The sequence below is a fragment of the Streptomyces sp. NPDC056296 genome (assembly GCF_042268605.1).
Classification (GTDB): Bacteria; Actinomycetota; Actinomycetes; order Streptomycetales; family Streptomycetaceae; genus Streptomyces.
Map to the genome: position 1 here is coordinate 124595 of NZ_JBHJRX010000006.1, position 55919 is coordinate 180513.

53 protein-coding genes (1 of these 53 cut by a window edge) are annotated in these 55919 nt (G+C 71.7%); 31 read left to right on the forward strand and 22 right to left on the reverse strand.

From position 1 onward, the window contains the following. Nucleotides 1-12 precede the first annotated feature (12 nt). Nucleotides 13-1176: a xylose isomerase gene (gene xylA, locus ACFCZF_RS06425; protein WP_375924835.1), complete on the reverse strand. Its 1164-nt coding sequence runs from the start codon at nucleotides 1174-1176 to the stop codon at nucleotides 13-15. Between the two features lie 222 nt (nucleotides 1177-1398). On the opposite strand from xylA, the gene xylB reads away from it, so the two are divergent. From xylB to ACFCZF_RS06450, 5 genes are all read left to right on the forward strand, one after another. Beyond that, nucleotides 1399-2844 carry a xylulokinase gene (gene xylB, locus ACFCZF_RS06430; protein WP_376670694.1) on the forward strand — a complete coding sequence of 482 codons (1446 nt, stop codon included), beginning with the start codon at nucleotides 1399-1401 and terminating at the stop codon, nucleotides 2842-2844. A gap of 346 nt (nucleotides 2845-3190) precedes the next feature. Further along, nucleotides 3191-4399: an ROK family protein gene (locus tag ACFCZF_RS06435; protein ID WP_376670695.1), complete on the forward strand. Its 1209-nt coding sequence runs from the start codon at nucleotides 3191-3193 to the stop codon at nucleotides 4397-4399. 329 nt (nucleotides 4400-4728) lie between these two features. Beyond that, nucleotides 4729-5334 (forward strand): N-acetylmuramoyl-L-alanine amidase, encoded by a 606-nt coding sequence (locus ACFCZF_RS06440; protein ID WP_376670696.1) that lies wholly within the window; start codon nucleotides 4729-4731, stop codon nucleotides 5332-5334. A 153-nt stretch (nucleotides 5335-5487) separates the two neighbouring features. Further along, complete coding sequence (locus ACFCZF_RS06445) at nucleotides 5488-6747, forward strand: GAF domain-containing protein (RefSeq protein WP_376670697.1); 1260 nt, start codon at nucleotides 5488-5490, stop codon at nucleotides 6745-6747. Between the two features lie 136 nt (nucleotides 6748-6883). Beyond that, a complete protein-coding gene (locus ACFCZF_RS06450; RefSeq protein WP_376670698.1) occupies nucleotides 6884-8407 on the forward strand; it encodes an aldehyde dehydrogenase family protein in 1524 nt (507 codons plus the stop codon). A 99-nt stretch (nucleotides 8408-8506) separates the two neighbouring features. Here ACFCZF_RS06450 and ACFCZF_RS06455 read toward each other — a convergent pair whose 3' ends face one another. The 4 genes from ACFCZF_RS06455 to ACFCZF_RS06470 form a co-directional block, all read right to left on the reverse strand. Continuing rightward, nucleotides 8507-10567 carry a beta-galactosidase gene (locus ACFCZF_RS06455; protein ID WP_376670699.1) on the reverse strand — a complete coding sequence of 687 codons (2061 nt, stop codon included), beginning with the start codon at nucleotides 10565-10567 and terminating at the stop codon, nucleotides 8507-8509. A 54-nt stretch (nucleotides 10568-10621) separates the two neighbouring features. Continuing rightward, nucleotides 10622-11959 carry an ABC transporter substrate-binding protein gene (locus tag ACFCZF_RS06460; protein ID WP_376670700.1) on the reverse strand — a complete coding sequence of 446 codons (1338 nt, stop codon included), beginning with the start codon at nucleotides 11957-11959 and terminating at the stop codon, nucleotides 10622-10624. An 87-nt stretch (nucleotides 11960-12046) separates the two neighbouring features. Beyond that, nucleotides 12047-12991, reverse strand: coding sequence for a carbohydrate ABC transporter permease (locus ACFCZF_RS06465; protein WP_376670701.1), 945 nt, complete (start codon nucleotides 12989-12991; stop codon nucleotides 12047-12049). A 5-nt stretch (nucleotides 12992-12996) separates the two neighbouring features. Further along, nucleotides 12997-13938 carry a carbohydrate ABC transporter permease gene (locus ACFCZF_RS06470; RefSeq protein ID WP_376670702.1) on the reverse strand — a complete coding sequence of 314 codons (942 nt, stop codon included), beginning with the start codon at nucleotides 13936-13938 and terminating at the stop codon, nucleotides 12997-12999. A gap of 261 nt (nucleotides 13939-14199) precedes the next feature. Here ACFCZF_RS06470 and ACFCZF_RS06475 point away from each other — a divergent pair, with 261 nt between their 5' ends. Next, entirely contained in the window at nucleotides 14200-15192 is a 993-nt protein-coding gene (locus tag ACFCZF_RS06475; RefSeq protein ID WP_376670703.1) for a LacI family DNA-binding transcriptional regulator, read from the forward strand. 43 nt (nucleotides 15193-15235) lie between these two features. Here ACFCZF_RS06475 and ACFCZF_RS06480 read toward each other — a convergent pair whose 3' ends face one another. Both ACFCZF_RS06480 and ACFCZF_RS06485 read right to left on the reverse strand, forming a co-directional pair. Beyond that, the gene (locus tag ACFCZF_RS06480) at nucleotides 15236-15673 is read right to left on the reverse strand and encodes an SgcJ/EcaC family oxidoreductase (protein ID WP_376670704.1); all 438 of its coding nucleotides are present in this window, start codon (nucleotides 15671-15673) and stop codon (nucleotides 15236-15238) included. 34 nt (nucleotides 15674-15707) lie between these two features. After that, a complete protein-coding gene (locus ACFCZF_RS06485) occupies nucleotides 15708-16466 on the reverse strand; it encodes a YqjF family protein (RefSeq protein WP_376670705.1) in 759 nt (252 codons plus the stop codon). Nucleotides 16467-16711: 245 nt separating this feature from the next. Here ACFCZF_RS06485 and ACFCZF_RS06490 point away from each other — a divergent pair, with 245 nt between their 5' ends. The 5 genes from ACFCZF_RS06490 (at nucleotide 16712) to ACFCZF_RS06510 (ending at nucleotide 22253) form a co-directional block, all read left to right on the forward strand. Further along, nucleotides 16712-17812, forward strand: a complete 1101-nt coding sequence (locus tag ACFCZF_RS06490; protein ID WP_376670706.1) for a MerR family transcriptional regulator — start codon at nucleotides 16712-16714, stop codon at nucleotides 17810-17812. 219 nt (nucleotides 17813-18031) lie between these two features. Beyond that, nucleotides 18032-19069, forward strand: a complete 1038-nt coding sequence (locus ACFCZF_RS06495; protein WP_375923845.1) for a LacI family DNA-binding transcriptional regulator — start codon at nucleotides 18032-18034, stop codon at nucleotides 19067-19069. Between the two features lie 258 nt (nucleotides 19070-19327). Continuing rightward, entirely contained in the window at nucleotides 19328-20479 is a 1152-nt protein-coding gene (locus tag ACFCZF_RS06500; RefSeq protein ID WP_376670707.1) for a cellulose binding domain-containing protein, read from the forward strand. Nucleotides 20480-20624: 145 nt separating this feature from the next. After that, the gene (locus ACFCZF_RS06505) at nucleotides 20625-21722 is read left to right on the forward strand and encodes a lytic polysaccharide monooxygenase (RefSeq protein ID WP_375923850.1); all 1098 of its coding nucleotides are present in this window, start codon (nucleotides 20625-20627) and stop codon (nucleotides 21720-21722) included. A 141-nt stretch (nucleotides 21723-21863) separates the two neighbouring features. Continuing rightward, nucleotides 21864-22253, forward strand: coding sequence for a luciferase family protein (locus ACFCZF_RS06510; RefSeq protein ID WP_375923853.1), 390 nt, complete (start codon nucleotides 21864-21866; stop codon nucleotides 22251-22253). A gap of 51 nt (nucleotides 22254-22304) precedes the next feature. On the opposite strand, the gene ACFCZF_RS06515 is transcribed toward ACFCZF_RS06510, so the two are convergent. Together ACFCZF_RS06515 and ACFCZF_RS06520 are read right to left on the reverse strand one after the other, a co-directional pair. Beyond that, nucleotides 22305-23915: an MFS transporter gene (locus ACFCZF_RS06515; protein ID WP_375923855.1), complete on the reverse strand. Its 1611-nt coding sequence runs from the start codon at nucleotides 23913-23915 to the stop codon at nucleotides 22305-22307. 129 nt (nucleotides 23916-24044) lie between these two features. Continuing rightward, complete coding sequence (locus ACFCZF_RS06520; RefSeq protein WP_376670708.1) at nucleotides 24045-24518, reverse strand: MarR family winged helix-turn-helix transcriptional regulator; 474 nt, start codon at nucleotides 24516-24518, stop codon at nucleotides 24045-24047. 95 nt (nucleotides 24519-24613) lie between these two features. On the opposite strand from ACFCZF_RS06520, the gene ACFCZF_RS06525 reads away from it, so the two are divergent. Beyond that, nucleotides 24614-24994 carry a DUF779 domain-containing protein gene (locus ACFCZF_RS06525; RefSeq protein WP_375920663.1) on the forward strand — a complete coding sequence of 127 codons (381 nt, stop codon included), beginning with the start codon at nucleotides 24614-24616 and terminating at the stop codon, nucleotides 24992-24994. Nucleotides 24995-25051: 57 nt separating this feature from the next. Here the strand turns inward: ACFCZF_RS06525 and ACFCZF_RS06530 are convergent, their stop codons facing one another. The 6 genes from ACFCZF_RS06530 to ACFCZF_RS06555 all read right to left on the reverse strand — a co-directional run bounded on the left by ACFCZF_RS06530 (nucleotide 25052) and on the right by ACFCZF_RS06555 (nucleotide 30331). Beyond that, nucleotides 25052-25246 (reverse strand): hypothetical protein, encoded by a 195-nt coding sequence (locus ACFCZF_RS06530; RefSeq protein WP_375920666.1) that lies wholly within the window; start codon nucleotides 25244-25246, stop codon nucleotides 25052-25054. Between the two features lie 115 nt (nucleotides 25247-25361). After that, entirely contained in the window at nucleotides 25362-26225 is an 864-nt protein-coding gene (locus ACFCZF_RS06535; protein ID WP_375920668.1) for a phosphatidylinositol-specific phospholipase C/glycerophosphodiester phosphodiesterase family protein, read from the reverse strand. A gap of 184 nt (nucleotides 26226-26409) precedes the next feature. Next, complete coding sequence (locus ACFCZF_RS06540; protein ID WP_376670709.1) at nucleotides 26410-27498, reverse strand: acyl-CoA dehydrogenase family protein; 1089 nt, start codon at nucleotides 27496-27498, stop codon at nucleotides 26410-26412. Next, nucleotides 27495-28676: an acyl-CoA dehydrogenase family protein gene (locus tag ACFCZF_RS06545; protein WP_376670710.1), complete on the reverse strand. Its 1182-nt coding sequence runs from the start codon at nucleotides 28674-28676 to the stop codon at nucleotides 27495-27497. The genes ACFCZF_RS06540 and ACFCZF_RS06545 overlap by 4 nt, the downstream gene beginning before the upstream one ends. After that, a complete protein-coding gene (locus tag ACFCZF_RS06550) occupies nucleotides 28673-29653 on the reverse strand; it encodes an NADPH:quinone oxidoreductase family protein (RefSeq protein ID WP_376670711.1) in 981 nt (326 codons plus the stop codon). The genes ACFCZF_RS06545 and ACFCZF_RS06550 overlap by 4 nt, the downstream gene beginning before the upstream one ends. A 105-nt stretch (nucleotides 29654-29758) precedes the next feature. Further along, nucleotides 29759-30331 (reverse strand): helix-turn-helix domain-containing protein, encoded by a 573-nt coding sequence (locus ACFCZF_RS06555; RefSeq protein ID WP_375920680.1) that lies wholly within the window; start codon nucleotides 30329-30331, stop codon nucleotides 29759-29761. A gap of 62 nt (nucleotides 30332-30393) precedes the next feature. Here ACFCZF_RS06555 and ACFCZF_RS06560 point away from each other — a divergent pair, with 62 nt between their 5' ends. The 8 genes from ACFCZF_RS06560 to ACFCZF_RS06595 all read left to right on the forward strand — a co-directional run bounded on the left by ACFCZF_RS06560 (nucleotide 30394) and on the right by ACFCZF_RS06595 (nucleotide 38680). Then, on the forward strand, nucleotides 30394-31356 hold the full coding sequence (locus ACFCZF_RS06560) for an NAD(P)/FAD-dependent oxidoreductase (protein ID WP_375920683.1): 963 nt from the start codon (nucleotides 30394-30396) through the stop codon (nucleotides 31354-31356). 579 nt (nucleotides 31357-31935) lie between these two features. After that, nucleotides 31936-33474, forward strand: a complete 1539-nt coding sequence (locus ACFCZF_RS06565; protein WP_376670712.1) for an ATP-dependent DNA ligase — start codon at nucleotides 31936-31938, stop codon at nucleotides 33472-33474. Further along, a complete protein-coding gene (locus ACFCZF_RS06570; RefSeq protein ID WP_375920689.1) occupies nucleotides 33471-33929 on the forward strand; it encodes an NUDIX domain-containing protein in 459 nt (152 codons plus the stop codon). Before ACFCZF_RS06565 ends, ACFCZF_RS06570 begins: the two co-directional genes overlap by 4 nt. Before the next feature lie 99 nt (nucleotides 33930-34028). Continuing rightward, nucleotides 34029-35414 (forward strand): NADP-dependent succinic semialdehyde dehydrogenase, encoded by a 1386-nt coding sequence (locus ACFCZF_RS06575; protein WP_375920692.1) that lies wholly within the window; start codon nucleotides 34029-34031, stop codon nucleotides 35412-35414. Nucleotides 35415-35439: 25 nt separating this feature from the next. Next, nucleotides 35440-35676 (forward strand): DUF6213 family protein, encoded by a 237-nt coding sequence (locus ACFCZF_RS06580; RefSeq protein WP_030969080.1) that lies wholly within the window; start codon nucleotides 35440-35442, stop codon nucleotides 35674-35676. A 90-nt stretch (nucleotides 35677-35766) separates the two neighbouring features. Next, nucleotides 35767-36921 carry a type III polyketide synthase gene (locus ACFCZF_RS06585; RefSeq protein ID WP_375920696.1) on the forward strand — a complete coding sequence of 385 codons (1155 nt, stop codon included), beginning with the start codon at nucleotides 35767-35769 and terminating at the stop codon, nucleotides 36919-36921. After that, the gene (locus ACFCZF_RS06590; RefSeq protein ID WP_375920699.1) at nucleotides 36918-38138 is read left to right on the forward strand and encodes a cytochrome P450; all 1221 of its coding nucleotides are present in this window, start codon (nucleotides 36918-36920) and stop codon (nucleotides 38136-38138) included. Before ACFCZF_RS06585 ends, ACFCZF_RS06590 begins: the two co-directional genes overlap by 4 nt. Further along, the gene (locus tag ACFCZF_RS06595) at nucleotides 38135-38680 is read left to right on the forward strand and encodes a cupin domain-containing protein (protein WP_375920702.1); all 546 of its coding nucleotides are present in this window, start codon (nucleotides 38135-38137) and stop codon (nucleotides 38678-38680) included. Before ACFCZF_RS06590 ends, ACFCZF_RS06595 begins: the two co-directional genes overlap by 4 nt. A gap of 27 nt (nucleotides 38681-38707) precedes the next feature. On the opposite strand, the gene ACFCZF_RS06600 is transcribed toward ACFCZF_RS06595, so the two are convergent. Then, nucleotides 38708-39934, reverse strand: coding sequence for an acyl-CoA dehydrogenase family protein (locus tag ACFCZF_RS06600; RefSeq protein ID WP_376670713.1), 1227 nt, complete (start codon nucleotides 39932-39934; stop codon nucleotides 38708-38710). 168 nt (nucleotides 39935-40102) lie between these two features. Here ACFCZF_RS06600 and ACFCZF_RS06605 point away from each other — a divergent pair, with 168 nt between their 5' ends. Then, complete coding sequence (locus ACFCZF_RS06605) at nucleotides 40103-40759, forward strand: TetR family transcriptional regulator (protein WP_375920707.1); 657 nt, start codon at nucleotides 40103-40105, stop codon at nucleotides 40757-40759. Nucleotides 40760-41280: 521 nt separating this feature from the next. On the opposite strand, the gene def is transcribed toward ACFCZF_RS06605, so the two are convergent. Next, on the reverse strand, nucleotides 41281-41820 hold the full coding sequence (def, locus tag ACFCZF_RS06610; RefSeq protein ID WP_376670714.1) for a peptide deformylase: 540 nt from the start codon (nucleotides 41818-41820) through the stop codon (nucleotides 41281-41283). Between the two features lie 169 nt (nucleotides 41821-41989). On the opposite strand from def, the gene ACFCZF_RS06615 reads away from it, so the two are divergent. From ACFCZF_RS06615 to ACFCZF_RS06640, 6 genes are all read left to right on the forward strand, one after another. After that, nucleotides 41990-43228: a MurT ligase domain-containing protein gene (locus ACFCZF_RS06615; protein ID WP_310874562.1), complete on the forward strand. Its 1239-nt coding sequence runs from the start codon at nucleotides 41990-41992 to the stop codon at nucleotides 43226-43228. Nucleotides 43229-43251: 23 nt separating this feature from the next. Then, nucleotides 43252-43980, forward strand: a complete 729-nt coding sequence (locus ACFCZF_RS06620) for a type 1 glutamine amidotransferase (protein ID WP_376670715.1) — start codon at nucleotides 43252-43254, stop codon at nucleotides 43978-43980. Between the two features lie 166 nt (nucleotides 43981-44146). Next, nucleotides 44147-45172 carry a 6-phosphofructokinase gene (locus ACFCZF_RS06625; RefSeq protein WP_376670716.1) on the forward strand — a complete coding sequence of 342 codons (1026 nt, stop codon included), beginning with the start codon at nucleotides 44147-44149 and terminating at the stop codon, nucleotides 45170-45172. A 186-nt stretch (nucleotides 45173-45358) separates the two neighbouring features. Beyond that, the gene (locus tag ACFCZF_RS06630) at nucleotides 45359-46309 is read left to right on the forward strand and encodes a cytochrome c oxidase assembly protein (protein WP_376670717.1); all 951 of its coding nucleotides are present in this window, start codon (nucleotides 45359-45361) and stop codon (nucleotides 46307-46309) included. A gap of 58 nt (nucleotides 46310-46367) precedes the next feature. After that, nucleotides 46368-48035, forward strand: a complete 1668-nt coding sequence (locus tag ACFCZF_RS06635) for a septum formation family protein (protein ID WP_376670718.1) — start codon at nucleotides 46368-46370, stop codon at nucleotides 48033-48035. A 13-nt stretch (nucleotides 48036-48048) separates the two neighbouring features. Next, entirely contained in the window at nucleotides 48049-48219 is a 171-nt protein-coding gene (locus tag ACFCZF_RS06640) for a hypothetical protein (protein ID WP_107291848.1), read from the forward strand. A gap of 24 nt (nucleotides 48220-48243) precedes the next feature. On the opposite strand, the gene ACFCZF_RS06645 is transcribed toward ACFCZF_RS06640, so the two are convergent. Genes ACFCZF_RS06645 through ACFCZF_RS06660 form a run of 4 tightly spaced genes read right to left on the reverse strand, consistent with a single transcriptional unit; the run spans nucleotide 48244 to nucleotide 52386 of the window. Further along, nucleotides 48244-49449, reverse strand: coding sequence for a sensor histidine kinase (locus ACFCZF_RS06645; protein WP_375920749.1), 1206 nt, complete (start codon nucleotides 49447-49449; stop codon nucleotides 48244-48246). Between the two features lie 8 nt (nucleotides 49450-49457). Beyond that, complete coding sequence (locus tag ACFCZF_RS06650) at nucleotides 49458-51236, reverse strand: cation acetate symporter (protein ID WP_376670719.1); 1779 nt, start codon at nucleotides 51234-51236, stop codon at nucleotides 49458-49460. Between the two features lie 28 nt (nucleotides 51237-51264). Continuing rightward, nucleotides 51265-51624: a hypothetical protein gene (locus ACFCZF_RS06655; protein WP_310874557.1), complete on the reverse strand. Its 360-nt coding sequence runs from the start codon at nucleotides 51622-51624 to the stop codon at nucleotides 51265-51267. Between the two features lie 3 nt (nucleotides 51625-51627). Continuing rightward, a complete protein-coding gene (locus ACFCZF_RS06660; protein WP_376670720.1) occupies nucleotides 51628-52386 on the reverse strand; it encodes a LytR/AlgR family response regulator transcription factor in 759 nt (252 codons plus the stop codon). Between the two features lie 77 nt (nucleotides 52387-52463). Here ACFCZF_RS06660 and ACFCZF_RS06665 point away from each other — a divergent pair, with 77 nt between their 5' ends. From ACFCZF_RS06665 to rocD, 3 genes are all read left to right on the forward strand, one after another. After that, entirely contained in the window at nucleotides 52464-52991 is a 528-nt protein-coding gene (locus ACFCZF_RS06665) for an Lrp/AsnC family transcriptional regulator (RefSeq protein WP_376670721.1), read from the forward strand. A 126-nt stretch (nucleotides 52992-53117) separates the two neighbouring features. After that, on the forward strand, nucleotides 53118-53957 hold the full coding sequence (ddaH, locus tag ACFCZF_RS06670) for a dimethylargininase (protein ID WP_376670722.1): 840 nt from the start codon (nucleotides 53118-53120) through the stop codon (nucleotides 53955-53957). Continuing rightward, nucleotides 53954-55174, forward strand: coding sequence for an ornithine--oxo-acid transaminase (gene rocD, locus ACFCZF_RS06675; protein WP_375920737.1), 1221 nt, complete (start codon nucleotides 53954-53956; stop codon nucleotides 55172-55174). The genes ddaH and rocD overlap by 4 nt, the downstream gene beginning before the upstream one ends. A gap of 79 nt (nucleotides 55175-55253) precedes the next feature. On the opposite strand, the gene ACFCZF_RS06680 is transcribed toward rocD, so the two are convergent. Further along, nucleotides 55254-55709, reverse strand: coding sequence for an RpiB/LacA/LacB family sugar-phosphate isomerase (locus ACFCZF_RS06680; RefSeq protein WP_376670723.1), 456 nt, complete (start codon nucleotides 55707-55709; stop codon nucleotides 55254-55256). Nucleotides 55710-55861: 152 nt separating this feature from the next. Between ACFCZF_RS06680 and proP the strand changes: the two genes are divergently transcribed. Continuing rightward, nucleotides 55862-55919, forward strand: partial view of a glycine betaine/L-proline transporter ProP gene (gene proP, locus ACFCZF_RS06685; RefSeq protein WP_375920743.1) — the 5' end (the start) only. 1457 nt of this gene lie beyond the right edge of the window; only the first 58 of its 1515 coding nucleotides appear in the window; it begins with the start codon at nucleotides 55862-55864; the stop codon falls past the right edge of the window.

The following is a 55919-nucleotide window of genomic DNA, read 5'->3' on the forward strand; positions in this document are numbered from 1 at the left end:
GAGGTGGACCGCTCAGCGGGCGCCGAGGAGGTGGTCCATGGCGAGCTGGTCGAGGTGCTCGAAGGCCATACCGCGAGCGGCGGCCGCGTCCACGTCGAAGGTGTCGTAGGCGGCCGGGTCGGCCAGCAGGGCCGCGAGACCGTCCTCGGCGGTCGGCAGGGCCAGTTCGTCCAGCCGGGCCGCGGCCAGGGCCTCCTGCACCTGCGGGTCGGCACGGAAGGCGGCCGCCCGGTCCTTGAGGATCAGGTAGTTGCGCATGCAGCCGGCCGCCGACGCCCACACGCCGTCGAGGTCCTCGGTCCGCGGCGGCTTGAAGTCGAAGTGCCGCGGACCGGCGTACCCGGCCCTCTCCAGCAGGTCCACGAGCCAGAACGCGGCCCGCAGGTCGCCCGCCCCGAAGCGCAGGTCCTGGTCGTACTTGATCCCCGACTGGCCGTTGAGGTCGATGTGGAACAGCTTGCCGGCCCACAACGCCTGCGCGATCCCGTGCGGGAAGTTCAGCCCCGCCATCTGCTCGTGGCCGACCTCCGGGTTCACGCCGTACAGCTCCGGCCGCTCCAGCCGCTCGATGAACGCCAGCGCGTGCCCCACCGTCGGCAGCAGGATGTCACCGCGCGGCTCGTTCGGCTTGGGCTCGATCGCGAACTTGAGGTCGTAGCCCTGCTCGGTGACGTACTCGCCCAGCAGGTCGAAGGCCTCCTTCATCCGGTCCAGGGCGTCCCGCACGTCCTTGGCCGCACCGGACTCCGCACCCTCCCGGCCACCCCAGGCGACATACACACTCGCGCCCAGCTCCACCGCGAGATCGATGTTGCGGATGGTCTTGCGCAGCGCGTACCGGCGCACGTCCCGGTCGTTCGCGGTGAACGCGCCGTCCTTGAACACCGGATGCGTGAACAGGTTGGTCGTCGCCATCGGCACCTTCATGCCCGTCGCGTCCAACGCCTGCCGGAACCGCTTGACATGTGCCTCGCGCTCGGTGTCGCTCGACCCGAACGGGATCAGGTCGTCGTCGTGGAACGTGACCCCGTACGCACCCAGCTCGGCCAGACGCCGCACCGACTCCGTCGGGTCCAGCGCGCGCCGGGTGGCATCACCGAAGGGATCCCGGCCCTGCCAGCCGACCGTCCACAAACCGAACGTGAACCTGTCCTCGGGAGTGGGCTGGTAGTTCATTCCGTGGCTCCTCGCTCGCTGCCGATCACTTGCTGCCGACTATTTCGTCATGGCGCTTTACAAATTAGTATGCACACACGGTCCTGGGAAGGCACAAGGTGTCCCCGAAGGAGTGACATCCGGGTCCCGAGGGTCAGAAGAACCGCGAAACCCCTGCTCAGCGCAGGTCCATCCAGACAGTTCAGTCAGATCCCGCAGAGCCGCGGAAGAGGGAGAAACCCGATGTCAGCAGCCGAGGGTCCGCTCGTCGTCGGCGTGGACACGTCCACCCAGTCCACCAAGGCGCTGGTCGTCGACGCGGCCACCGGCCAGGTCGTCGCGAGCGGTCAGGCACCCCACACCGTGTCCTCCGGGGCCGGCCGCGAGAGCGATCCGCGCCAGTGGTGGGACGCGCTCCGCGACGCCCTGCACCAGTGCGGTGACGCCGCGCGGGAGGCCGCCGCGGTATCCATCGGCGGGCAGCAGCACGGACTCGTCACGCTGGACGCCCAGGGCGACCCGGTGCGTCCCGCCCTGCTGTGGAACGACGTGCGCTCGGCCCCGCAGGCCCGCCGTCTGATCGAGGAGCTGGGCGGCCCCAAGGCCTGGGCGGAGCGCACGGGCAGCGTGCCCAGTGCCTCGTTCACCGTCACCAAGTGGGCCTGGCTGACCGAGCAGGAGCCGGAGGCGGCCCGCGCGGCGAAGGCCGTACGCCTCCCGCACGACTACCTCACCGAACGGCTCACCGGCGAGGGGACCACCGACCGCGGCGACGCGTCCGGCACCGGCTGGTGGGTGTCCGGCACGGAGGCCTACGACGACGAGATCCTCGCGCGCGTGGGGCTCGACCCGGCGCTGCTGCCCCGAGTGGTCCGGCCCGGCGAGGTGGCCGGCACCGTGCGCGACGGCCACGGCCTGCCGTTCTCCAAGGGCACCCTGGTCGCCGCCGGCACCGGCGACAACGCGGCCGCCGCGCTGGGCCTCGGGCTGCGTCCCGGCGTGCCGGTGATGAGCCTCGGCACGTCCGGCACCGCGTACGCCGTGTCGCGCCGACGGCCCGCCGACCCGACCGGCACGGTGGCGGGCTTCGCCGACGCGCGCGGCGACTGGCTGCCGCTGGCCTGCACCCTCAACTGCACACTCGCCGTCGACCGGGTCGCGGCCCTGCTGGGCCTGGACCGGGAAGCCGTCGAACCCGGCACCGACGTCACCCTTCTGCCCTACCTGGACGGCGAGCGCACACCGAACCTACCGCACTCCTCCGGCCTCCTGTACGGGCTGCGTCACGACACGACCGCCGGTCAGCTGCTCCAGGCCGCGTACGACGGCGCCGTGCACTCGCTGCTCGGCGCGCTCGACCTGGTCCTCGAAACCGACGCGGACCCGTCCGCGCCGCTGCTGCTGATCGGCGGCGGTGCGCGCGGGACTGCCTGGCAGCAGACGGTACGACGGTTGTCCGGGCGCCCTGTCCAGATCCCCGAGGCCAAGGAACTGGTCGCACTCGGCGCCGCGGCGCAGGCCGTCGGCCTGCTGACCGGCGAGGACGCGGCAGCGGTCGCCCGGCGCTGGAACACGGCCGCCGGACCGGTGCTCGACGCCGTGGAACGGGACGAGGCGACGCTGACCCGGATCACCGGGGTACTCTCCGACGCGACACCGCTGCTGGAACGGAACGCGGACTCGCGCTGAGGACGCGTTCACGCGGCGACGCCACCGACGGGCAACCGTCACGGACCGATCCTGCGGTACGCCGCCGGCGCGGGGGCGTCGCCGGGTGCGCGTCGGCGCGGACCTCGACCGAATCGCACCGTCGGAGGGCCTGTCCATGGAACGCGACGACGCTCGCCTAAGGAGGAGGACGTGCTAGTGGTGCCGCGGACACTCCGGGCCCCGAGGGTCGTCCCCCATGGGTACCCCCGGCCCCGCCTCCGGGGTGCCTTCGGACACCGCCCGCCGGGCACGCGTCGCCAGGCACGTGAGCGCCGACCGGATCGCCCGAAGACCGACCGAAGACCGACCAAGGACTGACGGAGGCATGACCGCACCGCCGCACGAAACACACCCGGCCCGCCCCGGGCGCGCGCTGCCGGACACCCAGCAGGGGATGCGCCGCCGCAACCTCGCCCGGGTGATGCACACCGTCAGCGCCGAGGGTCCGCTGTCCCGGGCCGCCGTCGCCTCCCGGATCGGGCTGACCCGTGCGGCGGTGTCGACCCTCGTGGACGAGCTCATCCGCTCGGGCCTGCTGGAGGAGCTGGGCCCCGAGCGTCCCGGTCGGGTGGGGCGGCCCGGGTCGGCGCTCGCCGTCAGCGCTCACGGCCCGGCCGGCATCGGAGCGGAGGTCGGCGTCGACCACCTCGCGGTCTGCGCGGTCGACCTGCGCGGCCGGGTGCGGTCGCGTGTCGTGCGGTACGGGAGCAACAGGGGCCGATCGCCGGAGCCGGTGCTGGAGCAGCTCGCCGGCCTGGTGCGGCAGGTCGTAGCGGAGGTGGAGGCCGAGGGGCTGTGGCCGGCCGGGCTCGCGGTGGCCGTGCCGGGGCTCGTGGCGCGGGACGCCCGGACCGTCGTACGTGCTCCGAACCTGGACTGGCACGACGCGGACCTCGGCGCGCTGCTGCCCGGGGAGCTGCCGCTGACCGTGGCCAACGAGGCGAACTTCGGCGCGCTCGCCGAACTCTGGCTGGGTGACGGCACTCCGCGGGACTTCCTGCACGTCTCGGCCGAGATCGGAATCGGCGCGGCCGTGGTCGTGGACGGGCGGCTGCTGCGCGGTACCCGCGGATTCGCCGGCGAGCTGGGTCATGTGCCGGTCCGTCCCGACGGGCCGGAGTGCGCCTGCGGCGGGCGAGGCTGCCTGGAGCAGTATGCCGGCGAGAAGGCGGTACTCCGCGCGGCCGGTGTGGAGCCGGGCGAGGATCGCGTCGGACTGCTCGCGGGGCGTGCCGCGGAGGGCGACGAGGCTGTACGGCGTGCCCTGCACGAGGCGGGTACGGCGCTCGGCATCGCGCTGACCGGAGCGGTCAACCTGCTCGACCCCGAGAGTGTGGTGCTGGGCGGTGCGCTGGCCGGACTCGCACCCTGGCTGCTGCCGTCGTTGCGGGACGAACTGGCCCGGCGCACGGCAGGTCCGGTCTGCCCGGTCTCCGTGTCGGAGCTGGGACCGCAGGGCCCCCTTCTCGGCGCCGCACACTCGGTGACGCGGGCCGTCCTGGACGACCCGACGGTAGTGGCGGAACGGGCCTGAACCCGATCCGGTGACGGACGCGGCGCGGACAGCGGTGGCATCCGCGGCGGCGGCGACAGCGACGACGACAGCGACCATGGCCGTGGCCGTGGCTACGGCAGCACCGACCCGAGCCGGGCGGCTTCCGTTGCCCCTGCTCCACTCCCCCATCACTCGTTCGAGTGAGCGCGGTGTCCACAAGGCGGGGGCTGTCCACGGAACGGCGCGGCGCCCTTCTGCGCAACCCCCGCTGCCCGTACGGTGATTCGCGCGGACGCACCTCGCACAGCTGAGCACCCCCCACAGGGGCCCGAGGGCCCCACCGACGAAAGGGCAGTCCCATGGAACCCATGGAAAGGGAAAGGACAGCACCGGTTCCGACCAGGCGGCGGCTCCTGAAGGGCGCCGCGCTCGCCACCGTCCCGTATGCGCTGCTTTCCGGCACGCGGGCCGCCGCACGGCCCCGGGCCGTCGATTACCCCTCCGCCGAATGGCAGCCGGCGAGCACGTCCAACTACACCCGGTCGAGCCGCCCCACGGCCTATCCCGTCGACTATGTGGTCGTGCACGTCACGCAGGAGACGTACGCCGACACCCTCTCCATCTTCCGCAACCCCGAGAAGCAGGTGTCCGCGCACTACGTCGTCCGGTCCTCCGACGGGCACGTGGCGCAGTGCGTCCGCGAGGCGGACGTCGCCTGGCACGCGGGGAACTGGGACTACAACACCCGCAGCATCGGCATCGAACACGAGGGCTGGGTGGACCGGCCCGAGTACTTCACCAACGCCATGTACGAGCAGTCCGCCCGGCTCACCGCGGCGATCTGCACCACGTACGGCATCCCCAAGGACCGCAAGCACATCATCGCGCACCACGAGGTACCGGGCAGCGATCACACGGACCCTGGGCCCCTGTGGGACTGGACCCGCTACATCAGACTGGTCAACTTCGCCTGACTCGCGGTGGACCGGCCGCGTCCCGGTGATCCGGCTGGTCTCCGCTGGTCTCCGCTGGTCTCCGGCTGGTCGAAGTGGTTGTCCGCACGTGTTCGCGGCGTGACGATGTCCCCAAGCGCATCGCCGTCAGCAGCACCGTCCGGGGAGGCCGAGTTGACTGATGCATGGCTGGCTCTGGAACCGGGGGCCGACCCCGTCGAGCGTGCCCGGACGCTGCGGCGCGCGCACGAGACGTTCACCGAGGGCGGGACGGTGCCGCGGCCCGTGCGTGAAGTGGTGGCGGAGTCGTGGCGGCGGTCGGTCCGGGCGGGTGTCGGCCCCGACGGCACGGCGAATGTGGAGCTGATGGACGGTGACCTCGGCGCCTACCGGGCCGAGCATCCGCTGGCGCGGGTGATGCCGCTGGTCCGGGAACTCCTGGGCACCTTCGCCGCCGACGGCGAGCATCTGCTCGCGGTGTGCGACGCGCACGGCAGGCTGCTGTGGGTCGAGGGACATCCGGCCACCCGTCGCCGGGCGGGACGGATGAACTTCGTGCCGGGTGCCAGGTGGGCGGAGTCCGCGGTCGGGACGAACGCGCCGGGCACGGCGGTGGCCGTCGGACGGCCGGTCCAGGTCTTCGCCGCCGAGCACTTCATACGGCGGGTCCAGCCGTGGACCTGTGCGGCGGCTCCGGTGCACGACCCCCGCACCGGGCGCGTACTCGGCGCCGTGGACATCACCGGTGGGGACGGGCTGGCGCATCCGCACAGTCTGGGCTTCGTCCAGGCGGTCGCGCGTGCCGCCGAGTCGCAGCTGGCGCTGCTCGCCCCGGAGCGGCCGCCGGCCGATTCGGCCGAGCTGACCGCGTTGGGCCGCGACGAGGCGCTGCTGAGCGCGGACGGCCGCAGAGTCCGGCTGAGCCGGCGGCACAGCGAGATCGTCGTACTGCTGGCCCACCACCCGGAAGGCCTGACCGGCGACGAGCTGCTGTGCGCGCTGTACGAGGACGAGACGGTGCCGCCGGTGACCCTGCGTGCCGAACTGGCCCGGCTGCGCGGACTCCTGGGACCCGGCCGGCTCGCGTCCCGTCCGTACCGGCTCGCCGTGCCCGTCGAGTCCGACGCCACCGTTGTCGAGCGTCGTCTGCGGGCCGGAGCGATCACGGCGGCCGCGGCGGCGTACGCCGGTCCCCTGCTGCCCGGCTCCCAGGCTCCGGCGGTGGTACGGCTCAGGCGCCGGATCGCCGACGGTGTGCGCGCCGCACTGATCTCCGGTCGCGATCCCGACCTGCTGGCCGACTGGGCGCACGCGCCGTGGGGCGAGGACGATGTGGACGTGTGGCGCGCACTGGTCGCGGTCCGGCCCACGGCGGCGGCCCGGTCCCGGCTCGCCGCGCTGGAGTCCGAACTGGCGGCGCCGAACGCGTGGTGACCGCCCGCACGTGAGTGGCGGCACAGGACCGGGCTCCGGCCGCCCGCACGCGCAACGTCCCTGCAACGTCCCGCTCCCTAGCCTCGCGCGCAGAGCTGTCCAACGGCGGGCAGCGCTCGATGAGGAGGCAGACAGGATGGCCCGTTACGCGGCGCCCGGCACCGAGGGCGCGATCGTCTCCTATCAGTCGCGCTACGACCACTTCATCGGCGGCGAGTACGTGCCGCCGATGCGCGGGCAGTACTTCGAGAATCCGTCACCGGTGAACGGTCAGCCCTTCACGGAGGTCGCGCGCGGTACGGCGGAGGACGTGGAGCGGGCGCTCGACGCCGCGCACGAGGCCGCCCCGGGCTGGGGCCGCACCTCGGTGACCGAGCGTTCCGACATCCTGCTGAAGATCGCCGATCGCATGGAGGCGAACCTGGAGCGGCTGGCGGTCGCCGAGAGCTGGGAGAACGGCAAGCCGGTGCGCGAGACGCTGGCGGCCGACATCCCGCTCGCCATCGACCACTTCCGCTACTTCGCGAGCGCGATCCGCGCCCAGGAGGGTTCGCTGGGCGAGGTCGACGACGACACCGTGGCGTACCACTTCCACGAGCCGCTGGGTGTCGTCGCACAGATCATCCCGTGGAACTTCCCGATCCTGATGGCGACCTGGAAGCTCGCCCCGGCACTCGCCGCCGGCAACGCCGTGGTCCTGAAGCCCGCCGAGCAGACCCCGGCGTCGATCCACTACTGGCTGAGCCTGGTCGCGGACCTGCTGCCGCCCGGTGTCCTGAACGTCGTCAACGGCTTCGGCGCGGAGGCGGGCAAACCGCTCGCGTCCAGCCCGCGGGTGGCGAAGGTGGCGTTCACCGGGGAGACCACCACGGGACGGCTGATCATGCAGTACGCCTCGGAGAACATCAAGCCGGTCACGCTGGAGCTGGGCGGCAAGTCACCGAACATCTTCTTCGACGACGTCTGGTCCCAGGACGACGACTTCCGTGACAAGGCGCTCGAAGGCTTCACGATGTTCGCGCTCAACCAGGGCGAGGTGTGCACCTGCCCGTCCCGGGCGCTGGTCCAGCGCGGCACCTACGCCGAGTTCATGGAGGCCGCCGTCGCCCGCACCGAACTGATCAAGTCCGGCCACCCCCTGGACACCGACACGATGATCGGCGCGCAGGCGTCCAACGACCAGCTGGAGAAGATCCTCTCCTACCTGGACATCGGCCGGCAGGAGGGCGCCAAGGTGCTCACCCGTGGCGAACGCATCGAGCACGACGGCGAGTTGAAGGGCGGCTACTACGTCCAGCCGACCATCTTCGAGGGCCACAACCGTATGCGGATCTTCCAGGAGGAGATCTTCGGCCCGGTCGTGTCGGTCACGCCCTTCAACGACTTCGACGACGCGATCAAGACCGCCAACGACACCCTGTACGGCCTCGGCGCCGGGGTGTGGACCCGCGACATGAACACCGCCTACCGCGCGGGCCGCGCGATCCAGGCGGGACGTGTCTGGACGAACTGCTACCACGCGTACCCGGCGCACGCCGCCTTCGGCGGCTACAAGCAGTCGGGGATAGGCCGGGAGAACCACAAGATGATGCTGGAGCACTACCAGCAGACGAAGAACCTGCTGGTGTCTTACTCGCCGAAGAAGCTGGGCTTCTTCTAGACGCATGAAGGGCGCCTGGCCGCTGGACGTGTGAAGGGCGCCTGACCGCGCTCTCCCGGGTCAGGCGCCCTTCACTCAGGTCGCGGACGGCCGCCTCTGTCAGGCTGCCGCCTGGCGGACGACCACGACTCCGCGTGGCGGCAGGACGATGGACTCGTCGGTCTTCGTGCCGACGAGTCCGACCAGTACGTCCCCGGTGAAGCCGGGCAGCGTCACCGGTGTGTCGCTCCGGTTGACCAGGAAGACGTAGCGGTTGTCCGCGTCACGCCGGACGACCTGTTCCACCTGGCCCCGGGCGTCCTCGGGAAGCTCGCTGGTGACGCCGGCCGGGGCGAGCAGGTCGGGAAGCAGCCCGAGGAGGCCCGGGACACCGAGGCGGGTCGAGACATACGTGGCGGAACCCTGACTCGTCGTCCGGCGGGTCACCGCGGGAAGTGCCGCGTACGGGCCGGTGCGGTAGCCGGCGAGGACCTCGACGTCGTGTCCGGTGACCGTGATCCGGTCGGTCCACATGCTGCCGGTCGTGCCGTTGTCGAGCTCCACCGTGGCGCCGTCGGGCAGTGGCCCGAACTCCTCGATCCGCAGGCCGAGGAGTTCGCGCAGGGCGCCGGGATAGCCACCGAGCCAGATGTGGTCGTTCTCGTCGACGATGCCGGAGAAGTAGGTCGTGATGAGGTGGCCGCCGCCCTCGACGTACCGGGTGAGCTCCTTGGCGAGTTCCTGGGGCATCACGTGCAGGACGGGTGCGATCACGACGTCGTAGGAGGGCAGGTCGCTGTGGTGCACGGGTACGACGTCAGCGCGGACGCCGAGTCGCAGCAGCGCGGAGTACCAGTCGAGGGCCTCTCGGTGGTAGTCGAGGTGTGAGGTGGGGTGGGAATCCTGCTCGCTCGCCCACCGCGAGTCCCAGTCGAACAGCATGGCGACGCGTGCCGGTTCGCGCTCGGTCCCGGCAAGCGGCCGCAGCGTCCGCAGGGTCCGGCCCAGGTCCACGACGGAGCGGAAGAGATCGCTGTCGGCGCCGACGTGCGGGACCATGGCCGAGTGGTACTTCTCGGCGCCGGCGGCGGACTGGCGCCACTGGAAGAAGCAGACGGCGTCGGCGCCGTGCGCGACGTGCAGCAGCGAGTCCCTCGCCAGCTCTCCCGGCAGCTTGGGCGTGTTGACCGGCTGCCAGTTCACGGCGCTCGTGGAGTGCTCCATCAGGAACCACGGCTGGTGGCTCGCGATACCGCTGGTCAGGTTGGCGGAGAAGGACAGCTCGTCGCGGTCCTGGGGCCCGGGGATGACGTAATGGTCGTTCGAGACGAAGTCGACCGCGCCCGCGTCCGTCCAGTCCGCGTAGTCCATGCCCTTGATGCCTCTCATCACCATGAAGTTCGTGGTGACGGGTACGTCGGGAGTCAGTTCCCGCAGTACGTCGCGCTCGGCCAGCAGATGCTCCTTGAGCGCGTCGGAGGAGAAGCGCTTGAAGTCGAGTTGCTGCGTGGGGTTGGGGTGCGAGGCCGCGAGGCGCGGCGGCAGGATCTGGTCCCAGTCGCTGTAACGCTGGGACCAGAAGGCGGTGCCCCAGGCGTGATTGAGCGATTCGAGCGTGGTGTACCGGTCGCGCAGCCAGTCCCGGAAGGCGCGGGCGGCGTCGTCGGAGTAGTCGTAGACGTTGTGGCACCCGAGTTCGTTGTTGACGTGCCAGGCGACGAGGGCGGGGTGACCGGCATAGCGCGACGCCAGTTTCCTCACGAGCCGGAGTGCGTGCGTGCGGAAGACCGGTGAGGTGGGGCGCCAGTGCTGGCGTGCGCCGGGCCACAGGGTCTCACCGGTGGCGGTGACGGGCAGGATCTCGGGGTGCGCGGTGGTGAGCCACGGCGGCGGGGAGGCGGTGGCGGTGGCCAGGTCGACGCCGATGCCCGCCGTGTGCAGCAGGTCCATCGCCTCGTCGAGCCAGGTGAAGTCCCAGGTGTCGGCCGTGGGCTGGATCCTGGCCCAGGAGAAGATCGCCAGAGAGACGATGTTCACGCCGGCCTCCTGCATCAGCCGGACGTCCTCCGTCCACACCTCCCGCGGCCACTGCTCTGGGTTGTAGTCGGCGCCGTAGCCGAGCCGTCGGGTGCCGTCGCTGCCCTTGGGATGGGGGAAACGGGAGGTGAGGGGGGAGGTCATGGAGGTCCTTTCACGGGCCTGTCGGTTCGGTGGAGGCTGCCGGGGCTCCCCGCGCTACTCGTCGATGGTGAAGCCCTGATCGCTGCCGTACTCGAGGGAGGCTTTCTGCCAGTCCGCCAGCCCCTGGGACAGCTTCGTGCCGGAGACGTAGGCCTTGCCGACGGTGTCGTTGAAGATCGAGTTGGCGTACACCTGGTACGGCAGGTACTTCCAGTCCGTGGGTACGCTCTTGGCGGACTCGGCGAAGACCTTGTTGGCCTTCTGGCCACCGAAGTAGGGGAACTCGGTGTTCTGGAACGCCTCGGAGTTCAGATCCTTGGTGGTCGCCGGGAAGGCGCCGTTCTTGATGCGGGTCTGTACGCCCTCACCGGAGTTGGCGTATTCGACGAAGGCGTAGGCGAGTTCCTTGTTCTTGCCGAGTTCGGGCAGCGCGAGCGAGCTGCCGCCGTTCTCGGAGCTGGTGTCGGCTCCCTCGGTCCACTGGGGCAGCGGGGCCACGCGCCAGTCACCTGCGGCGTCCTTGACCCCGGAGGCGAAGTTCGCGGGCATCCACGCGCCGATGGGCAGTGTGGCGATGGTTCCGTCGCCCAGGCCCTTGTACCAGTCGTCGCTCCAGCCCACGACGGGCATGAGGAGCTTCTCGTCGATGAGCTTCTGCCAGGTGTCGGTGTACTTCTTGGCGCCCGCGTCGGTGAAGTCGATGCCGACCTTGGTGCGGTCGACCTTGTAGGGGTGTGATCCCGCCTGCCACAAGAGGCTGGTGGTCAGGCCGGCGTCACCGACGTCGCTCGTGATGTACGCCTTCGGGTCCGCCTTGTGAAGTTCGCGGGCCGCCTCGACGTACTCGTCCCAGGTGGTCGGCACCGCGATCTTGTGCTTGTCGAAGACCTTCTTGTTGTAGAAGAGCGCCATCGGCCCCGAGTCCATCGGCAGGCCGTAGATGCCGTCGCCGGACTGCACTGAGTTCCACGGTCCCGGCGAGTAGGAGTCGGCCAGTTTGTCGGCGCCGTACGCCTTGAGGTCCGTGACGTCCTTGGTCAGGGCGTACTGGCCGAGCGCGTAGTACTCGATCTGTGCGACGTCGGGGACGCCCTTCTTGGCGGAGATGGCGTTCTGCAGGGCCTTGTACTGGTCGTTGTTGGTGCCGGCGTTGACGAGGTTGATGTCGACGTTCGGGTACTTCTTCTCGAAGTCGGCGGCGACCTGCTTCAGCGTGGGCTCCCATGCCCACACGGTGACGCTGCCGCCCTTCTTCAGGGCGGCCTGGATGTCGGCGGCTCCCACCGCCTTCTGGTCGGAGTTGTCGTCGTCGGAGCCGCAGGCGGTCGCTCCGAGCGCCAGGACGCAGAGGAGACCTAGGCCGCGCAGCAAGCGGCGGGAGTGCTTGGGCATAGCGGGACTTCCAGTTCCTTCGGGTTCGGCAGGGACGTGCGGGCCCAGAAGCGGCCCTGCGGCGGCTCTCCTTGTCGCTTGCGGCGGCTACTCCTTGACGCTTCCGGCGGCGAGTCCGGACTGCCAGTACTTCTGCAGCAGGAGGAAGGCCGCGATGAGCGGCGCGATGGTGAGGAGCGAGCCGGTGACGACGAGGTTGAAGACGGCCTCGCCGCCGGCCGTGGCAGCCTGCTTGTTCCAGGCGTCGAGACCGAGCGTCAGGGGATACCAGTCGGGGTCCTTCAGCATGATCAGCGGCAGGAAGTAGTTGTTCCACGTCGCGACCGTGGTGAAGAGCAGCACCGTGACGGTTCCGGGCGCGAGGAGCGGCAGCGCGACCTGGAAGAAGGTGCGCAGCTCGCTCGCGCCGTCGATCCGGGCGGCCTCCATGAGCTCGGTGGGGACTGCCTCGGCGGCGAACACCCACATCAGGTAGAGGCCGAACGGCGAGATCAGGGACGGGAGGATGATGGCCCAAGGGGTGTCGGTCAGACCGATCTTGCTGAACAACAGGAAGGTCGGGACGGCGAGCGCCGTGGTGGGTACGGCGACGGCTCCGATGACGACGGCGAACACCGCGCGTTTGCCGGGGAAGTCGAATTTGGCGAGCGCGTAGCCGCCGAGGACGGCCAGGAGGGTGGCCCCGCCCGCCCCGACGACCACGTACAGGACGGTGTTGAGCACCCAGCGGCCGAAGACGCCGTCCTGATAGGTGAGGGTCTCGGTGATGTTGTCCCAGAGGGCGAAGTCCCCGTCGAACCAGAGACCGAACGACCGGGCGAGGCCCTGTTGCGTCTTGGTGGCGCTGATCACCAGCCACAGCAGCGGTACGAGGCTGTAGAGCAGGACGACGCCGGTGAGCACGGTGAGCAAGATGCTGCGGCGGGGGCGGCCCGGGCTGTGTGGGCGGCGTGCCGCGCGCAGTCGGGGGGCCGCGGTCGGCGTCGCTGCGGCGGCGGGCCGCGGTGCGTCGGTGGTGCTGCTCGTCGTCATCGCGCTCACGCTCCCTTGCGCATGCCGCGCAGCTGGACGACATAGGCGACGATCATGGTGACCACGCCCATGACGATGGCGACCGTCGCGGAGTAGTTGTGCTGCTGGCCCGAGAAGGACAGCGAGTAGGTGTAGTAGTTCGGGGTGTAGTCGGTGGTGATCGCGTTCGGCGCGAGCTTCTGGAGGATGGCGGGCTCGTTGAAGAGCTGGAAGCTGCCGATGATCGAGAAGATCGTGGCGATGACGAGGGCGCCACGGATCGCGGGGAGTTTGATCGCGGTGATGACGCGCCACTGTCCGGCGCCGTCGATCTCGGCGGCCTCGTAGAGCGAGTGCGGGACGACGCGCAGCGCGGAGTAGAAGATCAGCATGTTGTAACCGACGAATTCCCAGGTCACGATGTTGCCGATCGAGGCCAGGATCAAATCGGAGGAGAGCGGGTCGGGCAGCCGCACGCCGAAGGCGTCGTTGATGTCGCCGACCAGGCCGAAGCGCGGGCCGTACATGAAGCCCCACATCAGTGTCGCGACGACGGCCGGCACCGCGTACGGCAGGAAGACGGAGATGCGGAAGAAGTCCTTGCCGAACAGACGGCCGCTGTCGATCGCCAGCGCCACGAGCAGGGCGAGGCCCAGCATGATCGGCACCTGGACCAGCAGGAACAGGCCGACGCGCAACACGCCGTCCCAGAACTGGCCGTCCTGCAGAGCCTGCTCGTAGTTGTCGAGGCCTACGAAGGAGGTCCCGCCGATGAGCTTGGTCCGGAACAGGCTCAGGTAGACCGAATACGCGAGTGGCGCCAGGAAGACCAGCGCGAACACGAGCGCGAACGGGCCGATGAAGCCCCATCCCGTCCAGGATCGGCCCGTCCAGGATCGGCGCGTCCGCCGCACCGGTGGCCTGGCCGGACGGGCCCCTGCGGCCGCCGGCGGTTGCAGCGTCGTCATCTCGTGTCCCTCGTTCGTCCCTGCCGAACCCGAGGTTCACGCAAACGCCGGGTCGCGAAGGGAGATCAGCCGACCTCCCGACCAGGTATTATGTTTACGTAAACATCTGATGGCGGCATGTCTACACTGCGTGCGTAGGGGCGGTCAAGGGCCGCTCGGAAAGCAGGAGAGGAACCGGTGGACGGAACAGGCAAGGACTCCCCGGCGCCAGGCACACCGCTGCCTGCGACCCGAACGCCACGCCGTCGGCGGACCGTCTCGATGGCGGACGTCGCCCAGCTCGCGGGCGTCTCCTCGCAGACGGTCTCCCGCGTCTCCAACGGATTCCCCGGCGTGAACGAACAGACGCGCCAGCAGGTCCTCACGGCCATGAGGGAGCTCGGCTACCGCCCCAACAGTGCGGCGCGCGCTCTCAAGCGCGGAGAATTCCGCACGATCGGCGTGATCACGTTCACGCTTGCGACGACGGGCAACGTGCGCACGCTGGAGGCCATCGCCACATCGGCCGCGCAGGAGGGGTACGCGGTCACGCTCCTGCCGGTCGCGGTACCCACCCAGGACGAGGTACGCGGTGCCTTTTCCCGGCTGGGCGAGCTGGCGGTCGACGCTGTCATCGTCATCATGGAGGTCCACCTCCTCGACGCCGCCCGGCTGTCCCTGCCGCCGCACGTGAAGGTCGTGGTCGCGGACTCGGACGCCGGGGACCGCTTCACGGTGGTCGACACCGACCAGGCGGGCGGCACGCGGAACGCCGTGCGCCATTTGCTCGAACTGGGGCACCGCACGGTCTGGCACCTCGCCGGGCCCGAGGAATCGTTCGCCGCTCAGCGCCGAACGGACGCCTGGCGCACGGAGCTCGAGTCCGCCGGCCGCAAGCCACCGCCCCTCGTACGCGGTGACTGGTCGGCGGAGTCGGGCTACCGCGCGGGACTCCACCTGGCGGAACAGCAGGACTGCACCGCGGTGTTCGCCGCCAACGACCAAATGGCTCTCGGCCTCCTGCGCGCACTCAACGAGCGCGGGCGCAGGGTACCCGAGGACGTATCCGTCGTGGGGTTCGACGATATTCCCGAGGCCGGTTCGTTCCTGCCCCCGCTGACCACGGTGCACCAGGACTTCGCCGAGGTCGGCCGCCGCTGCGTGGAAGGTGTCCTGCACCAAGTGCGGCAGAGCGATCCGGAACACGGCACACGGCTCGTCCCCACCCAGCTCGTCGTGCGGAAGAGCACCGCGCCGCCGCCCCACCGGCGTTGACAACGCTCGTGGTCAATCCACCTGGTCGGCCCCTGGTCAGCCCCTAGTCGGCCCGGACTTCGGTGTTCTGGCCGGCGTGCAACAGCCAGCGCCCGTCGTCCTGTCTGGTCATGACGTACAACGGGGCGCCCTCCGTGTCGCCCTCGGCCGAGTGGTAGACCTGCCTGACCTTGACGGCCGCCACGTCGGGGCGCAGAAACTGGATGTGCGCCGCCTCGTAGGTGACGTCACCGTCCCAGACGGCACCCGGCAGCACGGCACGGGTGAACTCGGCGATCGCGTCGAAGCCCAGCAGGACCTTGCCGTGGGCGGTCGTCCACAGGGCTTCGGAGTGGAAGAGGGCCAGGAACCCCTCGGCGTCCTTGGCACGCTGGGTGCGCTCGACGGTGGCCACGACCTGTTCGATGGCCTTGATGTCTGCGGTGTCGGTGTGTGCGCTGTCGATGTCTGCGGTGTCGGTGTGTGCGGTGTCGGTGTTCATGCCGGCCACTCTGGGACCTCAAGCACGCTTGAGGTCAAGGGCCGAGCGGCAGAGAGGTCCCGGGCCGGGCGGGACGGCCGAGGCGGACCGGTACGCCCGGTGAGTACAGGACGCTGACCGGGGCGTCGGTGAGGTCCGGGATTCCGGCGCTCGCGACCAGGTCCTCGTCGCAGGTGAGGAGCTCGGCGCGGTACAGGGGCCAGCGGGGATGGTGGTTGGGCAGATACGCGGCACCGCCGAAGAACATGTTGTGCATGCCCCAGCGGGCGGTGAGGAAGTGCTCCAGGCCGGTGGGCTCGTGGATGCGTTCACCGGGCCGTACGGCGATACGGCTGTACGCGCCGTACGGGCCGGGCCAGCGGCGGGAACTGGTGTAGGTCACGGTGTCGCCGACCGTGCGGACGGTCATGCGGGACCACAGGTAGGGCAGCCGGAAGCCGACGCGGCCCATCAGCACCGGTATCAGCCGCGAAGCGTCCATCGACCGGAACACCACTCCGCGCCGCCCGTGCGCGTCCACCGAGTACAGCCGCACGTTGGTCTCCGGGAACGAGCCGAAGTACGGCACGCCGGGCAGTCCCAGCCAGCCGACCCGGTGCATGCGGAAGGCGACGAGCCCGACGAACGTGAGCCCGTCATGCGTGTCGGGAACGGTGCCGCGCGGCATCAGCCCCGCCAGGGTGGCGGGCTCGACGGCCCAGTGGATGAAGGCAAGATCGAGCCACTCCTGGGTGAGGAGCGGTACCCGTATCGCCGCGGGGGCGTCGGGCGTGACGGCGGTGGGCTTCTGCACGGCGCAAGAATGGCAGACGGGCGGCTGTGCGCTTCGGTGCGAGGTGGATCACGGGAGGGGGGACGCAGCGCGGTCGGCGTACGGCGGTGGTGTATGGCGGTGTTGCACGTCGTTGGCCTGCGGCGGTGGCGTGCGGCGGTGGCCGAGGACAGGCCGCCGCGGTCGGGGCAAGGGCCCCCGCGGCCGAGGTCGGGATTGACCCTCGACCTGGTCAAGGGCTCAGGGTTGCGGACGTGGAGAGCGAGATGCGCAGCATTGGGGAGATGGCCCGCGACAGCGGGCTGGGCGTGAGCGCCCTGCGGTTCTACGACCGTGCCGGTGTGCTGGTCCCCGCCTGGGTGGATCCGGTGAGCGGCTACCGCTGGTACGCCCCCGATCAGCTCGACGAGGCCCGGCTGCTGGCCCGGCTGCGGAGGGCCGGCATGCCGCTGGCGGACATCCGGCTGGTGCTGGCCGGCTGGTCCAGTGCGGACACGGATCTGGTGCGCGGGCTTCTCCAGGCGCACCTGCGCCGTCTCGAACTGGGGCTGGCCGATGCCCGCAGCGAGTTCTCCACGCTCCGAGCAACACTCGATCACAGGGAGAACCCCATGGCTGCTTCGCCGTCCACCGCCACCGTCCGCCTGTCCGTCCCCGCGTCGGAGTTGGCCGCCGCACTGGACGCGGTCCGTTTCGCGGCCGGCGCCGACCCCGAACTGCCCATGCTCGGCGGGGTCCTGTTCGACGTGGAGGGCGACGCGCTCCACCTCGTGGCCACCGACCGGTACCGGATGGCCGTCGCGCGCGCGAGTGCCGCCTCACCCGGCGGGCCGCGGGCACAGGTCATCGTGCCCGCCCCGCTCGTGGACGCGATGCGTGCCCTGCTGAGCGGCGACGAGCCCGTCGGCTTCGCCGTGGACGGTGACCGGGTGACGCTGGAGGCCGGGGACCGCCAGGCGGCCGGACAGTGCCTCGCCTACGACTTCCCCGACTACCGTCGCCTCGTCCACCTGCCCTCCGGACGGCGTGCCCTCGTCGACGTGCCCGCACTCCGGAAGGCATTGGAGACCGGTCCCGTCCGCGCGGGCGAGGCGCGTGAGGGCGAGGGGCGCGAACAGGGCGGTGCGTCGCACGACCTCAGTGTGCTCCGGGTGGTCGACGACGGCACGGTGACCGTCTGCGAGGACGGTGACGACGACCCGAACAACGTCGCCGTCAACCGCCGGTTCCTGCTGGACGCGCTCGCCGCCGGGGGCCGGGACCGGCTGGTCCTGGAGTTCGGCGCCCCCACGGCCCCCCTCGCGATCCGCCGCCCGGACGACGAGACGACGTTCTCACTGCTGATGCCGGTACGCCTGGACGACTGACGGCGGGGCGCCGTCGCCACCGTCCGTTCGATCTGCGGCGTGAGCGGTGGTTGCGATCCCGACCGGCCGACGCCCCTCTGTGAGCGGCGCTCGGGCGGCAGTGGCGGCGGGGCTTTCCACGCCCCGCCGAATCCCGTCGATCTCGCGCCGCCCCCGCGATCCGCCCGCCGAGCCGAGCAGATCACCGTAGTATCGGACGATCTCGTGGGGGAGGCGGACATGGGCAGGCAGCGTCCCGGTACGCCGACGCTGGAGGAGGTGGCCGCCCGCGCCGGCGTCGGGCGGGGCACCGTCTCGAGGGTCGTCAACAACGCGGTCGGCGTACGGGACTCGACGCGCCGTGCCGTGCAGCAGGCCATCGCCGAACTGGGGTACGTCCCGAATCTCGCGGCACGTTCCCTGGCCGGGCACCGCGCGGACGCCATCGCGCTGGTCATGACGGAGCCGGACTGGCGGCTGTTCGGGGAGCCGTTCTTCTCCGAGATCGTCCATGCGGTCGGCGACGCCCTCACCGACACCCCGGTGCAGTTGCTGCTCACCCTCGTCCGCACGGACACCGAGCGGCAGCGCTTCGTGGAGTACGCGCGCGGCGGCCGGGTCGACGGCGTGCTGCTGATGTCCGTGCACGCCGAGGACCCGCTGCCGGACATGCTCGCCAAGGCGGGGCTGCCCACGGTCATGCTGGGGCGGCGTTCCGGCGACGAGAGCGTCACCTACGTCGACGCCGACAACGCGGGCGGCGCGCGCGGCGCGGTCACGCATCTGCTGGACGGCGGTCGGAGCACGATCGGGGCCATCAGCGGTCCGCTCGACATGTACGTCGCCCAGTGCCGGTTGCGCGGATACCGCGAGGCCCTGGAACTGGCGGGCGTCGAGGTCACGTCCTCGCTGGTCGTCGAGTGCGGCGACTTCACGGAGGAGAGCGGGCTCCGGGCGGCGACCGATCTGATCGCCCGCCACCCGGAACTCGACGCGGTCTTCGCCGCCTCGGACACCATGGCCGCCGGGGCGCTGCACGCGCTGCGCGCGGCGGGCAGGCGGGTGCCGCAGGACGTCGCGGTGATCGGTTTCGACGACTTCCAACCGGCCCGGCCCACGGATCCGCCGCTGACGACGGTCCGGCAGCCCTTGGAGGAGATCGGCCGGACGATGGTGCGGCTGCTGCTGGAGGAGATGGAGGACTCGCCGGAAAACTCCCCCGTCGCCTGGCGGCACGTCATCCTCCGCACGGAACTGGTACTCCGAGACTCCGCCTGATCGCCTGATCGCCTGACCGGTCTGACCTGCTGACCGGCCTGATCGAGGTGACCGCTGGGAGCGCTCCCGGCCTCGCGTCTCCCACCTGGGACTTCGAGATTTCTTCGACAACTCCCGCGCGCACAGCCTTGTCAGGAACATGAACCGCTTCTACAGTCACCCGCAACCGGTAAGTGGGAGCGCTCCCATCAGTGGGGAGTTGGGAGCGCTCCCGCACCGGCCCCTCCCTTCCCCCCACACCCTCCCGGAGAGGCCCCCATGAGACCGTCACGGCCCCAAGTCCGTTCCCCGCGCGGCCTCTTAGGCGCGCTGCTCGCGACCCTCGCGGTCGTCGCGTCACTCATGACCGCGGCGGCGCCGGCCCAGGCGGACACCACGATCTGCGAACCGTTCGGGACGACGACGATCCAGGGACGGTACGTCGTCCAGAACAACCGCTGGGGTTCCAGCGCGACCCAGTGCGTCACCGCCACCGACACCGGATTCCGCGTCAGCCAGGCCGACGGCTCGGTGCCGACCAACGGGGCGCCGAAGTCGTACCCGTCGGTCTTCAACGGCTGCCACTACACGACCTGTTCGCCGGGCACCAATCTCCCCGCCCGGCTCGACACCATCTCCGAGGCGCCCTCCGGCATCTCGTACGGCTTTGTCGGCGACGCCGTCTACAACGCCTCGTACGACATATGGCTGGACCCGACTCCCCGGACCGACGGGGTGAACCGGACCGAGATCATGATCTGGTTCAACAGGGTGGGCCCGATCCAGCCCATCGGTTCCCAGGTCGGCACGGCCGCGGTGGGCGGACGGACCTGGGAGGTGTGGACCGGCAGCAACGGTTCCAACGACGTACTGTCCTTCGTCGCCCCCTCCGCCGTCACCGACTGGAGCTTCGACGTCATGGACTTCGTCCGGGCGACCGTCGCACGCGGACTCGCCGAGGACGACTGGTACCTGACGAGCGTTCAGGCCGGCTTCGAACCGTGGCAGAACGGCGCCGGGCTGGCCGTCAACTCCTTCTCCTCGACCGTCGAGACCGGCGACACCCCGGGCAACCCCGATCCCGATCCCGACCCCGGCAACCCCGACGACCCGGCGGCGTGCGAGGTGGCGTACGGCACGAACGTCTGGCAGAACGGCTTCACCGCGGACGTCACCGTCACCAACACCGGCGCGGCCCCCGTCGACGGCTGGCAGCTCGCCTTCACCCTGCCCTCCGGCCAGCGGATCACCAACGCCTGGAACGCCTCCGTCACCCCGTCCGCCGGCACCGTCACGGCGACGGGCGTGGCGCACAACGCCCGGATCGCTCCCGGCGGCAGCCTGACGTTCGGCTTCCAGGGGGCCTACAGCGGAGCGTTCGCCGAGCCGGACGGCTTCCGCCTGAACGACGCCGCCTGCACCACGGCATAGCGGCCGCGCAGGGCCCACCACCCCCTCGCCCCCCTCGCCCGTCCGGTCGACCCGCACTCCCCGGGCGGGCGAGGGTTCCAAGATTGTCATGAACCGATCATCAATGGCCGGAAACCTCGGAAGACCCGGAAACAGGAGACCCCCTATGGCTCGACGCAGCAGATACATCTCTCTCGCGGCGGTACTGGCCACCCTGCTCGGCGCGCTCGGCGTGACCTTCCTGCTCGGGCAGGGGCGCGCCGACGCGCACGGCGTGGCGATGATGCCGGGCTCACGCACCTATCTCTGTCAGTTGGACGCCAAGACCGGCACCGGCGCCCTGGACCCGACGAACCCGGCCTGTCAGAACGCCCTCGACCAGAGCGGCGCGACGGCGCTGTACAACTGGTTCGCCGTGCTCGACTCCAACGCGGGCGGGCGCGGCGCCGGTTATGTGCCGGACGGCACGCTGTGCAGCGCCGGGGACCGGTCACCGTACGACTTCTCCGCCTACAACGCCGCCCGCGCCGACTGGCCCCGGACGCATCTGACGTCCGGCTCGACGATCCAGGTGAACTACAGCAACTGGGCGGCCCACCCGGGTGACTTCCGGGTCTACCTGACCAAGCCGGGCTGGTCGCCCACGTCCGAGCTGGGCTGGGACGACCTGGAGCTGATCGAGACGGTGACCGACCCGCCCCAGCGGGGCTCCGCGGGCGCCGACGGGGGCCACTACTACTGGGACCTGGCGCTGCCCTCGGGCCGCTCGGGTGACGCGCTGATCTTCATGCAGTGGGTGCGTTCGGACAGCCAGGAGAACTTCTTCTCCTGCTCCGACGTCGTCTTCGACGGCGGCAACGGCGAGGTGACCGGCATCGGCGACTCGGGCGGCACCCCGACGCCGACCCAGCCTCCGACGACCGAGCCTCCGACGACCCCGCCGCCCACGCACTCCGGTTCCTGCATGGCCGTCTACAACGTGGAGAACTCCTGGGGCGGCGGCTTCCAGGGCTCCGTCGAGGTGATGAACCACGGGACCGAGCCGCTGAACGGCTGGGCCGTCAAGTGGCAGCCGGGCAACGGGACCACGCTCAGCAGTGTGTGGAACGGCTCGCTGTCCAGCGGCACGGATGACACGGTCACGGTTCGGAACGTGGACCACAACCGCGTCATTCCACCGGACGGCAGCGTGTCCTTCGGCTTCACCGCCACGTCCACGGGCAACGACTTCCCCGTGGGGACGATCGGCTGCGTGGCGCCGTAGCGACCTGGGGAGGCGCCGCGCGACCGGGCGCGGCGCTTTCCCCGGGTCTCCGGTGCGTGCTCCGACGGCTCCGACCTCACGTGCCGGTTACAAATCGCTCAACCTCTGGTTGCGAAGCGGTGATCGGGCGACGATGGGGCCATGACTCTGGCCCAGCGCGCCTTTGAGCGGCTGCATGCCTGGCCCGACCTCACCTCCGGTCCGGCCAGTTGCGGAACCGGACGGGCGCTGCGCTCCGTCCGCGACGAGATCGTCCACTTCCACTCGGACCGGGACGTGGACCTCCACCTCACCCACCGGGCCATTCAGCGTTTCCAGTACGACCTCGGCGGCTCCAGTGCCATCCGCATGGTCCCCGGCTCCCGATGGGTGACCGTGCACCTGGACTGCGACGCGGATGTCGACCTGCTGCTGAGCCTGGTGAGCATCGCGCTGAAGGCGCATCAGACGCGGCCCCCGGCGGACCTGCCCTCGAAGTGCAACTTCCACCGTGTCACGGTGCTCCCCCGCTCCACGGCCGGCGAGCTCTGAGCCACGCCGACGGCGGTGCCCCGCGTATGAGGGGCACCGCCGATCACGGCCTCAGTGGTCCGCCGGCTGCTCCGCGCCGCGCCGGATACCGGTCGCGGCGAGGGCCGCGCCGAGCACGCAGAGGACACCGGTGACGACCACGGCCACGTGGACGCCGTTCATGAAGGCCTGTCCGCTGCCCTCCACCACGGCGGCCCGCAGGCCGGCCGGCATGTCGCCGGTGACGGGCGCCACGCCCATCGCCACGGCGTCCTTGGCGTCCCGCAGACCGTGGGCCATGGCCGAGGGCACCCCCGCGCCGGTCAGCTCCCCGGTGAGTGTGGAACCGACCTTGCCGCTGATCAGGGAGACCAGCACGGACGTACCGAGCGCGCCGCCGATCTGCAGGGTCGTCGCCTGCAGACCTCCGGCCACACCGCCGTCCCGGACGGGGGCGTTGCCGACGATCGCGTCGGAGGAGGCGGACATCACCATGCCGACGCCGAGACCGAGCGCGATGAACGGCGGCCACATCGTGGCGTAGGAGGAGTCGGTCTGCCAGGTGAGCATGCCGAAGCAGGAGGCCGCCTGGAGCAGCATGCCCAGCGGCATCGTCAGCCGCGGCCCGTAGCGCTGGGTCAGGGCCGCGCCCAGCGGGGAGGCGACCAGCGAGGCGAGGCTGAGCGGAAGCGTCCGTACGCCCGCCTCGACCGGCGTGAAGCCGCGCACGTTCTGCAGGTAGAGCATGACGAAGAAGATCACGCCGAGCATGACGAAGAAGTTCAGCGCGGTGATGATCGCGCCGATGGTCAGCGCCCGGCTGCGGAACAGGCGCATCGGCAGCAGCGGGTGCTCGACGCGGGTCTCGTGCCGGGCGAACACGAGCAGGAGCACCAGACCTGCGGCCACGGCGCCCAGGGTGCCGGCGGAGGTCCAGCCCCAGGTCTCGCCCTTGACGACGCCGAAGACCACGGCCAGCAGGCCGAGGGCGAGCAGGACGAGGCCGGGGATGTCGAAGCGTTCCCGGCCGCCGGCGTTGCGGCTCTCCGGGAGGACGAGGATGCCGAAGACGATGGCGAGGACGCCGATGGGGGCGTTGATGTAGAAGACGGACTCCCAGTCGACGTGCTCCACGAGGAGGCCGCCGACGATGGGCCCGAGGGCCGTCGCGACCGCGGAGACCATGGCCCAGATGCCCACGGCCATGCCGAACTTCTTCGGCGGGAACACGGAGCGGAGCAGGCCGAGGGTGTTGGGCATCAGCAGTCCGCCGAAGACGCCCTGGAGGGCGCGGAAGGCGACCACGCTCTCGATCGAGGAGGACAGTCCGATGGCGACCGAGGCGAGGGTGAAGCCGGCGACGCCGGCGAGGTAGTACGTGCGTCGGCCGAACCGGTCACCGAGCTTGCCGCCCAGGATGAGGGTGGCGGCGAGCGCGAGCAGGTAGGAGTTGGTCACCCACTGCAGCTCGGCGGTCGACGCATGCAGGTCGGCGCCGATGGCGGGGTTGGCGATGGCGACGACGGAGCCGTCGAGCTGGACCATGAACAGTCCGAACGCGACGGCGAGGAGGGTCAGCCACGGGTTGGACCGCGCGGACCGCTTGGACCGCGGGCGGCCGGCCGCCGGCGGGGCGGTCTCGGCCGCGGGCGTGGTGGAGTGATCCACGGACGTGGACGGCATGGATGAGCCTTCTCTTCCAGGTTCAGGGGGTGTTGCGGAGGGGGCGGGGCGGCCCACGGGCGCACGGCGGGCCGGCCGCGGGCACGACGGTGTGCCCGCGGCCGGCGGAAATGCCTGGTCCCCGCCCGGTCAGCGGGCGGCGGGGTGGAGGTGCCGCGTCAGCGCGTCGAGGGCGTCCAGGGCGGAGCCGAGCGCGCCCTGCTGGCCCTCGGTGAGGGAGATCAGGGCCTGGCGGATGAACGCGGTCTCCAGTTCCCGCACCTCGGACACCCGCTCACGGGCCATGGCCGTGAGGTGGAGGTGGGCGACCCGCTTGTCGGCGCTGTCCTGCCTGCGCTCCAGGTCTCCCTGCTCGGTGAGCTGGGAGACCAGGGCGCTGACGTTGTTCGGCTTCATCAGCAGGGCCTCGGCGGCCTCGCGCACCGTGGCACCCTCGCGCTGGGCGACGAACCGCAGCAGCGCGAGCTGGCCCTCCGGGGGCTTGGGGTGCGGGTACTGGGCGGCGACCTGTCGGTCCAGCGCCCGGTGCAGCGCGGGGAGGCACGCCGCGAGCCCGGAGGCCACACGGTCGATGTCCCGGCGAGGGGTGCTGGAGTCGGTCACCCGGACACAATAGATATGACCAGATAGGTATGTCAAAAGAGGTAAAGCCGCCCGTGCAACGCTCTCGCAACCTTTCCCGTGCTGCCATGCACGGTATGCACGACACACTGCGCGACACATACGAGGAGACTCCCCGCGTCGAGCTCACCCGCGAGGCCGCCGCACTGCTGCGCCGGCTCCGCGAGGTGCACGGCCCGCTGATGTTCCACCAGTCCGGCGGCTGCTGCGACGGCAGCGCCCCCATGTGCTACCCGGCCGGCGAGTTCCGCACCGGCGGCGCGGACGTCCTGCTCGGCGAACTGGCCGTCGAGGGCGTCGCGGAGCCGGTGGAGTTCTGGATGTCGCGCAGCCAGTACGAGGTGTGGAGCCACACCCGGTTGATCGTGGACGTCGTCGCGGGCCGAGGCAGCGGCTTCTCGCTGGAGGCGCCCGAGGGAGTGCGCTTCCTCATCCGCTCACGGGTCGTGGGTGCCTAGCCGCACGCCCCGCGGCACGGCCTACGTCTACGTCTATGTCTATGTCTACGTCGATGTCTACGGTCTGAGGCTGCCCACGATGTCCGCCGTCGCGGTCAGTCCGCTGCTGATGGTCGGGGCGATGCTCGTGCTCGCCAGATAGAAGCCGAGCAGCAGGCACACCAGTGCGTGCGAGACCTTCAGCCCGCCGTTGCGCAGGAAGATCACCGCAAGCACGGCCAGCAACAGCACCACAGAGATGGAAACGGCCATCTTCAACCTCCTCCGCCACGTCCACTTCGCGGCGTTCGGCCGTAAGTGTGGCGTAGCGGAGGGTTCGTCCGGGCGGCTGACCTGTCCTCCGAACGAGTGGTGTTCCGCCGGTGTCCTACGCGTCCCGGTGGGCGTCGAGGAACGCCTCGAGACCGGCGAGGTCGTCGGTGTTGAGGTGGTCGACGCCGGCGGCGAGCAGTTCGCCCCACACGGCGTCGCGCGCGGGGCCCGCCACGTCGGGCGTGGCCCAGAACCTCACCCGCTGTCCGCGGGAGTGCGCCGCGTCGACGATGTCCCGCAGCCTGCGCCGCTCGACCGCCGGGAAGGCGCCGACGCCCCGCCAGGTGAAGTTGAGCGTCCAGTTGTCGCTGATCAGCGGGGCGAAGGAGGCCGGGGCGGAGCTGCCGAGGTCGGTGAGGCGGCCGTCGTAGAAGGCGCGGCGGGTGCGCTGAGCCTCCATGGGTGCGCGGGCCGCCCGGTCGCCGGAGATCACCGCGGTGACCGCGCCGGGGAACACCCGTCCGTGGGTGTAGGTGGTGAACAGGTGCTTGTAGCGGCGCAGATGGCGGTCGAGTTCGAGGTACGTCGCCGAGCCCTCGGTCTTGATGTCGATCAGGAGCTGAAGCGCCCGGCGGTCCCGCCGGTACACCCGGCCGTGGTGGGCGCGGACGCGGGCGGCGAGGGGGTCCAGGTAGAGGGATTCCAGGGTGCGGGACGGGTCGAGGTCCTCGGGGTCGTGGGCGACGAGGAGTTGGCCGCCGACCAGGTGGATGTCGGCCTCGACGCTGCCGAAGCGGTGGTCGAGGGCGTCGAGGAGGGGGCGGGGGTGCTCGTAGTCGTTGTGGGCGTGGGCGCGCCACAACGGGCGCGGCCCGCGCCTGTCTTCGCTCGCCAGCGCGGTGCCGGCGGGCAGGGCGACCGCGCCCGCGAGGGCGGCGCCGAGTGTGGTGAGGGCTCTGCGTCGGGTGGTGAGGGCCATGCTCTGCCTCCCTGGAAGTGCCGTACGGGACGCCTGTGAGTATGCGGTCCCGAGGCCGCCAGGGAGCAGAGCCGTGTGCGGAGTTGGCCGACGCGCCGCCGGTCGTTCATTTCGTCTCGGTGGCGGACACGGAAAATGCCCGCCCCTGGTGGGACGGGCATCGCCCGGACAGGATGGACGGACCTCAGGGTGCTCGGAGGTCGACCAGTTCGGCCAGCGTCTCCCGGTGGGTGCCCGCCGTGCCGTAGGCGACCGAGTCGGCCTTGGCCCGCTTCAGGTACAGGTGGACCGGGTGCTCCCACGTCATGCCGATGCCGCCGTGCAGTTGCAGCGCCTCCTCGGCGGCGTGGACGGCGACCTGGCCGGCGTACGCCTGGGCCACGGCGACGGCCACCTCGGTGTCCTCGCCGGTCGCCAGCGCGTCGGCCGCGTTGCGGGCGGCGGCGCGCAGGCCCGCGATCTCCAGCCACAGCCCGGCGAGCCGGTGCTTGAGCGCCTGGAATCCGCCGACCTGGCGGTTGAACTGCTTGCGCTCCTTGAGATAGCGGACGGTCTCGGTCAGCAGCCAGTCGGCGAGGCCCAGTTGCTCCGAGGCGAGCAGCCCGGCGCCAACCCGCAGGGCGCGTCGTACGGCGGCTTCGGCGTCACCCAGCCGGTGCCCGGAGACGCCGTCGAGGGTCACCCGCGCGACCGGCCGGGTCAGGTCCAGGGACACCTGCGGGGTGACGGTCGCGCCGGCGGCACGGACCGCGTACAGTCTCCCGTCGTCCGCGGGCACCAGCAGCACGTCGGCGACGGCCGCGTCGGCGATGCCGGTCAACTCGCCGTGCAGGCTCCCCCCTTCGAGCCGTACGTGCGGGACGGGGCCGCCCGGCGCGACGTGCAGGCCGACGGCGAGTGCGGCGACGGTGGTCGCGGACGCCAGCTCGGTGAGCAGCTCGTCGGCTCCGCAGGCCAGCAGCGCCTCGGTGGCGACGACGGCGCTCGTCAGGTACGGCACCGGCGCGACCGCGCGGCCCAACTCCTCCAGCACGACCGCGGTTTCCCGGTGCGTGGCGCCCTGACCGCCCAGTTCCTCGGGGATCAGGAGTCCCGCGAGGCCCATCGAGTCGGCGAGCGCCTTCCACAGCGACACGTCGTGCGGGGTGGCCGACTCGGTGCGGGTGATGACGCCCGCCGGGTCGCAGTGGTCGGTGAGCAGGTCCCGGACGGCGGCGCGCAGCGCCTCTTCCTCCTCCGAGTAGAGAAGACCGGGTTCCGACTGTGTACTCATCGGGCGAGGTCCTTCCATGCGACGTCCTTGTCGGTGCGCGGTTCGGCGGGCAGGCCCAGGACGCGCTCGGCGACGATGTTCAGCAGGACCTCGCTGGTCCCGCCCTCGATGCTGTTGCCCTTGGAACGCAGGTAGCGGTACCCGGCGTCGCGGCCGGTGAAGTCCACCAGCTCGGGGCGGCGCATGGTCCAGTCGTCGTACAGCAGGCCCTCCTCGCCGAGGAGTTCGACCTCCAGGCCGCTGATCTCCTGGTTGAGGCGGGCGAAGTTCAGCTTCATGCCGGCGCCCTCGGGACCCGGCTGCCCGGCCACCAGCTGCTGGCGCAGGCGTACGCCGGTGAGGCGGGCGACCTCGGCCTCGACCCACAGACCGAGCAGCCGCTGGTGCAGGTCGTGGCTGCGCAGTTCGGGGCGTTCCCGCCAGGTCGCGGCGATCTTGCCGATCATGCCGCCCTCGCGGGGGATCGGGGTACCGCCGATGGCAACCCGTTCGTTGTTCAGCGTGGTCTGCGCGACCCGCCAGCCGTCGCCGGTCTCGCCGAGGCGGCGGGAATCGGGGATGCGGACGTCGGTGAGGAACACCTCGTTGAACTCGGCCTCGCCGGTGACCTGGCGCAGCGGCCGGACCTCGACACCGGGGTCGGTCATGTCGCACACGAAGTACGTGATGCCCCGGTGCTTGGGCACGCTCGGGTCGGTGCGGGCGATGAGGATGGCCCAGCGGGCGAGGTGCGCGCTGGACGTCCACACCTTCTGCCCGTTGACGACCCAGTCCTCGCCCTCGCGGACCGCCCGCGTGCCGAGGGCCGCGAGGTCGGATCCGGCGCCCGGTTCGCTGAACAGCTGGCACCAGACCTCCTCGCCGGTCCACAGCGGGCGCAGAAGTCGCTGCTTCTGCTCCTCCGTGCCGTACTGGAGGATGGTCGGGGCGGCCATGCCGAGGCCGATGCCGATGCGCCGGGGGTCGTTGTCGGGGGCGCCCGCGGCCGTCAGTTCGGCGTCCACGACGGCCTGGAGGGAGCGGGGGGCGGCGAGTCCGCCGAGGCCCTGCGGGTAGTGCACCCAGGCCAGTCCGGCGTCGAAGCGGGCCCGGAGGAAGTCCAGGCGATCGGTGGCGGCCGGTGGATGCGCGGCCAGCAACTCCTTCGTACGGCGGCGCAGTTCCGCTGCGTCGGTCATGCGGCGGCTCCCTTCTCCAGCTTCTCCGGTACGACGGCCACCCGGCCGGTCGTCCTGCCGTCGGCGACGCGCTGCACGGCGTCGGCGGCCCCGCCGAGCGCTACCCGCTCGCTCACCAGCGGCTTGATGGCGCCCCGTGCGGCCAGCTCGGTGAGCTGTTCGTGGCAGTGCTGGACCAGCTTCGGGTTCTTGGTGTTGTACAGGCCCCAGTGCAGGCCGAGGATCGCGTAGTTCTTCACGAGGGCGTGGTTCAGCGCGGGGCTGGGGATCGTGCCGCTCGCGAAGCCGACGACGACGATCCGGCCCTCGAAGGCGACGACCTTGGCGGACTGGGCGTAGGCCTGGCCGCCGACCGGGTCGTAGATCACGTCGGCGCCCCGGCCGCCGGTGGCTTCCTTGACGGCGGCGACGACATCCTCGCCGTGCCGGTCGACGACCACGTCGCAGCCCAGCTCGCGGGCGACGGCCGCCTTCTCGGGGCCGCCGACGACGCCGATGACGGTGGCGCCGGCGGCCTTGCCGAGCTGCACGGCCGCGCTGCCGACCCCTCCGGCGGCGGCGTGGACGAGCAGCGTCTCGCCGGCCTCCAGCCGGGCCCGGCGGTGCAGGCCGAACCAGCCGGTCTGGTAGCCGATGTGCAGGGCGGCGGCCTCGGCGTCGTCCAGGGCGTCCGGCGCGGGCAGCAGGGCTCGGGCGTCGGCGACGGCGTACTCGGCGAAGCCGCCGTGCGGCAGCGCGGGGTTGGCGAGGACGCGGCGCCCGTCCTCGGTCTCGCCGCAGATCTCCACGCCCGGCGTGAAGGGCAGCGGCGGCTTGACCTGGTACTGGCCCCGGCACATCAGCGCGTCCGGGAAGTTGATGTTCGCGGCGCGGACCCTCAGCAGGACCTGGCCCTCTCCGGGTGTCGGCGGCGCCACGTCCGCGAGGCGCATCACCTCGCCCGGCTCGCCGTTCTCGTGCACCTGCCATGCCTGCATGCGGGGCCTCCACCGACTGCGTCGTCCGACCGGGTCACTCGCATACTAAGCGGTCGCTTGCCGATCAGGGAACAGGTTGCGCCCAGTCACGCCTGCGTGGCCCAGTCACGCCTGCGTGGGCCGCGCCCGTACGTGCATGCGCTCCCCCTGCGGGCCGAAGAGGCTGAGGAACTCGGCCGGCCCCTCCCCCGTCGACCCGAACCAGTGCGGCACCCGGGTGTCGAACTCCGCCGCCTCCCCCGCCGACAGCACCACGTCGTGGTCGCCGAGCACGAGCCGCAGCCGGCCGGAGAGGACGTAGAGCCACTCGTACCCCTCGTGGGTCCGCGGGTCCGGCTCCTCCTTCCGCGAGGGCTCCAGCACCTTGAACGCCTGGAGCCCGCCCGGCTGGCGGGTGAGGGGCCAGTGGGTGCGGCCGTGGCGCACGATCGGCTTGGCGCGGACCCGTGGGTCGCCGACCGGCGGGGCGCCGACCAGTTCGTCCAGCGGCACCTGGTGGGCCTGGGCGATCGGCAGCAGCAGTTCGAGGCTCGGCTTGCGCAGGCCCGACTCCAGCCGCGACAGGGTGCTCACCGAGATACCGGTCGTCTCGGACAGCGCCGCCAGGGTCACCTCGCGCTCCTTGCGCACCTGGCGGAGCCTCGGTCCGACACCGGCGAGAACATCGTCTGCAGTCATGTCTTTATTGCAGAACCGGCAAATGCATTTGTCAATCCCGTACCGTCAGAGCGACCTTCTACGTGGAGGTGGTCACCGTGACCCAGAACAAGGACCTGACCGAGAAGTACGACGTGGTGGTGGTCGGCGGCGGTGCGGCCGGACTGTCCGCCGCGCTCGTCCTGGGCCGCGCGCGGCTGCGCACCCTGGTCGTCGACGCCGGTGAGCCGCGCAACGCGCCCTCGGGCCACATGCAGGGCTACCTGACCCGGGACGGCATGCCGCCCGCCGAGTTTCTCGCGCTCGGCCGGGAGGAGATCGCGCGGTACGGCGTGGAAGTCGTCCGCGACCGGGCGGTGGACGTGACGCGGGGCGAGGACTTCGCCGTGGAACTGGCCGGCGGCCGGACCGTGCACGCCCGCCGACTGATCGTCACGACCGGACTCAAGGACGAACTGCCGGCGGTGCCCGGTGTCGCCGAGAGGTTCGGCCGGGATGTGCTGCACTGCCCGTTCTGCCACGGCTGGGAGGTGCGCGACGAGCCCTTCGGCGTCCTCGCCACCGGCCCGCTCAGCGTGCATCAGGCGCTGATGGTGTCCCGCTGGTCGGACGACGTGACCCTCTTCCTGCACACGGTCGCCGAGGAGGAACTGTCCGACGACGACCTGCGCCGGCTCGCCGCGGCCGGGGTCAAGGTGGTGCCCGGCGAGGTCGCGGGCCTGCGGGTCGAGGACGACCGGCTCACCGGGGTCCGGCTGGCGGACGGCACGACCCAGGACCGCTCGGTCGTGTTCGTCGGCCCCAAGGCCGTACCGCAGACGGGCCTGATGGAGCGGCTGGGCGCCGAACTGCGGGAGACCCCCTTCGGCGCGTACCCCGTGGTGGACCCGACGGGGCGGACCACCGTGCCCGGCGTGTGGACCGCGGGCAACGCGATGGGGTTCGCCGAGCAGGTCGTCCACGCGGCGAGCGGCGGCTACCGCGCGGCGGCGGCGATCGTCGGCGACCTGATCATGTCGGACCTGGACGCGGCCATCTCGGGCTAGAGCCTGTCCGGCGGTTCAGGTCGCAGTCGCGGGGGCACTGCGGTGCCGGGTCGGCGTGGGGAGGGTGGGGCGAGTTCGCTCCCACGCCCTTCCGGCACGGGAGCGGGCACGCCGGACACCGCGGCCGTGGCCACGACACGGACCGCCGGCTGAACGCCCACCGCTCCCCACCGGTCTGCCCCCCGGGCGGATACCGAGGACGGCCCGGTGGACTCCACCCGGACCACCCGGGCGCTCGGGGGCAAGGCGGCGCAGCGACCGAGGGCATGGAACGGCCGAGGGCGCGGGCGCCCCAGTGGCCCCGACCCGGTGTCCTCCACCCGGACGACCGGGGGCTCGGCGGCCCAGCGGCCCAGCGGCGCAGCGGCGCAGCGGCGGCGCAGCGGCCGAGGGTGCGGGTGCGGGTGCGGGTTGGCCCAGGGGGCGGGGTGGCCCAAGGCGCGGGCGCCCCGGCGGCCGTCGCGCAGGCTGGCGAGGCGGACCTGCGAGACGGGCCGGCGAGGCGGACCGGCAAGACGGGCCGGCGAGGCGGGCGCCCTGCGGGGTGTGACCCCGGCCTCTCCGGTGCACCATGGCTGCATGCTGCTTGCCCGGTTGGCCCACGTGTCCCGGGAGGTCGCCGCCACCTCGGCGCGGTCCCGGAAGACCGCCCTGCTCGCGGAGCTGTTCCGGGAGGCGGAGGCGGCGGACGTACCGGTAGTCATCCCGTATCTGGCGGGACGGCTCCCCCAGGGCCGGATCGGCGTCGGCTGGAAGGTGCTCGGCCGCCCGGTCACGCCGGCCGCCGAGCCGAGCCTGACCGTACGTGACGTGGACGCCCGGCTCACGCGGCTCGGTGCGGTGTCCGGCGCCGGTTCGCAGGCCGAGCGGACGCGTCTGGTCGGCGAGCTGATGGGCGCGGCCACCGAGGACGAGCAGCGTTTCCTGATCGGGCTGCTCACCGGAGAGGTCCGGCAGGGCGCCCTGGACGCGGCCGCCGTCGAGGGCCTCGCGGCGGCGACCGACGCGCCGCCCGCGGACGTACGGCGGGCGGTGATGCTCGCGGGCTCGCTGCAGACGGTGGCCGAGGGCCTGCTCGCCGACGGGCCCGGCGCCCTGGAACAGTTCCGGCTCACCGTCGGCCGACCGGTCCTGCCGATGCTCGCCCACAGCGCCTCCTCGGTCGCCGAGGCGGTCGGCAAGCTGGGCGCATGCGCCGTCGAGGAGAAGCTGGACGGCATCCGCGTCCAGGTACACCGGGACGGCGACACCGTACGGCTCTACACCCGCACCCTGGACGACATCACCGACCGGCTCCCCGAGGTCACCGCCGCCGCCCTGGCACTGCCCGGCGAGCGGTTCATCCTGGACGGCGAGGTGATCTCCTTCGACGAGGGCGGACGCCCCCGCTCGTTCCAGGAGACCGCCGGGCGGGTCGGCTCCCGCACCGACGTGGCCACGGCCGCGCGGGCGGTGCCCGTCTCCGTCGTGTTCTTCGACGCGCTCTCCGTCGACGGCCACGACCTGCTCGACCTGCCACTGACCGAGCGGCACGCGCGGCTGGCCCGGCTGGTTCCCGAACCGACCCGGGTGCGGCGCACGCTGGTCCCCGGGCCCGAGGAGACGGAGGCCGCCGAGGAGTTCCTCGCCGAGACGCTGGGACGCGGCCACGAGGGCGTCGTGGTCAAGGGGCTCGACGCCGCCTACAGCGCGGGCCGGCGCGGCGCGTCGTGGCTGAAGGTCAAGCCCGTCCACACCCTCGACCTGGTCGTACTTGCCGCCGAGTGGGGCCACGGGCGCCGCACCGGCAAGCTCTCCAACCTCCACCTCGGCGCCCGCGCCGCCGACGGCTCCTTCGCCATGCTGGGCAAGACCTTCAAGGGCATGACCGACGCGCTGCTGGCCTGGCAGACCGAGCGGCTCCAGGGGCTGGCCGTCCAGGAGCACCCCTGGGGGGTGACCGTACGCCCCGAACTCGTCGTCGAGATCGCCTACGACGGTCTCCAGCGGTCCACCCGCTACCCGGCCGGCGTCACCCTCCGCTTCGCCCGTGTGGTCCGCTACCGCGAGGACAAGCGCCCCGAGGACGCCGACACGGTGGACGCCCTGCTCGCCGCGCACCCCGAGGTGGCCCCGTGAGGCGCAGCGCGGGCCTGCTGCTGCACCGGCCGGGCGCCGGGGGCACCGAGGTGCTGCTCGGTCACATGGGCGGCCCCTTCTACACCCGCCGTGACGCCGGGGCGTGGACGATCCCGAAGGGCGAGTACGACCCGGCCGAGCCCGCCTGGGACGCGGCCCGGCGCGAGTTCGAGGAGGAGCTGGGGCTGCCGCCGCCCGACGGCGAGGCCGTTCCGCTCGGCGAGGTCCGACAGGCCGGCGGGAAGATCGTCACGGCGTGGGCCGTCGAGGCCGATCTCGATCCGGCGACGGTCGTCCCCGGCACGTTCCGCATGGAGTGGCCGCCGAGGTCGGGGCGGATCGAGGAGTTTCCCGAGCTGGACCGGGTGGCGTGGTTCCCGGTGGACCGGGCGCGTGAGGTGATCGTCAAGGCGCAGGGCGCGTTTCTCGACCGGCTGGCTGAGCACTCGCACTGACGAGAGTCGACCCCCGGCGGCGACGGGGCCCGCACGCGTTGCGGCCCTCTGCGCCACACGCCAAGGTCGAAGCACGAAAGCGCACCCAGGAGGTCGGCCATGCCCATCGCGACGGTGAACCCGGCGAACGGCGAGACGCTCAGGACGTACGAGGCCATGGGCGAGGAGGAGATCGAGCGCCGGCTCCAGCTCGCGGAGGCCACCTTCCGCACCTATCGGACCACGGGGTTCTACGAGCGGGCCGGGCTCATGCGCCGGGCCGCCGACCTCCTGGAGGCGGACCAGAAGGAGATCGGCAAGGTCATCACCACCGAGATGGGCAAGCCGGTCAAGCAGGCCCGCGCGGAGGCCGTCAAGTGCGCCAAGGCGATGCGCTGGTACGCCGACCACGCGGCCGAGCTGCTCGCCGACGAGGAACCCGCCGAGTCCGACGTGAAGGACTCCGGCGCCTCCCGGGCCCTGGTCCGCTACCGGCCGCTCGGCCCGGTGCTCGCGGTGATGCCGTGGAACTTCCCGCTCTGGCAGGTGATCCGGTTCGCGGCGCCGGCGCTGATGGCGGGCAACGTCGGGCTGCTCAAGCACGCCTCGAACGTGCCGCAGACCGCCCTGTACCTGGAGGACCTGTTCCACCGGGCGGGCTTCCCCGAGGGCTGCTTCCAGACCCTGCTCATCGGCTCCGCCGCGGTCGACGACATCCTGCGCGACGAGCGCCTACGGGCCGCCACCCTCACCGGCAGCGAGCCCGCCGGCCGCGCGGTCGCCTCCACCGCCGGGGAGATGATCAAGAAGACGGTGCTGGAGCTGGGCGGCAGCGACCCGTTCGTCGTGATGCCGTCCGCCGACGTCGACCGGGCCGCCGAAGTCGCGGTGACCGCGCGCACGCAGAACGCCGGGCAGTCCTGCATCGCAGCCAAGCGGTTCATCGTGCACACGGACGTGTACGACGCCTTCGTCGAACGCTTCTCCGAGGGCATGAAGGCGCTGACGGTCGGCGACCCGATGGACGAGGAGACCGAGGTCGGCCCGCTCTCCAGCGAACAGGGCGTGAACGACCTCGTCGAACTCGTCGACGACGCGGTGCGCGGCGGCGCGACGGTGCTGTGCGGTGGCGAACGACCCGACGGTCCCGGCTGGTACTACCCGCCGACCGTCCTCGCGGGCGTCACCCGCGACATGCGCATCCATCGCGAGGAGGCCTTCGGGCCGGTCGCCACGCTGTACCGCGCGGCCGACCTGGACGAGGCGGTGCTGATCGCCAACGACACGGACTTCGGGCTCAGTTCCAACGTGTGGACGCGCGACGACGCCGACGTGGACCGCTTCGTACGGGATCTGGAGGCGGGCGGCGTGTACGTCAACGGGATGACGGCGTCCCATCCGGCGCTCCCGTTCGGCGGGGTCAAGCGGTCGGGCTACGGGCGTGAGCTGTCCGGGCACGGAATCCGGGAGTTCTGCAACATCACCACCGTATGGCACGGAGCGTGAGCCTTCCGCGACTACGATCCCCTTTGTGAACCGCGAAGTGACCCTGCCTCTGATCGTCGACGACCGCGGCACCCTGCAGGTCGCCGCGTCCGACGTGAGCAAGCTTCTGCGCACGGTGGGCGGGCGATGGCTGCGGCTGGTGGAGGCCGGCGAGGAGAGTCTGGACGAGGACACGGTCGCGGCCCTCACCATCGAGCTCGCCAAGCTGGCCGACCGGATCGACGTGGCGTGCATCGCCCACAGCAGCGGCCAGTCCTCCTGACCCGACGCCCCTGGCGCCTGTCCCCGCCTCCCCCGGTCCCCGAGACGGAGTAGTCCGGCGAGAGATCGCCGCCGCTGTGAGTGATCGTGGGTGAACGCCCCGAAAAGGGCGCACCACTTTCCGGCCGGGGGGCGAGAGCCTTCCGCGAGGCGAAAGCAGGCACGGTTCATGGCGACTTTGTGCAGACCCTCGGTGTCCGTTCCAGAGCACGTGATCACGATGGAGGAGACGCTGGAGCTGGCGCGCGAGCGCCACACCGACCATCCCCAACTGCCTCTCGCCCTCCGGCTCATAGAGAACACCGGGGTACGCACGCGGCACATCGTGCAGCCCATCGAGGAGACGCTGAAGCACCCCGGCTTCGAGGACCGCAACCGGCTCTACGAGCGGGAGGCGAAGGCGCGGGTCCCCGCGGTGATCCAACGGGCCCTCGACGACGCGGAGCTGCTCACCACCGACATCGACGTGATCATCTACGTCTCGTGCACGGGCTTCATGATGCCCTCGCTGACAGCGTGGCTGATCAACGAGATGGGCTTCGAGAGCACCACGCGGCAGATACCCATCGCCCAGCTGGGGTGCGCGGCCGGCGGTGCGGCGATCAACCGGGCCCACGACTTCTGCACCGCCTACCCCGAGGCCAACGCGCTGATCGTGGCCTGCGAGTTCTGCTCGCTGTGCTACCAGCCCACCGACATCGGCGTGGGCTCCCTGCTCTCCAACGGCCTCTTCGGCGACGGCATCGCCGCCGCGGTGGTCCGCGGACAGGGCGGCACCGGTGTCCGCCTGGAGCGCAACGGCTCGTACCTGATCCCCAAGACCGAGGACTGGATCATGTACGACGTGAAGGCGACCGGCTTCCACTTCCTGCTGGACAAGCGGGTGCCGGCCACCATGGAGCCGCTCGCACCGGCCCTGCAGGACCTGGCGGGCACCCACGGCTGGGACGCCTCCGACCTGGACTTCTACATCGTCCACGCGGGTGGGCCTCGGATCCTGGACGACCTGAGCAAGTTCCTCCAGGTCGACCGGCACGCGTTCCGGTTCAGCCGGGCCACGCTCACCGAGTACGGCAACATCGCCAGCGCCGTCGTCCTGGACGCGCTGCGCAGGCTCTTCGACGAAGGCGGCGTCCACGACCGGGCGCGCGGGCTGCTGGCCGGTTTCGGCCCCGGCATCACCGCGGAGATGTCCCTGGGCCGCTGGCAGACCGCGGACGACATGCAAGGCGTGAGGCAAGCGTGAGTGAAGAGACGATCGATCGGGCCGACACCGCTCCGCCCGTTCGGGACTGGCCGGCCCTCGACCTGCCCGGCACCGACTTCGACCCCGTCCTCACCGAGCTGATGCGTGAGGGACCCGTCACCCGTATCTCGCTGCCCAACGGCGAGGGCTGGGCGTGGCTGGTGACCCGGCACGACGACGTCCGCCTGGTCACCAACGACCCCCGGTTCGGCCGCGAGGCCGTCATGGACCGGCAGGTCACCCGGCTCGCCCCGCACTTCATCCCGGCGCGCGGCGCGGTCGGCTTCCTCGACCCGCCCGACCACACCCGGCTGCGCCGCTCGGTGGCCGCCGCGTTCACGGCCCGGGGCGTGGAGCGCGTGCGCGAGCAGTCCCGCGGCATGCTCGACGAACTCGTCGACGCCATGCTGAAGGCCGGCCCGCCCGCCGACCTCACCGAGGCCGTGCTGAGCCCCTTCCCCATCGCGGTGATCTGCGAGCTGATGGGCGTCCCGGCCTCCGACCGGCACAGCATGCACACCTGGACCCAGCTGATCCTGTCCTCGTCGCACGGCGCGGAGGTCAGCGAGCGGGCCAAGCAAGAGATGAGCGCCTACTTCGCCGATCTCATCGGGCTGCGGTCGGGCAGCACCGGCGAGGACGTCGCCTCGCTGCTGGGCGCCGCGGTGGGCCGGGACGAGATCACCCTGGAGGAGGCCGTCGGGCTCGCCGTCCTGCTGCAGATCGGCGGTGAGGCGGTCACGAACAACAGCGGGCAGATGTTCTACCTGCTGCTCACCCGTCCCGAACTCGCCGAACGCCTGCGCTCCGAGCCGGAGATCCGCCCCCGGGCCATCGACGAGCTGCTGCGCTGGATTCCCCATCGCAACGCGGTCGGGCTGTCCCGGATCGTCCTGGAGGACGTGGAGGTCGGAGGGGTGCGGATGCGGGCGGGGGACGCGGTCTACGTGTCGTACCTGGCCGCGAACCGCGACCCGGAGGTCTTTCCCGACCCGGACGCGATCGACTTCGCCCGCAGCCCCAACCCGCACGTGTCCTTCGGCTTCGGCCCGCACTACTGCCCGGGCGGCATGCTGGCCCGGCTGGAGTCCGAGCTGCTCGTCGACACGGTCCTGGACCGGGTGCCGGGGCTGAAGCTCGCGGTGCCGCCCGAGGACGTGCCCTTCAAGAAGGGGGCGCTCATCCGCGGGCCCGAGGCCCTGCCGGTGACCTGGTGAGCGGCCTCGCGGCGGTGTCGGAGGGGCTGCTGGTGCCGCCGGGGCACGGGAGGGTCGTGCAGGCACCCGCCCAGCACGTGACGTTCAAGGTGACCGGTTCGCACTCGCGCATGGCCTCCACCTTCGAGGTGATCGTGCCGCCGGGTTTCGACGTCGGCGCCCACGTGCACACCCGCAGCGAGGAGCTGTTCTACGTGCTGGAGGGCGAGTTGGACGTGCTCGCCTTCGAGCCGAGGGTCCGTACCCCCGACAACTGGCAGAAGTGGGAGTCGTCTTCGGGCAACCGGGTGGTGCGCGCGACCCCGGGCACGGTCATCGTCGTGCCTCCCGGCTGCCCGCACGCCTTCGCGAACCCGACGGGCGAGCCCGCCAAGATGTTCTTCCAGGCGAGCCCGCCCCCGGACCACGAACGCTACTTCGAGGAACTCCTGGAGATCCTCGGCGAGGGCGGCCCCCCGGACCACGAGGCCATCGAGGCGCTGCGGGCCAAGTACGACATCGAGCAGCTGACGCCGCTCAGGCACCGGCCGGGCCCGCCCTAGCTCGTCCCGGCCGCCCCAGGGCCTGCCCTAGCGGATCGGCATCCCCGCCAGGGTCCGCGCGATCACCAGCCGCTGGATCTCGCTGGTGCCCTCGAAGATGGTGTAGATCGCGGAGTCGCGGTGCATCCGCTCCACGGGGTACTCCCGCGTGTAACCGTTGCCGCCCAGGATCTGGATCGCCTGGGCGGTCACCTTCTTCGCCGTCTCACTCGCGAACAGCTTGGACATCGACCCCTCGGCCGCCGTGAACGGCCTGCCGTTGATCGCCATCCAGGAGGCCCGCCACACCAGCAGCCGCGCCGCGTCGATGGACGTCCGCATGTCCGCGAGCTGGAAGGCGACGCCCTGGTTGTCGATGATCGGCCGCCCGAACTGCTCCCGGGTCTGGGCGTACTCCAGGGCGACCTCGTACGCGGCCCGCGCGGTGCCGACCGCCATGGCGCCGACCGCCGGGCGGGACGCCTCGAACGTGGCCATCGCGGCGTTCTTCACCCGCTCGCCGCCCTTCCTGGCCTTCTCCCGGGCCCGGGCCAGGCGCGCGTCCAGCTTCTCCTTGCCGCCGAGCAGGCAGGAGCCGGGGACGCGCACGTTGTCCAGGATCACCTCGGCGGTGTGCGAGGCGCGGATGCCGTGCTTCTTGAACTTCTGGCCCTGCGACAGCCCCGGGGTGTTCGGCGGGATGATGAACGAGGCGTGTCCCTTGGAGCCCAGCTCCGCGTCGACGACCGCGACCACGACGTGGACGCCCGCGATACCGCCGTTGGTCGCCCAGGTCTTGGTGCCGTTGAGGACCCACTCGTCCTTGGCCTCGTCGTACACGGCACGCGTGCGCATGGCGGCCACGTCGGAGCCGGCGTCGGGCTCGGAGGAGCAGAACGCGGCGACCTTCACGTCGTTCGGGTCGCCGTACATCTGGGGAATCCAGGTGCCGATCTGCTCCTCGGTGCCGTTGGCGAGGACGCCGACGGCGGCGAGGCCGGTGCCGACGATGGACAGCGCGATGCCGGCGTCACCCCAGAACAGCTCCTCCATCGCCATGGGGATGCCGAGGCCGGTGGGGTCGAAGTACTGCTGGGCGTAGAAGTCGAGGGAGTAGATGCCGACCTTGGCGGCCTCCTGGATGACCGGCCAGGGAGTCTCCTCACGCTCGTCCCATTCGGCGGCCGCGGGGCGGATGACGTCGGCCGCGAAGCCGTGCAGCCAGTCCCGGACCTCCTTCTGTTCGTCGTTGAGCTCCATGGTGAACTCGGCCATGTCCCCTCCAGTGACGCCCGTGCGTGTTACTTGCGGTAACCGAGTCTGTTACCGGTGGGTAGGAAAAGTCAACTCCCGAGGCCCCGTCGCCCTCCCGTTCGATGTCGGGTGCCCGCCGGGTGTTAGTTTGCGCAGGCGTCACCGAACCAGCACGGGTGGGGAGAGCACATGGACACCACGCAGCGGACCGATCAGCAGCGGTCCGCCGACCGCAGACGGCGCGAGCTGCTGGAGGCCGCCGACCGGGTGGTGCTGCGCGACGGCCCACAGGCCTCGATGAACGCCATCGCCGCCGAGGCCGGCATCACGAAACCGATCCTCTACCGCCACTTCGGCGACAAGAGCGGACTGTACGCCGCCCTGGCCATGCGGCACACGGACGCCCTCCTCGCCTCGCTGCGGGCCGCCCTGGACGCTCCGGCGGAGCGGCGGGAACGCGTCGAGGCCACCCTGGACACCTATCTGGCGGCCATCGAGGCACGCCCGCAGGTGTACCGCTTCCTGATGCATCCGGCGGAGGGCACCACCACCCCGGGCGACCAGGCCGACCAGGGTTTCGACGTCGGCAAGCACTCGGCTCCGCTGCTGCGCCGCATGGGCGAGGAACTGGCCCAGGTCATCGAGGAGCGCCTCGACGTCGGGCCGGGCACTCAGCAGCTGGCCCGGGTGTGGGGGCACGGCATCGTCGGCATGATGCACGCCGCCGGGGACTGGTGGCTGGGCGAACGACCGTGCTCGCGCGCGGAGTTGGTCCGCACCCTGGCCGACCTGCTGTGGGGCCGCCTCGCCGCGGCCGGGGACAAGGCGGGCGGCCCGGGGTTCTGACGGCCGCGGGCGGTGCCGGCGGGCCGAACGTGCCCGCACGCCGGAGCCGCCTGCCGACACGCCTCCGCTGACGCGACCAGGCCGACACGGCCGCCCCGCTTACGAGACCACGCCCGCACGGTCCTGCTGACGCGACCACGCCGGTACGGCCGCCCCGCTTACGCGACCGTGCCTACACGCCCCCGCGCCCGCACGGCCCCCGCTGACGCCACCACGCCCGCACGGTCCTGCTGACGCGACCACGCCGGTACCGCCGCCCCGCTTACGCGACCACGCCTACACGCCCCCGCTGACGCCCCCGCGCCCGCACGGCCCCCGCTGACGCCACCACGCCCGCACGGTCCTGCTGACGCGACCACGCCGGTACGGCCGCCCCGCTTACGCGACCACGCCTACACGCCCCTGCTGACGCCCCCGCGCCCGCACGGCCCCGCTGACGGCACCACGCCGATGCGGCCCCACTGCTTCAGCCGCGCCGGCCGCGCCGATGGAGCCGCCGCCGAAGCCCCCGGCTGGAACGCTCAGCGGTGCCAGGACGCCCGCGCCACCTGCCGCATCAGCTTCCGGTGCCGCCGGCCGGCCAGACGGTCGGCGTACACCCGGCCCTCCAGGTGATCGCACTCGTGCTGGAGGCACCGGGCGAAGAACCCCGTCCCGTGCACGGTGACCGGCTCCCCCGTCACCGTGAAGCCCTCCACGACCGCGTGGTCGTGACGCTCCGTCCCGGCCTCCAGTCCCGGCAGCGACAGACAGCCCTCCGGCCCGCGCACCACCACGCCGTCCGTCTCGACAAGCCGCGGGTTCACCACGTGGCCGAGGTGGCGCTCGTCCTCGTCGTCCGGGCAGTCGTAGACGAAGACGCGTACCGGCTCGCCGATCTGGTTCGCGGCCAGGCCGACACCGTGGGCGGCGTACATGGTCGCGAACAAGTCCTCCACGAGCGCCGCGAGTTCCGGACCGAAGTCCGTCACCTCGTCGCAGGGTGCGTGCAGGAGGGGGTCGCCGAGGAGGCCGAGGGGTCGGACGCGCCCGTGGGCGCCCGGGATGGAGCCGTGTCGCATGGCGGCAAGAGTAAGGTCCCTGTGTCCCCCGGCGGCTCGCGCCCACCGCCGGAACCCCGTGGCCGGTGCCGCGATTCGGGAGTGCGAACGGATCTCGATAGGCTGAGGTCCACACCACGTGGCCGTCAGGCTTCAGGCGCGGCGCGTACGCAAGGAGGATCGAGAACTGATGGCAGGCAACTCGGACCCGCTCACGCCCCGGGCCAAGATCGCCGTGACCGCGGGCAAGGCGGTCGCGGCGGCATCTCGTGCCGCGGGGCGCGGTAGCGGTTCGGTGATCGGCGGCAAGGTCGCGCTGCGACTCGATCCCGACCTCCTCGCCAGGCTCGCCCAGCACCTGGACGTGACCCTCGTCTCGGCGACCAACGGCAAGACCACCACCACCCGGCTCATCGCCGAGGCGCTCAAGGCGGCCGGACCGGTCGTCTCCAACGCGCTCGGCGCCAACATGCCGGCCGGCATCACCTCGGCCCTGGCGGCCGGCTCGGAGTCCCGGTACGGCGTCATCGAGGTCGACGAGAAGTACCTCGTCGGCGTCGCCCAGGCCACCGAGCCGAAGTGCATCGCCCTGCTGAACCTCTCCCGCGACCAGCTCGACCGCGCCGCCGAGACCCGGATGCTCGCCGAGAACTGGCGCGAGGGCCTGACCGGTTCCAAGGCCGTGATCGTCGCCAACGCCGACGACCCGCTGGTGGTGTGGGCCGCGTCGTCCTCCCCCAACGTGATCTGGGTCGCCGCCGGGCAGATGTGGAAGGACGACGCCTGGTCATGCCCGGCCTGCGGCGGTGTGATGCAGCGTCCGGGCGACGACTGGTTCTGCGGCGAGTGCGGCTTCCGCCGGCCGACGCCGAGCTGGGCCCTGTCCGGCGACCACGTCCTCGACCCGCACGGCTCGGCCTGGCCGATCCACCTCCAGCTGCCGGGCCGCGCCAACAAGGCCAACGCCGCCTCCTCGGCCGCCGTCGCCGCCGTGTTCGGGGTGCCGCCGCAGGTCGCCCTGGAGCGCATGTACCAGGTGCAGGCGGTCGCCGGACGCTACGACGTCGTGCAGTTCCAGGGCCGTGACCTGCGTCTGCTGCTCGCCAAGAACCCGGCGGGCTGGCTGGAGACCTTCTCCCTGATCGACCCGCCGCCGACCCCGGTGATCCTCTCGGTGAACGCGCGCGGCGCCGACGGCACGGACACGTCCTGGCTGTGGGACGTGGACTACACCCGGCTGACCGGCCACCCGATCTGCGTGGTCGGCGACCGGAAGCTGGACCTCGCGGTGCGCCTGGAGGTCGCGAACCAGCAGTTCCAGGTGTGCGAGGACCTCGACCAGGCGGTGCAGCTGTGCCCGCCCGGCCGGATCGAGGTCATCGCGAACTACACCGCCTTCCAGGACCTGCGCCGCCGCGTCGGCAACTGACCGCGAGACTTCAGGGGACTTTCGTGAGCGACAACCAACTGCGGATCGTCTGGATCTACCCGGACCTCCTCAGCACGTACGGCGATCAGGGCAACGCCCTCGTCGTGGAGCGCCGGGCCCGCCAGCGCGGCCTCGACGTGGCCCGGCTCGACGTGCGCAGCGACCAGCCGATCCCGACCTCCGGCGACATCTACCTGATCGGCGGCGGTGAGGACCGCCCGCAGCGGCTCGCGGCCGAGCGGCTGCGCCGGGACGGCGGCCTGTACCGGGCCGTGGAGAACGGCGCGATCGTCTTCTCCGTCTGCGCCGGCTACCAGATCCTGGGCCAGGAGTTCATCAACGACCTGGGCCAGCGCGAGCCGGGCCTCGGCCTGCTCGACGTGGTCTCCACCCGCGGCGACGGCGCCCGGTGCGTCGGCGACGTCCTCGGCGACATCGACCCGCGCCTGGGCCTGCCGCCGCTGACCGGCTTCGAGAACCACCAGGGCATCACGCACATCGGCCCCGGCGCCCGCCCTCTCGCCCAGGTCCGCTTCGGCAACGGCAACGGCACGGGCGACGGCACGGAGGGCGCGTACAACGACACGGTCTTCGGCACGTACATGCACGGCCCGGTGCTGGCGCGCAACCCGCAGATCGCGGACCTGCTGCTGAAGCTGGCCCTCGACGTGAACGCCCTGCCGCCGACCGACGACCGCTGGTACGAGGCACTCCGCAACGAGCGCATCGCGGCCGCGCAGCAGCCTGCCTGACCTTCATAGGGCGGGCCCGTCTGATGACTCATCCGCACAGGTGAGCGGGCACGTCCAGTAGGCGGACGCACGGTTCGGTCCCGCCCCCCGGTGCCGCTAGGGTGGCGGGGATCGAGCCGGACAGCGCGGTCCGGACCCGTGCCACGTTGAGAAGGTATTTCGGGCTATGCGCATTGGTGTCCTCACGTCCGGCGGCGACTGCCCCGGCCTGAACGCCGTCATCCGGTCCGTCGTGCACCGTGCCGTCGTCGACCACGGCGACGAGGTCATCGGCTTCCGGGACGGCTGGAAGGGCCTCCTGGAGTGCGACTACCTCAAGCTCGACCTGGACGCGGTCGGCGGCATCCTGGCGCGCGGCGGCACGATCCTGGGCTCCTCCCGGGTCCGCCCCGAGCACCTGCGGGACGGCGTCGAGCGCGCCCGCGGCCACGTCGAGGAACTCGGCCTGGACGCGATCATCCCCATCGGCGGCGAGGGCACGCTCAAGGCGGCCCGGCTGCTGTCCGACAACGGTCTGCCGATCGTGGGCGTGCCGAAGACCATCGACAACGACATAGCGGTCACCGACGTCACCTTCGGCTTCGACACGGCTGTGACCGTCGCCACCGAGGCCCTGGACCGGCTGAAGACCACCGCCGAGTCCCACCAGCGGGTGCTGATCGTCGAGGTCATGGGGCGGCACACCGGCTGGATCGCGCTGCACTCGGGCATGGCGGCCGGCGCCCACGCCGTCGTCGTGCCGGAGCGGCCCTTCGACATCGACGAGTTGACCGCGAAGGTCGGCGAGCGGTTCTCGGCGGGCAAGCGGTTCGCGATCGTGGTCGCCGCGGAGGGTGCCAAGCCGAAGGCGGGCACCATGGACTTCGACGAGGGCGGCAAGGACGTCTACGGCCACGAGCGTTTCGCCGGGATCGCCCGTCAGCTCTCGATCGAGCTGGAGGAGCGCCTCGGCAAGGAGGCCCGGCCGGTGATCCTCGGGCACGTCCAGCGCGGCGGCACGCCGACGGCGTACGACCGCGTGCTGGCCACCCGGTTCGGCTGGCACGCGGTGGAGGCCGTGCACCGCGGGGAGTTCGGGATGATGACGGCGTTGCGCGGGACGGACATCGTGACCGTGCCGCTCGCCGACGCGGTGGAGTCGTTGAAGACGGTGCCGGACTCGCGGTACGCGGAGGCGGAGTGCGTTCTTTGAGGTTCACGTAGTTCGCCGACTGCGGGTGGTTCGTGGTTGCTCGCGCCCACGCGGCGGAGCCGCACATCGATACAGCCCCGCGCCCCTGAGGGGCGCTCAACGCCCCCGGTGACAAGAGTTGCCGGGGGCGGTTCTAGTCTGGTGCGGACAGACTGCGTTCAACCCCCACGAAACAGGAGCCGGTGGATGGATCACAGCGGGCACGGCATGACGATGGATCTGCCGCCGTTCACGCTGGGGCGGGGTCTCGCGTGGTCGGCGGACCCCTTCTTCCTGATCGCCTGTCTCCTGGGGCTGGCGCTGTACGGGTGGGGCGTCGTCCGGCTGGTCCGGCGCGGTGACAAGTGGCCGGTGGGCCGGACCGTGTCCTTCGTCGTCGGTGTGCTGAGCATCGTGCTGATGATGTGCACCAAGCTCAACGACTACGGCATGGTCATGTTCAGCGTGCACATGGTGCAGCACATGGTGATCAGCATGGTGTCGCCGATCCTGCTGCTGCTCGGCGCGCCGATCACCCTGACCCTGCGCGCGCTGCCCCCGGCGGCCCGTGGCAGCAAGGGCCCCCGCGAGCTGCTGCTGATGCTGCTGCACAGCCGCTACATGCGGATCGTCACACACCCCGCGTTCACCATCCCGCTGTTCATCGCGAGCCTGTACGGGCTGTACTTCACTCCCCTCTTCGACTTCCTGATGGGATCCAAGGTCGGGCACATCGGGATGATGGTGCACTTCCTCGCCGTCGGGCTGGTGTTCTTCTGGCCGATCATGGGCGTCGACCCGGGCCCGCACCGGCCGGGCTATCTGATGCGGATGCTGGAGCTGTTCGCGGGCATGCCGTTCCACGCGTTCTTCGGCATCGCGCTGATGATGGCGTCCTCGCCCATGGTCGAGACGTTCAAGAACCCGCCCGCGTCGCTCGGCATCGACGCGTTCTCCGACCAGAACGCGGCCGGCGGCATCGCCTGGGCCTTCAGCGAGGTCCCGTCCGTGCTGGTGCTGCTCGCGCTGCTGTTCCAGTGGTACGCCTCGGAGGAGCGGCAGGCCCGGCGCAGCGACCGGGCCGCCGACCGCGACGGCGACAAGGAACTTCAGGCGTACAACGCCTATCTGGCCTCACTGAACACACGCGGCGGCTGAACGGCGGCTCCGTTCAGTAGCATGTGGCGCGTCGGGGGAACCGCCCGGGGGGAGCGGTATGGCACGTCACGTGGGCCGGGTCGTCGCCGGCCGCTATCTGCTGCTGCGCCCGCTCGGCGACGGCGGGTCGGACCGGGTGTGGCTCGCGCACGATCAGCGGCTGGGCTGCGAGGTCGCGCTGAAGGCCGTCCAAGCCGGGTTCCAGGACCTGCCACGGCCGGGCGACCATCCGCACGTGGTGACCGTTCATGACGTGGTGGAGCACGAGGGCGTGCCGTGGACCGTCATGGAGTACGTGGCGGGCGCCGTCGACCTGAGGGAACTGGTCGCCCGGCGCGGTCCGCTGGCACCGGCCGAGTGCGCCCGGATCGGACTCGCCGTGCTCGCCGTGCTCTCCGTGCTCTCCGTGCTCGACGCGCCGACCGCCGGGAACGAGCCGGGTGTGCCGCACCGGCAGGTAGGGCCCGCCGACATCCTGCTGGCGCCCGACCGCCACGGCGCGCCGTACGGCAGGATCCTGCTCCTGGACCGGGCCGGGGACGAGGACGGGAACGGGGACGGAGACGGGAACGGTCTTCTCGCGCTGGGCCGCACGCTCCATTACGCCGTCGAGGGCCGCGAGCACTCCCACACGAAGGTGCCCGTACGCGCCGGTGCCCTGGGGCCCCTGCTGGAGAGGCTGCTGGGCGGGGCCCCGGGGCCCCGCATCACGGCGGCCGAGGCGGAGGCGGAACTGGCGTGGATCGTCACGCCGCAGACCGATGCGTACGTCCGGCCGCGGACCGACCCGGGATCGCGGCCGCCCTGGTCCGCACCGCCCACACCCGTGCCCCGCCCGACTGCCGCCGATCGCCCGACTGCCGCCGCCGCTCGGCAGGCTGCCGCCACCTCCCCCGCCGGGCACCGGCGCCCGCGCCCGCGGGCCCTACGTGCCGCTCTGGCCGGCGGGCTCGGTCTGGTCCTCGCCCTGGGCGGCGTCTGGTACGCCCTGGCCGACCGGGCGGCCGACGGGACCGGGGCACCGTACGGCGACGCCGTGGGGCTCGTGGCGCCGCTGGAGGACGGGGACTGCGTCCGCGCCCGGTGGCCGGGCGGCACCCGGTTCGCGGGGACACCGCGCCTCACCGTGGACCCGGGCTGCCGGAACAAGGCGCCCGACGGCCAGGTGATGGCGTTCGTGCCCGCCTCCTCCGCCGAGGAGGCCCGCGAGCTGGGGCCGACGCGGTGCGAGGAGCGGACGCGGGAGGTCCGGGGCCGGCTGGCCGGGGTGCGCGGTGTGGCGGTGGTCCCGGCCGACGACGGATTAGAGACCGCCCGCAGGCGCACCGCCTGCCTGGTGCTGGGCGCGCACGGGCCGGTGTACGGGCCGCTCGGGCGGCATCGCGAGCCCGGTTCGGTGTTCGCGGACACCGCGACCATGCAGCGCCGGGACTGCCTGGACGTGCGCTCCGCGCGGGAGGTCCGGCTGGTGTCCTGCGCGGGCCGGTACGACGCCCAGGTGCTCGGATTCACCCGATTGGCCTCCGACGTCACGCTCGCCGAGGCTCCCGCGGCGGCGGACCGCGCGTGTGCGCGGGAGGTGCCGCCGCACGACTACGGATTCGACCCCTCCGTGTACGAGGCCGGGTCCCGGACGGCTGCGGGGGCCTGGAAATCCGGCTCACATCTCGCTGTCTGCACCGTACGGAGGCAGAACGGGGGCACCATGGAAGGGAACGGACCATGAGGAGGGTGTTGCGATGCCCGGTTCCACGGACAGTTCCACGAAGACGATGGGGGCGCTCACCATCGGCGGCCTGGTCGCTGTGACGGCCTACACGGTGGCGCTCGGGAGCAACGGCTGGCTGTGGTTCGGCTGGGTCGTGCTGGGTCTGATCACCCTGGGGATGGTGGCCACGCGCAGCGCCTGAGCCCCGTGCGGGGCGCACGGCGACTCACTCGCGGCCGAGCCTGCCCGCCGAGTGCACGCCCGGCTGGTACTTCGGCAGCCGGACCGTGATCTTCATGCCCGCGCCGACGGCCGTCTCGATGACCAGGCCGTGGTCGTCTCCGTAGACCTGGCGGAGCCGGTCGTCGACGTTGGACAGCCCGATGCCGCCCGACGGGCTGACCTCGCGCGCCAGGATGCGGCGCAGCAGGCCCGGGTCCATGCCGGCGCCGTCGTCCTCGATGACGACGAGGGCCTCGGCGCCCGCGTCCTGTGCGGTGATCTGGATGCGGCACCGGTCGGACTTGCCCTCAAGGCCGTGCTTGACGGCGTTCTCGACGAGCGGCTGGAGGCACAGGAAGGGCAGCGCGACCGGCAGCACCTCGGGGGCCACCTGGAGGGTGACGGCGAGGCGGTCGCCGAAGCGGGCCCGCACCAGCGCCAGGTAGTGGTCGATGGCGTGCAGTTCGTCGGCGAGGGTGGTGAAGTCGCCGTGCCGGCGGAACGAGTAGCGGGTGAAGTCGGCGAACTCCAGGAGCAGCTCGCGGGCGCGCTCGGGGTCGGTGCGCACGAAGGACGCGATCACCGCGAGCGAGTTGAAGATGAAGTGCGGGGAGATCTGCGCCCGCAGCGCCTTGATCTCGGCCTCGATGAGCCGGGTGCGGGACTGGTCGAGGTCGGCCAGCTCCAGCTGGACGGAGACCCAGCGGGCGACCTCGCCGGCGGCCCGGACCAGGACGGCGGACTCGCGGGGCGCGCACGCGACGAGGGCGCCGTGCACCCGGTCGTCGACGGTGAGCGGGGCGACCACCGCCCAGCGCACCGAGCAGTCGGGGGTGTCGCAGGTGAGCGGGAAGGCCTCGCCGCGGCCGGTCTCCAGCGGTCCTGCGAGACGTTCCATGATCTCCGAGCGGTGGTGGGCGCCCACGCCGTCCCAGACCAGGACCTCCTTGAGGTCGGTCAGGCACAGCGCGTCCGTGCCGAGCAGGGAGCGCAGCTTGCGGGCCGACTTCCCCGCGGTCTCCTCGGTCAGGCCGCCGCGCAGCGGGGGTGTGGCCAGGGACGCGGTGTGCAGGGTCTGGAAGGTGGCGTGCTCGACCGGGGTGCCGAGGCCACCGAGGTTCTGCGGGCGGGCCGTGCGCCGCCCCAGCCAGAAGCCCGCCGCCAGCAGGGGGAGCAGGGCGACGGCGAGGCCCGCGAGGAAACCGCCCATGGAGCCGCTCACGGAGCCGCCTCCTTGCGCAGGTCCTCCGCGGCGCGCAGTTCGTCTCTGCGCAGGTCCTCCGTGCGCAGTTCCTCCGCGCGCAGCTCTTCCGGCAGGTGGAAGCGGGCCAGGATCGCCGCCGTTCCGGCCGGTACCCGGCCCGGGGTGGCCAGGGAGACCAGCACCATGGTGAGGAAGCCCAGCGGCACCGACCAGAGCGCGGGCCAGGCCAGCAGCGCGTGCAGCGCATCGCCGCCACCCGGGAAGCCGCCCATGGTGGCGGCGACGGCGAGCAGGGCTGAGCCGCCGCCCACCAGCATCCCGGCCGCCGCGCCGGGCGGGGTCAGCCGCCGCCACCAGATGCCGAGGACGAGCAGCGGGCAGAAGGAGGAGGCGGACACGGCGAAGGCGAGGCCGACGGCGTCGGCGACCGGCAGCCCGCCGACCAGCGCGCTCGCCGCCAGCGGTACGGCCATGGCGAGGACGGTGCCGAGCCGGAAGTGCGGTACGGCACGGGACGGCAGCACGTCCTGGGTGAGGACGCCCGCGACGGCCATGGTCAGCCCCGACGCGGTCGACAGGAACGCGGCGAAGGCACCGCCCGCCACCAGGGCGCCGAGCAGGTCGCCGCCCACTCCCCCGATCACCCGGTCGGGCAGCAGCAGGACGGCGGCGTCGGCGTCGCCGGTGAGGGTCAGCTCGGGGGCGTACAGGCGGCCGAGGGCGCCGTAGACGGGCGGCAGCAGGTAGAAGGCGCCGATCAGGCCGAGCACGGCGACGGTGGTGCGGCGGGCGGCGACGCCGTGCGGGCTGGTGTAGAAGCGGACCACGACGTGCGGCAGGCCCATGGTGCCGAGGAAGGTGGCGAGGATCAGTCCGTACGTGGCGTACAGCGGGCGCTCGGTGCGGCTCTCGGCCCGGGAGGGCGACAGGGCGTCGTCGGCGCCGCGTCCGGCGGCCGGGACCGGGGTGTCCTCGGCGAAGGTGAGCCGGGTGCCGGACTCGATGTGATGGGTACCGGTGGGCAGGCCGATCCGGGCGTCGTCGTGGGTGCGGCCGTCCACGGTGCCGTCGACGGTGACGGTCAGCGGACGGTCGAGCTTGAGGGTGAGGCTGTCGTCGACCCGGACGGAGCGCTGCTCGCGGAAGGTGGCGGGTTCGTCGAAGGGCCGGCCAGGGGCGCCGTCGCCCTGCCAGGCCAGCACCAGGAAGAGGGCGGGGACGAGCAGGGCGGTGAGTTTCAGCCAGTACTGGAAGGCCTGGACGAAGGTGATGCTGCGCATGCCGCCGGCGGCGACGATGGCGGTGACGACGACGGCGACGATCACCCCGCCCAGCCAGTCGGGCGCCCCGCTCAGCACGGTCAGGGTCAGTCCGGCGCCCTGGAGCTGGGGCAGCAGGTACAGCCAGCCGACGCCGACGACGAAGGCCCCCGCGAGCCGCCGTACCGCCTGGGAGGCGAGCCGGGCCTCGGCGAAGTCGGGCAGCGTGTAGGCGCCGGAGCGGCGCAGCGGGGCGGCGACGAAGAGCAGCAGGACCAGATAGCCGGCGGTGTAGCCGACGGGGTACCAGAGCATGTCGGGGCCCTGGACCAGGACCAGGCCCGCGATGCCGAGGAAGGACGCGGCGGAGAGGTACTCGCCGCTGATGGCGGCGGCGTTCAGGCGGGGGCCGACGGTGCGGGAGGCGACGTAGAAGTCGGAGGTGGTGCGGGAGATGCGCAGGCCGAAGGCGCCCACGAGGACGGTGGCGACCACGACGAGGGCGACGGCGGGTATGGCGTAGCTGGAGTTCATGGCGCCTTCACGGCCTCGCTGGACAAGGTCATCGGTCCTCGACGAGGCGGACGAAGTCGCGTTCGTTGCGTTCGGCGCGGCGCACGTACCAGCGGGCGAGGAGGACCAGCGGGGCGTACAGGCCGAAGCCGAGGACGGCCCATTCCAGGCGGCGGGCGTCGGGCATCGCCGCGAACAGCAGCGGCAGCGGTCCGACGAGGAGTCCGAGGACCGCGAAGGCGGTGAGGCCGGCGCGCAGCTGGCTGCGCATGAGGGAGCGGACGTAGGTGTGCCCGAGGGTGGTCTGCTCGTCGATCTCGGTGCGCGGGCGGTAGTACCCGGAGGCCCGTCGGGTGCGCCTGGGCGGGCCGGTGACGGTGACGCGGCGTTCGGTGGGGTCCTGGGGCATGTCTCACGGCCTCCGCATGAGCAGGTCCCGCAGTTCGCGGGAGTGGCGCCGGCTGACCTGGAGTTCCTCGGTGCCGACCAGGACGCTGACGCTGCCGGCGTCGAGTCGGAGTTCGCCGATGTGGCGCAGGGCGACGAGGTGGCGGCGGTGGATGCGGACGAAACCGCGGGCGCGCCAGCGCTCCTCCAGGGTGGACAGGGGGATGCGGACGAGGTGGCTGCCCCGGTCGGTGTGCAGGCGGGCGTAGTCGCCCTGGGCCTCGACGTGGGTGATGTCCTCGACGGGGACGAAGCGGGTGACGCCGCCGAGTTCCACGGTGATGTGGTCGGGGTCGGGTTCGTGCACGGGTATGCGCGGAGCGGGGGTCGTGGTGCCCCGGCGTTCGACGGCGCGGCGGACCGCCTCGGCGAGCCGTTCCCTGCGGACGGGTTTGAGGACGTAGTCGACGGCCTTGAGGTCGAAGGCCTGCACGGCGAAGTCCTCGTGCGCGGTGACGAACACGACCAGCGGCGGCCGGGCGAACCCGCTCAGCAGCCGGGCCAGGTCGAGTCCGTCCAGGCCCGGCATCTGGATGTCGAGGAAGACGACGTCGATGGCGTCCGGACCGTCGGGGCCCGACTCCAGGGCGCGGTTGATGCGGCGCAGCGCCTCGGTCGCGTCGCCCGCGCCCTCCGCCGTACCGATGCGGGGATCGGCGTTCAGCAGGAACACGAGTTCCTCGAGCGTGGGGCGTTCGTCGTCGACAGCGAGGGCGCGCAGCATGAGGCTGGAGTGTAGGAGCAATCCGTACGCCTGCACACGTTCCCGTCGCGGACGTATCCGCTGGATACAGTGCCCGCATGAACAGCAGGCCCACCCCGTTCGACGAACTAGACCGGAAGATCGTCACCGCCCTGGTGGCGAACGCCAGGACGTCCTTCGCGGAGATCGGCGCGGAGGTCGGGCTGTCCTCGACGGCGGTCAAGCGCCGGGTGGACCGGCTGCGCGAGACCGGTGTGATCACCGGGTTCACGGCGACGGTGCGCCCTTCCGCGCTGGGCTGGCGCACCGAGGCGTACGTGGAGGTCTACTGCGAGGGGGCGGCCCCGCCGAGGCGGCTCGCGGAGGTCGCGCGCGGCTATCCGGAGATCACGGCGGCGATGACGGTGACCGGCGGTGCGGACGCGTTGCTGCATGTGCGGGCGCGGGACGTGGAGCACTTCGAGGAGGTGCTGGAGCGGATCCGGGCCGAGCCGTTCATCCGGAAGACCATCAGTGTGATGGTGCTGTCCCATCTGATCCAGGACGCTCCGGAGGCCGGCGCGAGCCTTCCGGCACCCGAAGGCGGGGCACCCGGCCCGGCCGAGGGCGCAGCAGACGTGCGCTGACCTGGCTCAGGACGCAGCGATACTGCGCCAACACGCAGCTTTTGTCGCTTGTCGTCCGTCTCCTTCGCTTTCTACCGTGGTGTCATCCCTCAGTCACAATCTGTCAGGAAGCGGAGGAACCCCTCTGTGCCCGAATCACGTGTGCCGCGCCGGCGGCGCTTCCTGGTCTGCGAACCCAGACACTTCGCCGTGCAGTACGCGATCAACCCGTGGATGTCGACCGGCCGACCGGTCGACGTCATCCGCGCCCTGGACCAGTGGCAGGCACTGGTCGACGCCTACCGCACCCACGGCCACACCGTCGACGCCGTCGGACCGGTCCCGGGCCTGCCCGACATGGTCTTCGCCGCGAACTGCGCGGTCGTCGTCGAGGGCCGGGTCTTCGGCTCCCGCTTCCACGCGCCCGAGCGGCGTCCCGAGTCCGTGCCCTATGAGGCGTGGTTCAAGACGGAGGGCTTCGAGGTCCACCACCCCGAGGCGGTCTGCGAGGGCGAGGGCGACCTGGTCCCGGCCGGCCGCTGGATCCTGGCCGGCACGGGGTTCCGTACGACCCGTGAGGCGCATCGCGAGGTGCAGGAGTTCTTCGGCGTACCGGTGATCTCGCTGACGCTCGTGGATCCGTACTTCTACCATCTGGACACGGCCCTGTTCGTGCTCGACGACGGCAGCGACGGGACCCCCGGGAACGTCGCCTACTACCCCGGGGCCTTCTCGCCCGGCAGCCGTGAGGTGCTGGAGCGGCTCTACCCGGACGCGGTGATCGCCACCCGCGAGGACGCCATGGCGTTCGGGCTCAACTCCGTCTGCGACGGGCGGCACGTGTTCATCTCGCCCGGGGCCCGGGAACTCGCCGATCAGCTCGCCGGCCTCGGCTACGTCCCCGTCCCCGTCGACCTGTCCGAGTTCCACAAGGCGGGTGGCGGCATCAAGTGCTGCACCCAGGAGATCCGGGAGATCCGCTCATGACCGCACCCGCCCGCAACCGGGGCTCCGAGGAGCTGATCCGCGCGGAGGAGCCCGTCCTCGCGCACAACTACCACCCGCTGCCCGTGGTCGTGGCCCGCGCGGAGGGCGCCTGGGTCGAGGACGTGGAGGGCCGCCGCTACCTGGACATGCTGGCCGGCTACTCGGCGCTCAACTTCGGCCACCGCCACCCGGCGCTGGTCGACGCCGCCCACCGCCAGCTGGACCGGCTGACCCTCACCTCCCGCGCCTTCCACAACGACCGGCTCGCGTCCTTCGCCGAGCGGCTGGCCGCGCTGACCGGCACGGACATGGTGCTGCCGATGAACACCGGCGCGGAGGCGGTGGAGAGCGGCATCAAGGTGGCCCGCAAGTGGGCCTACGACGTGAAGGGCGTCCCGGCCGACCGGGCGACGATCGTCGTCGCGGCGGACAACTTCCACGGCCGTACGACGACGATCGTGAGCTTCTCCACGGACGAGACGGCCCGCTCCGGCTTCGGCCCCTTCACGCCCGGCTTCCGGGTCGTCCCGTACAACGACCTGGCGGCGATGGAGGCGGCGGTCGACGAGACGACGGCGGCCGTGCTGATCGAGCCGATCCAGGGCGAGGCGGGCGTGCTGATCCCGGACGACGGCTATCTGGCCGGCGTACGGGAGCTGACCCGCCGGGCCGGGTGCCTCTTCGTCGCGGACGAGATCCAGTCGGGTCTCGGCCGCACGGGGCGCACCCTCGCCGTCGAGCACGAGTCGGTGGTGCCGGACGTGGTGCTGCTCGGCAAAGCGCTGGGCGGCGGCATCGTCCCGGTGTCGGCGGTGGTCGGCAGCCGGGAGGTGCTCGGTGTGCTGCACCCGGGCGAGCACGGTTCGACGTTCGGCGGCAATCCGCTGGCGGCCGCGGTCGGCACGGCGGTGGTGGAGTTGCTGGAGACGGGCGAGTTCCAGCGCCGGGCGACCGAGCTGGGCGCGGTGCTGCGCGAGGGGCTGACCGCCCTGGTCGGCAGGGGCGTCGTCGGTTTCCGCGCGCGCGGGCTGTGGGCGGGCGTCGACGTCGACCCGGCGCTCGGCACGGGCCGCGAGATCAGCGAGCGTCTGATGCGCGAGGGCATCCTCGTCAAGGACACGCACGGCTCCACGATCCGCCTGGCGCCGCCGCTGACCGTCACCGGTGAGGAGCTGGAAGGTGCGCTCGGGACGCTGGAGAAGGTCCTGACGTCCTGACGTCCTGACGTCCTGACGTCCTGACTCCTGACTCCTGACGTCCTGACCGCTGACGACCTGACCCCGCCCGGAGGTCCTGTCACGGAGCGGCTCGGCCCCGGTCGAGCCGCTCCACGTGTGTCACGTTGTCCCGGTCCTCGGCGTCCTCGCCGGGCTCGCCCGCGAACCAGGCGTCGAGGATCTCCCGCAGCAGCGGCGCCGACGTCAGCCGCAGACTGAGCGCGAGCACATTGGCGTCGTTCCAGCGGCGGGCCCCGTCCGCCGTGTACGCGTCCGCGCACAGGGCCGCCCGTACGCCCGGCACCTTGTTCGCGGCGATCGACGCGCCCGTGCCGGTCCAGCAGCACACCACCGCCTGGTCGGCCGTGCCGTCGGCGACCTCACGCGCCGCCCGCTCCGAGCACACCGCCCACTGAGAGTCGGCCCCGGGCCGCAGCGCGCCGTGCGCCAGCACCTCGTGGCCCCGTCCGCGCAGTTCCTCGACGAGGAGGCGGGCGACGGGTTCGTCCATGTCGGAGGAGACGGAGATACGCATGCGCGCAGCGTACTCACGCGCCCGTCCGCGCGCCGCCCACCTCATCGGCTCAACCACATGACTGAAGTCACGACCATACCCAGGATGATCGGGGGAACGGTACGACCTGAGAAACGTACGACCGAGCAGCACTCCGCCGGGAGCGACTGCCCGTGGAAAGGGAGTCCGCCACGTCCCCCACCGAGAACGGCCATGAATCCGACGCCGCGG

Bases quoted from the DNA above. Each gene is read 5' to 3' on its own strand.
- xylA (WP_375924835.1), bottom strand. From the start codon at position 1,176: ATGAACTACCAGCCCACTCCCGAGGACAGGTTCACGTTCGGTTTGTGG.
- xylB (WP_376670694.1), top strand. From the start codon at position 1,399: ATGTCAGCAGCCGAGGGTCCGCTCGTCGTCGGCGTGGACACGTCCACC.
- ACFCZF_RS06435 (WP_376670695.1), top strand. From the start codon at position 3,191: ATGACCGCACCGCCGCACGAAACACACCCGGCCCGCCCCGGGCGCGCG.
- ACFCZF_RS06440 (WP_376670696.1), top strand. From the start codon at position 4,729: ATGGAAAGGGAAAGGACAGCACCGGTTCCGACCAGGCGGCGGCTCCTG.
- ACFCZF_RS06450 (WP_376670698.1), top strand. From the start codon at position 6,884: ATGGCCCGTTACGCGGCGCCCGGCACCGAGGGCGCGATCGTCTCCTAT.
- ACFCZF_RS06455 (WP_376670699.1), bottom strand. From the start codon at position 10,567: ATGACCTCCCCCCTCACCTCCCGTTTCCCCCATCCCAAGGGCAGCGAC.
- ACFCZF_RS06460 (WP_376670700.1), bottom strand. From the start codon at position 11,959: ATGCCCAAGCACTCCCGCCGCTTGCTGCGCGGCCTAGGTCTCCTCTGC.
- ACFCZF_RS06465 (WP_376670701.1), bottom strand. From the start codon at position 12,991: ATGACGACGAGCAGCACCACCGACGCACCGCGGCCCGCCGCCGCAGCG.
- ACFCZF_RS06470 (WP_376670702.1), bottom strand. From the start codon at position 13,938: ATGACGACGCTGCAACCGCCGGCGGCCGCAGGGGCCCGTCCGGCCAGG.
- ACFCZF_RS06475 (WP_376670703.1), top strand. From the start codon at position 14,200: ATGGCGGACGTCGCCCAGCTCGCGGGCGTCTCCTCGCAGACGGTCTCC.
- ACFCZF_RS06480 (WP_376670704.1), bottom strand. From the start codon at position 15,673: ATGAACACCGACACCGCACACACCGACACCGCAGACATCGACAGCGCA.
- ACFCZF_RS06490 (WP_376670706.1), top strand. From the start codon at position 16,712: ATGCGCAGCATTGGGGAGATGGCCCGCGACAGCGGGCTGGGCGTGAGC.
- ACFCZF_RS06495 (WP_375923845.1), top strand. From the start codon at position 18,032: ATGGGCAGGCAGCGTCCCGGTACGCCGACGCTGGAGGAGGTGGCCGCC.
- ACFCZF_RS06500 (WP_376670707.1), top strand. From the start codon at position 19,328: ATGAGACCGTCACGGCCCCAAGTCCGTTCCCCGCGCGGCCTCTTAGGC.
- ACFCZF_RS06505 (WP_375923850.1), top strand. From the start codon at position 20,625: ATGGCTCGACGCAGCAGATACATCTCTCTCGCGGCGGTACTGGCCACC.
- ACFCZF_RS06510 (WP_375923853.1), top strand. From the start codon at position 21,864: ATGACTCTGGCCCAGCGCGCCTTTGAGCGGCTGCATGCCTGGCCCGAC.
- ACFCZF_RS06515 (WP_375923855.1), bottom strand. From the start codon at position 23,915: ATGCCGTCCACGTCCGTGGATCACTCCACCACGCCCGCGGCCGAGACC.
- ACFCZF_RS06525 (WP_375920663.1), top strand. From the start codon at position 24,614: ATGCACGACACACTGCGCGACACATACGAGGAGACTCCCCGCGTCGAG.
- ACFCZF_RS06530 (WP_375920666.1), bottom strand. From the start codon at position 25,246: ATGGCCGTTTCCATCTCTGTGGTGCTGTTGCTGGCCGTGCTTGCGGTG.
- ACFCZF_RS06535 (WP_375920668.1), bottom strand. From the start codon at position 26,225: ATGGCCCTCACCACCCGACGCAGAGCCCTCACCACACTCGGCGCCGCC.
- ACFCZF_RS06540 (WP_376670709.1), bottom strand. From the start codon at position 27,498: ATGAGTACACAGTCGGAACCCGGTCTTCTCTACTCGGAGGAGGAAGAG.
- ACFCZF_RS06545 (WP_376670710.1), bottom strand. From the start codon at position 28,676: ATGACCGACGCAGCGGAACTGCGCCGCCGTACGAAGGAGTTGCTGGCC.
- ACFCZF_RS06550 (WP_376670711.1), bottom strand. From the start codon at position 29,653: ATGCAGGCATGGCAGGTGCACGAGAACGGCGAGCCGGGCGAGGTGATG.
- ACFCZF_RS06555 (WP_375920680.1), bottom strand. From the start codon at position 30,331: ATGACTGCAGACGATGTTCTCGCCGGTGTCGGACCGAGGCTCCGCCAG.
- ACFCZF_RS06565 (WP_376670712.1), top strand. From the start codon at position 31,936: ATGCTGCTTGCCCGGTTGGCCCACGTGTCCCGGGAGGTCGCCGCCACC.
- ACFCZF_RS06575 (WP_375920692.1), top strand. From the start codon at position 34,029: ATGCCCATCGCGACGGTGAACCCGGCGAACGGCGAGACGCTCAGGACG.
- ACFCZF_RS06600 (WP_376670713.1), bottom strand. From the start codon at position 39,934: ATGGCCGAGTTCACCATGGAGCTCAACGACGAACAGAAGGAGGTCCGG.
- ACFCZF_RS06605 (WP_375920707.1), top strand. From the start codon at position 40,103: ATGGACACCACGCAGCGGACCGATCAGCAGCGGTCCGCCGACCGCAGA.
- def (WP_376670714.1), bottom strand. From the start codon at position 41,820: ATGCGACACGGCTCCATCCCGGGCGCCCACGGGCGCGTCCGACCCCTC.
- ACFCZF_RS06615 (WP_310874562.1), top strand. From the start codon at position 41,990: ATGGCAGGCAACTCGGACCCGCTCACGCCCCGGGCCAAGATCGCCGTG.
- ACFCZF_RS06625 (WP_376670716.1), top strand. From the start codon at position 44,147: ATGCGCATTGGTGTCCTCACGTCCGGCGGCGACTGCCCCGGCCTGAAC.
- ACFCZF_RS06630 (WP_376670717.1), top strand. From the start codon at position 45,359: ATGGATCACAGCGGGCACGGCATGACGATGGATCTGCCGCCGTTCACG.
- ACFCZF_RS06635 (WP_376670718.1), top strand. From the start codon at position 46,368: ATGGCACGTCACGTGGGCCGGGTCGTCGCCGGCCGCTATCTGCTGCTG.
- ACFCZF_RS06640 (WP_107291848.1), top strand. From the start codon at position 48,049: ATGCCCGGTTCCACGGACAGTTCCACGAAGACGATGGGGGCGCTCACC.
- ACFCZF_RS06645 (WP_375920749.1), bottom strand. From the start codon at position 49,449: ATGGGCGGTTTCCTCGCGGGCCTCGCCGTCGCCCTGCTCCCCCTGCTG.
- ACFCZF_RS06650 (WP_376670719.1), bottom strand. From the start codon at position 51,236: ATGAACTCCAGCTACGCCATACCCGCCGTCGCCCTCGTCGTGGTCGCC.
- ACFCZF_RS06655 (WP_310874557.1), bottom strand. From the start codon at position 51,624: ATGCCCCAGGACCCCACCGAACGCCGCGTCACCGTCACCGGCCCGCCC.
- ACFCZF_RS06660 (WP_376670720.1), bottom strand. From the start codon at position 52,386: ATGCTGCGCGCCCTCGCTGTCGACGACGAACGCCCCACGCTCGAGGAA.
- ACFCZF_RS06665 (WP_376670721.1), top strand. From the start codon at position 52,464: ATGAACAGCAGGCCCACCCCGTTCGACGAACTAGACCGGAAGATCGTC.
- rocD (WP_375920737.1), top strand. From the start codon at position 53,954: ATGACCGCACCCGCCCGCAACCGGGGCTCCGAGGAGCTGATCCGCGCG.
- ACFCZF_RS06680 (WP_376670723.1), bottom strand. From the start codon at position 55,709: ATGCGTATCTCCGTCTCCTCCGACATGGACGAACCCGTCGCCCGCCTC.